Genomic DNA, 57,671 nt, shown 5'->3' on the forward strand with positions numbered 1-57,671 from the left:
ATGTTCCGCATGCCGATCTTCGTGTGGAACGTGCTGCTCACCGCGGTCCTCGTGCTGCTCGCCTTCCCCGTGCTCGCCGCCGCGCTGTTCGCGCTGGAGGCGGATCGGAAATTCGGCGCACACATCTTCGATGCCGCAAACGGTGGTGCCCTGTTGTGGCAGCACCTGTTCTGGTTCTTCGGGCATCCAGAGGTGTACATCATCGCGCTGCCGTTCTTCGGCATCATCAGCGAGGTCATCCCGGTCTTCTCCCGCAAGCCGATGTTCGGCTACATGGGCCTGATCGGCGCGACCATCGCCATCGCGGGCCTGTCGGTGACGGTGTGGGCGCACCACATGTACGTCACCGGCGGTGTGCTGCTGCCGTTCTTCTCCTTCATGACGTTCCTCATCGCCGTGCCAACGGGTGTGAAGTTCTTCAACTGGATCGGCACGATGTGGAAGGGATCGTTGTCCTTCGAGACACCGATGCTGTGGGCCACCGGCTTCCTGATCACCTTCACCTTCGGTGGTCTGACCGGTGTCATCCTGGCCTCGCCGCCGATGGACTTCCACGTCTCGGACTCGTACTTCGTGGTGGCGCACTTCCACTACGTGGTCTTCGGCACTGTGGTGTTCGCGATGTTCTCCGGCTTCCACTTCTGGTGGCCGAAGTTCACCGGCAAGATGCTCGACGAACGCCTCGGCAAGATCACCTTCTGGACGCTGTTCATCGGCTTCCACGGCACCTTCCTCGTCCAGCACTGGCTGGGCACGAACGGAATGCAGCGCCGGATTCCCGACTATCTGGCCGTGGAGGGGCTGACGGTCCTCAACACGGTGTCCAGCATCTTCTCCTTCGTCCTCGGGCTGTCCCTGCTGCCGTTCTTCTACAACGTCTGGAAGACGGCGAAGTACGGCGAGAAGGTCGAGGTCGACGACCCGTGGGGTTACGGCCGTTCGCTGGAGTGGGCCACGTCCTGCCCGCCGCCGCGGCACAACTTCCTCACGCTGCCGCGGATCCGTTCCGAATCCCCCGCCTTCGACCTGCACCATCCCGAAATCGGTGCCGTGGCCGGGCAGTTGCCTGCGCCGGAGAGGGTTCTGCGGTGACGACGATGGACGAACGGCCGGTCGATGCTGGGGCGTTGATCCACGAGTTGGAGGGTCATCTTCTGATCGAGGCCACCCGGGGTGAGGGGCGGGCGGAAGCGGGCCGCTTCACACGGCAGTTCGGGTGGCTCACCGACAGTCAGCGGGCCGAGGTCGAGGAGCGGTTCGCGGAGGAGTACGTGTCGCTGGCGCGGCTTTCCTGGCGGCGGACCGTTCAGCGGGGTGCTGAACTGCGGGGCGAGTACGAGGAGGCGTACCGGGTGTTGCGTCGGCGGCTGCTCTCGGTGTGGCTGTTCGGGGTGGCGCTCATCGGCGGGGCTGCCGTTGTGCTGGTGTCGCTGGCCCGGCAATGACGGACCGAGCATCACTCCAGGACCGGTTGTGATCCGGAGGTGCGGGGCTTCCCGCGGCCGAAGTCGCGGGAAGCCCCGAGCGGTGGGACAAGCTCAGACGCAGACCACGATCTTCCCCCGCGTGTGTCCGCGCTCGGCGTATGCGTGCGCCTCCGCGATCCGTTCGAGTGGGTAGGACCGCTCGATGCGCGGTGTGTAGCGGCCTTGGCGGCCTAGTTCGCCCGCCTCGGCGAGGAGAGTGGAGTCGTTCTCCGCGTTGGCCATGTGCACACCCAGGCGATGCGCGTTGGTGTGGTCGGCGACCGTCGAGACGTGGGCAGGGTCGCCGACGATCGCGACGATTTCGGCGAGGGACCCGGAGGCCGCGGTGTCGAGCGCGATGTCGACACCGTCCGGAGCCAGGGTGGCGAGGCGCTCCGCGAGGCCGGTGCCGTAGGTGGTGGGAACGGCTCCGAGAGAGGTGAGGAACTCGTGGTTGCGCTCGCCGGCCGTCCCGATCACGGTGGCGCCCTGAGCCACCGCGATCTCGACCGCCGCACTGCCCACGCCTCCGGCGGCGCCCTCGACGAGAAGGGTGCGCCCCCGCAGGGGACCGAGCGCCTTCAGCCCGCCCATCGCGGTCACGGATGCCAGACCGGCGCCGGCGGCCTCCTCGTCTGTCCACGTGGTGGGCGCGTGGGCCCAGGCCGAGAGCACGGCCAGCTCCGCTGTCGCGCCGGTGACGCCGCCCAGCCCGAAGACACGGTCGCCGATGCTCACCCCCCGCACGCCCTCACCGATCTCGTCGACCACGCCGACGGCATCACGCCCGGGAATCGCGGGCAGGTCCACGGGGAGCACCTCGTGCACCGCACCGGAGCGCACCTTCCAGTCGACGGGATTGACGCCGGCCGCCGCGACGCGGACGCGGATCTCGCCGGGCCCGGGATGCGGGTCCGGCGCCTGCTCGACCACCAGGGTCTCCACACCGCCGTACTCGTGATAGCGGACTGCGCGCATGACGTGCTGCCTTTCCACACGGCCTGAACCGGCCGTTCGTGAAGTCAGTGGGGCGAATGTTCGGCAAGCGCCGACGCCCACCACGCTAAAACCTGACGTTGGTGTCAGGTGCAAGTCGAACCTGCCGGACGAGAGAAGGACCTGTGCGCATCGGTCAGGTCGCCGAGCAGGGGGAGTGAGCATCCGCGCGCTGCGCTACTACGAAGTGGACTCGGGTGAGGCGGAGTCGGCGCCGTGGCCGGTCCACGGCGACGAGGACGAAGTGGGTCCCGTCCTCGCCGCCGTGAACCGGCCGGCCAGTGGAGGCTGAAGCACTGTGAGCCGCCGGCGCCCTGCCCCGCAGGTCGGGGCGTTGCGGCCCTGGCGACGGCCTCCTACGCCACGGTGACGTGCACCGTCATCTCGTCGGCCCCGGGTGTGCCCACCGTCTCGATGGTGACCCCTGTCCAGGTGCCCTGGGGCAGGTTCAGCGCCGGAGCCGTTTTCTCGCCGACGGTGGTGTTGTCCTTGAACGGGTACAGGTCGTCGCTGTCACCGCGGTTGCCCCGGCCGAACATCCGGGAGAGGTCGCCGCGGCCGTCCGCCTGGAGGAGTTCGATGGCCAGGTTCTGCTCGTCGTTGACGTTGTCGATCGATTCGTCGACGACGTAGACGGCGATCCCCTCATCGGGCAGGAAGGCGTCCTGGCCTCGACGGCGACGGTACTCGACGAGTATGTACTGGCTGTCGGACATGGTCGCGGGGTTCTGGATGAACACCGCTTCGCCGTCCTCCGCGGCGGGCCGCAGCCTGATGTCCCGGGTGGTCTTGTTCACCACCTGGGGCTCGATCCAGCCGTGGAACATGCGCAGCATGGCGGTCGGGAAGACCGGGGTCAGACCGCCGTTGCCCCATGAACCGCCCGCCATCAGGCAGTAGTTGCCGAGTCCGGCCGAGCGGGTCAGCTGCTGCTGGCCGGTGTCGTAATAGTCGGCCCAGCGTGCCGCGAGGTGGCCCCACTCGTGGGCGCAGACGCCGACGGCACTGTCCTCGGGGACGGTCAGGAAGGTGCGCGCGGACAGGCCCGGACCGACGTCGACTCCCCCGGGGATCGTCCACTTGAGGCTCCACAGGTCGCCGCGCTGGGTCGTCTGCTCGGCGCCGCGTCCGGCGTGGATGACGAACAGGGCGGTGACGACTCCTTCGTCGAGTGCGTCGAAGGAGGTGAAGTCGACTCCGGCGTCCCGGGCCGCCAGTACGGCGTCGCGCGCCAACCCCTGTGAGTTGCGCGGGAAGTTGGCGTTCATGCCGGAGTTGCCGTCGGCGTAGAACGACAGCGGCTGCGGCATCCGGAACCAGCCGTGCACCGCGCCCTGGACGTCGATGCCCGTGCTCGGTGACGTGTCGAAGGCGCTGACGTCGCGGTAGAACGAGCGCATGCTGCCGGTCGGGAACTCGTCGAGGCCGAACAGCATGCTGTCGTAGTGGCCGGGGCCGTGGTCGACCTCGTGCGGCTGGTCGGGAAAGTCGACGAGCAGCACCAACGTCCGGATGGTTCCCCGGAGTTGGGCCGACGGCCGGGTGATCAGCTGCTTGTCGGTGCTGGGGCCCGGGTCGATGGCTCCGTCGTCGAGGCCGACGAGGTTCTCGCCCCGCCGTCCCGCGCGCCAGACGGTGTAGTACTCCTCGAACGTCATGTTCCCTGGCAGGCGGCGCTGCTTGAGCAGTTCGAGATAGCGGGCGTACAGCTGCGCCAGGGCCTGGGGCGACAGCGGTACCGGACAGACTGCGGCGCAGTCGTGGACTGGTCGTACAGGGCTGAGCGTATGACGCATCAGGCACCCCCTTCAGGGGACGAACCCCTCTTGCCGGACACGGAGAATCCAGAAAAATCCGGCCATGCGAAGGCCGTACACCTTCTCATAGTTGGGGCCGAGATTGCTGTCAACGTGCAGTCGTACAGCGGAACTTGGGCGTGCCGAAACGGAACTCTCCGGTCCCCCGGCCGGGCCCGGCCCTCGGCCCGGGTCTACGAGCCCTCCGGACGCCATCCCGCCGGGCGCAGGATCCCCAGGAGCAACCCCACGAGTTCGTCCACCACCTCGTCCAGGGTCGCGTCGACCCAACCCGAACTCCAGTCGTGCAGCAGGCCGTTGACACTGCCGATGAACGCCGCGGCGGCGATCCGGTAATCGCGGGGGACCGCCTCGCCCCGGTCCGCGGCGGCCGTGGCCTCGGCGCAGACGAAGTCGATCCAGCGGGAACGGCGGGCCAGCCGTTGCCGTTCGAGCCGTGGGCTGACGCCGATGATCTCGACGAAGGTGATGCGCAGGCGGCGCGGATCGCCGGTGACGTTGGCGGCGTAGGCGCGGAAGGCGGCCGTGGCGCGTCCCTCGATCGGCAGTCCGTCCGCCTCGGCGAGGCCGGTCAGGGCGGCCTCCTCGGCCCAGTCGTTGACCTGGAGGTGGAGGGCGGCCAGTACGTCTTCGAGGGTGCGGAACTCCTCGTAGAACTGGCGGGTGGACAGGCCTGCGGCCTCGCTCAGGGCTGAGACGGTCGTGGCGCGGTAGCCGGGGGCGTCCCCGAACAGCTGGAGTCCGGCGTCCAGGAATCTCCGGCGACGCTCGGACTTCCGCTCCTCGGCGGTCTTGCCACCGTAACGGCCGGTCGGCGCTCTGAGCCTGCCCGCCACTGAACCTCCCTGATCGGCCCGATGGCCAATCTTGTCCTGTCCGGAGTCTTGTGGAGAGCGGGCCCCTCTCCTTACTTTCCAGTAAGTCCAATCTGAACGTACGCGTTTTCAGATTCTCGACCTTGTCATGCTCCCCACACATAGGAGAGATCGGTCATGTCTGCCTTCAGAGCCCGGCACGCCTGGTCCATCGCAGCCGCCCTCGTCCTGGCCGTCACCGCGCCGGCCACCGTGTCCGCCGCACCGAACGCCTCCGCGGATCTGCGAGAGGTGATGTTCGTCGGTAACAACTGGGAGGGCACCGCCGACGTCATCAAGTCCACGGGCGACTTCGCGAAGGTCGGCCGGATCAACGTCATCCCGGACAAGGACGCGCGGATGGCGGAGATCAACGCCGACCCGATCAAGTGGATCGCCTTCATGACCATCCGCAACAGCGTGGGCGAGGGTCACGACCAGTTCGTCGACGACATGTACTCCACCCCCGACGGCAGGTCGATGGTGGTATCCCGGCCGAGCTTCGCCGACGTGGTCTCGATCGACCTCGCCTCGGGCGACATCAACTGGCGCTTCCCCGTGTCGGGCTTCCGCGCCGACCACATGGCGGTCTCCCCCGACGGCACCCGGGTCGCCGTCTCGGCCTCCACCTCCAACACCGTGCATGTGCTGGACATCAACACGGGCAAACAGGCGGGCTCGTTCGCCACGGGTGACAAGCCGCACGAGAACATCTTCACCAGCGACGGCAAGCAGATCTGGAACATGGGGATCGGCGACGTCAACACCGCGACCGACGCCCCGTGGCTGGACTGGACGAAGGGCGACCGGAAGATCACGGTCGTCGACGCGACCACGTTCAAGCAGGTCAAGGTCATCGACATGCGGCAGCGGCTCGACGCGATCGGCCTCACCGACTACTCCGACGCGGTCCGCCCGGCCGCCTTCAGCCCGGACGAGTCGAAGCTGTACTTCCAGGTGTCGTTCTTCAACGGCTTCTTCGAGTACGACATCGCCACGGACCGGATCACCCGCACCAAGACTCTGCCGATGAACCCCGCGACCAGCACCGACCGCACCACCTGGGTCAACGACTCGCGCCACCACGGCATCTCGATGAAGCCCGACGGCACGAAGATCTGTGTCGCGGGCACGATGGACGACTACGCGACCGTCGTCGACCGCGCCACCCTCCAGGAGGGCCCGCTCGTCACCGCCTCCAAGCCCTACTGGGCGACCGTCAGCGGTGACGGCAAGTCCTGCGTGGTCTCCGAGAGCGGCGCCGACCAGGTCACGGCGATCGACTTCACCACCGGCAGGAAGACGGTGTCCGTGCCGGTCGGCGACCACCCGCAGCGCGTCCGCCTGGCCCACGTCCCGGCCAACTGGACGGGGACGACCGCCGACTGACCTGCTCCGCCCGGCAGCCCCGCGCCCCTTGGGGGCGCGGGGCTGTGACATTTTGCGGCTCCGCCGCGTGGGCGCGACCAGCCACGACGAGCCGGCAGACGGAATACCCTCCAGCAGAGCCTCTAGTTGAACTCGGACGCCATCCAGGAAGCCAGCTCCGAACGCGCCGCGCTCAGCACCGCAGCGGACGGCGCGGTCGCACCATTGGTGACCAGGGCATAGTGCAACGTGCCCGAGTCTGCCGCGGTGAGCAACAGCCGCCGACTGCCCGTGCCACCCGGCTCGGCCGCCGTGGCGATCGGAGTGGTGCGGGTGTACGCGGGCGGACCGAACACCGTCCCGAGGTCGGAGACCACCGTGGTCGACGCGCTCGGGAAGGACGCCGGAAGATGCAGTTCCGTCGGCTCGGCGCTGCCGTCGGAGCGCCAGACCTGCAGCGCGTACTGCCCCGAGCCCACCAGCTGGGCGACGTTCGGCAGGGAACTGGGCACCGGGTTCCACGTCAGTGTCGTGGAACCGTCCCTTGAGCGGTCCTCGTAGGTGAAGGCGAGCGAGCGGCCCGCCGTGGCGCTGGGGTAGACGCGGTCGAGCATCCGGGCGTCCTGGCGCAGTACGGCCTTGCCGGAGTCGTCGAGGCGTACCGCGGACAGGTCCTCGTCGTTCCAGGCGTCGCCCGCGGTCTGCACCTCGTTCGGGTTGTCGTTCATCAGCTCGTGGTGGCGGCCGTTGTAGATGTCCCACTGCCACTGGGAGCCGGACAGGACGGGACCCGAACTCGCTGGATCCGCCCACCAGTTGGCACCCTTCACCCGGGAGTCGAGGGCCTGGTACATCGCCTTGTAGACCGTCGGCGCCTTGTCGGAGACAGAGCCGCTGAGCGGGTGCCCGAACTCGCTGATGATCGCCGTCGTCCCGGTGGCCGTGGCCCGGTCGCGGACGGTGCCGAAGTCGCCGACGTACTGGCCGTCCTCCGCCTTGCCCCACATGAAGACACCGGAGATGGCCTTCTGGTCGTAGAAGTGGGTGTTGAAGACGTAGCGCGAGCCGAGCGTCGAGTCGAGCAGGCCGCCCTCCTGCTTCTGGAAGTCGATGTTGGCGTTCCAGAAGAGGTTCGGCTCGACGAAGGCCGGCTTGGCCTGCCAGCCCGCCGCGTCCATACGGGCACGGAACTTGACGTAGAACGGCCACAGGACGTCCTTCTCCCACGCCCGGCTGGTCTGGCCCGAGTCGTAGGTGCCCGCGTGCGGCTCGTTCCACGGGTCGAAGCCGACGACGCCCGCGAACTGGGTCGCGGTGAGGTTCTGCCTCACGTACGTCATCGTCTTCTGGGCGGTGTCGAGGAAGGCGTCCTGAAGGCCGTACTCGTTGTGCCAGAAGTCGTAAGTCGCCTGTGTCACGGCCGCGTTGGAGGTGATGTTCTGGCCCCAGAACGGGCAGATGCCGCAGTACTCGTCGGGGTAGTCACCGAGGTCGACGGCCCACTTGGGGGCGCCGTCGCCGGTGTACCAGCTGTCCGAGTCGAACAGCCAGCGGGAGTAGAGGTCCTGGTGGAAGTCGGGGTACACGCGGATGCCGGCGTCCACGAACGCACGGATCTGGTCGGTCGCGGCGGCCAGGTAGGCGGAGTCCACCTGGCCGCGCGTGGGCTCCGCGTAGGCCCAGGAGAGCAGGAAGCGGACGGAGTTGCCGCCGCCGAGCGCCCGCAGCGCGGTCGCGGACTTCTTGGCGTCCGCGACCGAGGCGAAGGGCAGGCCGTTGTTCTCCTTGAGTTTCGTCTCGCCGGAGACGTTGTAGCCGCGCAGCACGACCTCGCGGCCGAGGCCGTCGGTGAAGCGGCCGTTCTGGACCGTGAGGGTCGCGGCGGCGGCCGGGTCGAACCACAGATCGTCGGGGAGGGCTGAGGCGGGCTGAGCTCCGGTGGTCGTCAGGAGACCGGTCAGGAGTACGAGGACGCCGAGCAGATGCACACGCAACTTCGACATGTGCACAACAGTCGCGGTGCCTCTTCGGCCCGTCAAGACTCCTGACTTGAGAGTAAGTCACCTTTTCCGGAATGGAGTTGTGCCGGTCACCCGCCGATCATCCGCCGATTCGCCGCGTCACGTTCAGCAGGTACTCCTTGCGGTTGAGCGGGTTGTGATCGGTACGCGGCCGGTCCCGGACCGTGCCTCGCGCGAGCGGCGCGTAGTGGTCGAACGCGGCCTCCAGCTCGCCCTCTCCGCTGGTCAGACCCGGTAGCTGTTGCTCAAGCCCGTGCACCTGGGCCGCCGGGATCGCACCCTCCAGCACACATGACGTGCCCCGCGTCTCCGTCGTCCTGGGCACCGCCCGCAGCCCGGCGAGGACCGGGAGCAGGGCGCCCAGCGAGTCCACCGGGGCCTCCAGGCGGAATCGGTGCATCGGCTCGTACACCTGACTGCCGGCCTCTCGCAGCGCGTCCATCAGGACGAGCGGGGTGAGGCCGCGGAAGTCCGCTCCCGTGCTCGACATGCTCTTGTCGAAGCCCTGGTGGGCGTGGCTCTGCCGGGGCGAGTACCCGGAGTGCGTCATGGTGACCGTGCAGTCGGGGACCCGCCAGCCGTGGATTCCCTGGTCCAGGGTCTCCCTCACGGTGTCCTCGACCGCCTTGAAGAAGGCGTACGGCATGGCTCCGAGCTCGACCTCCAGCCGGAACTCCACGCCGGAGCCGACCGGCGCCGGATCGACGCGCAGTCCGACCGTGGCGAGGAACGGGTTGGGTTCCTTGCCGTTGAACTCGACCGCCGCGCCACTGCCCACGGGCCGCTCGACACAGATCGTCGTCGTCTCGCGGAAGCCGACGTCCAGGCCGAACTCGTCGGCCAGGGTCGCCTGGACGACCTCCTTCTGCACCTCGCCGTAGAGGGACACCGAGATCTCCCGCCGCGTCCCGTCCAGCCGCAGGTTGATCAGCGGGTCCTGCTCGGCGAGCTGGGTGAGTGCGGTGTGCAGGGCGCCCTTGTCGGCCGGACGGTTCGACACGACGACGGTTTCGAGGGTCGGCGGAGCGAAGAAGTGCTCGTACGACGGGCGCGGCACGCCGATGCTGTCGCCGATCCTGATGCCGTCGAGGCCCCACAGCTTGCCGATCCGGCCGGCGGCCAGCAGGCCGTCCCGGGTGTCCGAGCCGCGTTCGAAGACACGGACCGCGGTGACCTTGCCTTCCTTGCCGCCTCCGAAGGTCACCCGGTCGCGGGTGCGGAGGGCCCCGGAGAACATCCGCGCGTACGCGACCCGCTCCCCCGCCCGGCCCCGCTCGACCTTGAACACCGTGCCGGAGACCTGTCCTTCGGTGTCGCTGTCGCCGGCGGGGAGCAGGTCCCTGATGCCGGTGATCAGCTCGTCCACGCCCGCGCCCGTCATGGCGGAGCCGAAGAACACCGGGTGCACGAGGGCCCGCCCGGTCTGGTCCGCGAGTGCCGCGCGGAACAGGGCGTCCGGCACCCCGCCCTCGACGTACGCGGTGAGCAGCCGGTCGTCGTGGTCGGCAAGCACATCGAGCGCGTCCGGGGCGAGACCCGGGGCGAAACGCGCCTGGGGCGTGCCCTGTCCGACCGTCCGGCCCATCGGGACCACGGCCGGGGTGAGACGCTCGGTGACGGCCCTGAGTACGGCCTCGTCCCGTGCGCCCCGGCGGTCGATCTTGTTGACGAAGACGAGCGTGGGAACGCGCAGCCGTCGCAGTGTCCGCATCAGGACACGCGTCTGCGCCTGGACGCCCTCCACGGCCGAGATCACTAGCACCGCGCCGTCGAGCACGCTCAGCACCCGCTCCACCTCGGCGATGAAGTCCGGGTGGCCGGGTGTGTCGATCAGATTGACCGTCACGTCGTCGATCTCGAACGAGACGACGGCCGACTTGATGGTGATACCGCGCTGTCGTTCCAGCGCGAGCGAGTCGGTCTGGGTGCTGCCGTCGTCGACGCTGCCGATCTCGTCGATGATCCCGACGGTGTGCAGCAGCCGCTCGGTCAGGCTTGTCTTACCCGCGTCTACGTGCGCCAGAATTCCAAGGTTCAGCGTGTGCACCGCTTGTCATGTCCTTTGAAGTGAGAGGGATTCCTTCCTGGGTGGACATGAACGGTGCGCGCATTGCTGCTCCTTGATTCCGGTCGACTGTGCCTCGCGGCTGATCCCTTTCAGTCCATCAGTCCCTGGCATCCGCGAGCAACGGAATATCCGGGAGGACCTGGAGCGGGGCGGTACCCAAGCCGACTCGGCGAGCTTCCGCAGGGCTTTCTCGACCGGTGGGGGGGCAGCGCCGTATGGCGCGTGGCGCGGTGGTCGTCGTGGTGTCGGGCGGCTGGGAGCGTGGCGGACCCGGGCTGCTCGCGGCCCGGGTGCGACGCTTGCACCGGCCTGCGCACCGGGTGATCCGGGCCGATCCACGCGAGGACCGTCCCGGCTACTCGCCCCCGGCCGCGGGTATGGCGGCGGCGCTGCCGAGCGTTGACCATTCGTCGAGGGCACAGAGGACACAGACTGGCCGCACCGGAACGTCCGGCGGTGGTGGTGAGAGGAGCGGGCGATGCGTGAGATCCTCCCGGCGCTCGGCCGGTGGTATGCGGAGGGCTCCCCCTTCGGTCTCGCCACGGTCGTCGCCGTCAGCCGGAGCGCGCCACGGGATCCGGGCGCCTCCATGGCCGTCGGGCCCGGTGACGAGGTCGTGGGCAGCGTCTCCGGCGGCTGTGTCGAGGGGGCGGTGTTCGAGCTGGCCCAGGACGTGGTGGAGTCAGGCGAGGCCCGACTGGAGACCTTCGGGTACAGCGACGAGGACGCGTTCGCCGTCGGTCTGACCTGCGGCGGGGAGATCACCCTCCTCGTACGGCCCGTCACGGCCGCGCTCGATCCGTCCTTCGGGGCGGTCGCGGAGTCGGTGGCCGCGGCCCGTCCGGTGACCGTGGCGACGGTGATCGACGGCCCGGCTCAGCTTGGCGCGACCCTCGCGGTCTGGGAGGACGAGGTGTCGGGCACGCTCGGCACGACGGGCCTGGATGTGGCGGTGACCGCCGACGCGCGGGGCGAACTGGCCCTGGGCGCCACCGGGCAGCGGCACTACGGCCCGCGCGGCGAGCGACGCGAGGACGCGGTGACGGTCTTCCTGCACTCCTTCGCTCCCCCGCCGCGCATGCTGGTCTTCGGGGCGATCGACTACGCGGCTGCCGTGGCCCGGATCGGCTCCTTCCTCGGCTACCGCGTCACCGTGTGCGACGCCCGGCCCGTCTTCGCCACCCCGAAACGCTTCCCGGCGGGCGTGGAGGTCGTCGTCGAGTGGCCGCACCGCTATCTGCACGCCACCCCGACCGACGAACGCACGGTGATCTGCGTCCTCACCCACGACCCCAAGTTCGACGTGCCGCTCCTGGAGGAGGCGCTGCGCCGGCCGGCCGCGTACATCGGGGCCATGGGCAGCCGGCGTACGCACGACGACCGGATGAAGCGGCTGCGGGACGGCGGGCTCGGCGAGGCCGAACTGGCGCGGCTGCGCTCGCCGGTCGGCCTCGACCTCGGAGCGCGTACGCCGGAGGAGGTGGCCGTGTCCGTCGCCGCCGAGATCGTCGCGCTGCGCTGGGGCGGCAGTGGCGCCCCGCTGATGGCGACGGCCGGGGAGATCCACCCGCGGGAGCGATGACGAGCCGCGGCCTTCGCGGCGGCCCTCCTGGACGACGGCCGTCCTGCGCCTGAGACGTCGGCGTGTCAGGTCTCCTCGCGGTGGTCGGCGATGATCGCTTCGAGGTGCCGCAGGGCGGTGGTCACTCGGGCCGGGTCCTCCTGGAAGAAGGGGTCGTCGGGTACGGGCAGTGATCCGGCGAGCGCCCAGCCGCGTCCGCGTGCCCAGGTGGCGTCGTCGTCGCCGAGCGCCTCGCGGAAGGTGCCGCGTGCCGCGTCGGGCAGAAACTTCCACGCGGGCAGCACGTCGACAGCCGGGTCGCCGACGCCCAGCGTGCCGAAGTCGATGACCGCGCTGAGGTGGCCGTCGACGGACAGCAGGTTGCCGGTCGCGAGGTCGCCGTGGAACCAGACCGGCGGTCCGTCCCAGGCCGGTGCCGTAAGTGCCGCGTCCCACACGGCCGTTACGGCGTCCGTGTCGACCATGCCCTTCAGCTTGGCGATCTTCGGCCGGACCAGGGTGTCGGCGGCCAGCGAGTCGCGTTCGTCGCCCATGGGTACCCCGCGGAACGCGTTGCTCCACTGCGGTCCTGGACCGTCGGTGGCGTCGATCGTCCGCAACGCCCGGATGAACTCGGCCAGTTGTCCGGCCGCCGTCACCGGATCGGCGAGCCCCTCGGTGGTCGCCGTCTCGCCCTCCAGCCACCGGTAGACCGACCAGGGGAAGGGATAGCCCTCCCCCGGCGCTCCCGCCGCGAGCGGTTCGGACACCGTCAGCGGCAGCTGCGGGGCGAGCAGCGGCAGCCAGCGGTGCTCCCGCTCGACCTGTCCGACCCAGCGCGGGTAGCGGGGCAGCCGTACGGACAGGACGTTGCCGAGCCGGAACGTCGCGTTGTCCATCCCGGACCTGGGCACCGGCGAGATCGGGAGTTCGGCCCACTGGGGGAACTGGACGGCGAGCAGACGGCGGACCAGATCGGCGTCGATGGTCACGTCGTCGTGGGCATGCGGGTCACCGGATGACAAGGGTCAACTCCTGGATGCGGACCGGGAAGCGGCCGACCCATCCCATCCTCCGGAACATGCACCGTCCACTGATTTTCTGCCCGCCCGTCAACCGTCCGCTGATTCTCGGGGCGGCAGCCGGTGGAGTCGTACCTCGGTGAGCTCGCCGTCCTTCACCACCGCCGTCATGTACGTGCAGTGCGGCTGGCTTCGGCGGTCGGTGGGCGAGCCCGGGTTGAGGAGGCGCAGGCCGGTCGGGGCCGTGGTGTCCCAGGGGATGTGGCTGTGGCCGAAGACCAGGACGTCGAGGTCCGGGAAGCGGGTGGCGCAGCGCGTCTCGCGGCCTTGGGCGGCGCCGGTCTCGTGGACGACCCCGACGCACAGGCCGTCCAGGTCGGCCCGGGCGATCTCGGGGAGGCGGGCCCTCAGCTCGGGGCCGTCGTTGTTGCCGTACACGCCGATGAACCGGTTCGAGCGGCTCTCCAGGAGGTCGAGGGTGGCGGTGTCCACCCAGTCGCCGGCGTGGATCACGACGTCGGCGCGCGGGAGTTCGGCGAGGAGCGGCGCGGGGAGCCGCTTGGCGCGCTTGGGGAGGTGGGTGTCGGACATCAGGAGGAGGCGCACGTGATCAGCCTAGGACGGGCGGTTCCGTGAGGGGTGGTCCGGTCGCGGGCGGTTCCGTCACTGCGATCTCGGCCCACACCTGCTTGCCGCCGCTGACCGGGACCGTTCCCCAGATCGCGGAGAGTGCCTCGACGAGGAGGATGCCACGGCCGCCGGTGGCCTCCCAGCCGATGCTGGTGGGCTTGATGGGCGTACGCGGTGAGGCGTCGGCGACGGCGATGCGCAGACGGTCGTTGATGAGGGTGAGGTCGAAACGGACCTGGCCGTCGGTGTGCACGAGGGCGTTGGTGACCAGTTCGGAGACGATCAGGAGGATGGCGTCGTGCTCCTCCGTCACGCCCCAGGCGCGCAGGGTGCGCCGGGTGAAGCGGCGGGCGTGGCGGACGGCCTCGGGTACGCGCCACACGGTCCAGCTCTCGCGCAGCGGCCTCAGGTCGAGTCCGTCGTAGCGCATGAGGAGCAGGGCCACGTCGTCGCTGCGGTTGGCGCCCGCGAGCAGGGCGTCGGCGACGAGTCCGAGGTGGGCGGGGTCGGCGGCGGACAGCTCGTCGGCCAGCCGGTTCAGGCCGTCCTCCATGTCGAGCTCGGAGGACTCGACGAGGCCGTCGGTGGTGAGGGCCACGATGGTGCCGGGCCGCAGCGGCAGCGGGCTCATCGGGAAGTCGGCCTGGGTGATGACGCCGAGCGGTGGTCCGCCCTCGGTGACGACGATCTCGGTGGTGCCGTCCGGGTGGCGCAGGACGGGCGGCAGATGCCCGGCACGTACGCACCAGGCCGTGCCCTCCGCCATGTCGACGTCGACGTAGCAGCAGGTGGCGAAGAGGTCGGTCTCCATGTCCATGAGCAGCCGGTTGGCGTGCGAGACGACCACGTCCGGCGGGTGGCCCTCGACGGCGTACGCGCGTAGCGCGGTGCGCATCTGGCCCATGAGGGTGGCGGCCTGGGCGTTGTGCCCCTGGACGTCGCCGATGACGAGGGCGACGTGGCTGTCGGGCAGCGGGATCACGTCGTACCAGTCGCCGCCGACCTCCAGGCCCGCCGTGGTGGGCAGATAGCGGGCGACGGCCTCCGCGCCCGGCAGGGGAGGCAGTCTGCGCGGGAGGAGGGTGCGCTGGAGCATGCCGACGAGTTCGTGTTCGGCGTCGAAGGCGTGGGCGCGCATCAGGGCCTGGCCCGCGAGGCCTGCGGAGGCGGTGAGCAGGGCACGCTCGTCGGGGCCGAAGTCGTGCGGGGTGTCCCAGCCGATGAGGCAGGCGCCGGCCATCGCGCCGCTGCCGGCCGGCAGCGGCAGGATGGCGAGGCCGCCGGGGCCGACCTCGGCGAGGGTGGCCTCCAGTGGGGTTCCGGCGGGCCAGATGGCCGCGCGTCCGTCGCGCAGGGCGGCAGCCAGGGTCGGCATGGTGCGTACGGGTGCGTCGGGCCACTCCGAGCGCCACTCCGAGCGCCAGACCTCGGGCCAGGCCTCCGGTTCGGGCGGGTCCAGGACGGTGACGACGAGGCGGTCGCCCTCCAGTTCGGCCAGGGCGATCCGGTCGGCCTTCAGGGGCCGGCGCAGGGCGGTGACAACGGCCTGGCTGACGTCGTGGACGGTGCCCGCGGTGGCGAGGGCCGCGGCGAGGCGCTGGACACGGGCGACCTCGTTGCCGCCGGAGCGCAGCTTGGAGGCGTCGGCGACGGTCCCCACCAGCCGGGACGGGCGCCCGTCGGCGGCCGGCAGCAGGCGCGCGCGCAGCCTGAGCCACCGCTGGTCGCCCGAGGGCTGGAGGATGCGGAACTCCAGCTCGCGCTCGCCGATCGACGTGTGGTCGGACTCCACCACGGACATCAGCGAGGGCAGGTCCTCCGGCACGGTCATGCCCAGCAGGGTCTCGACCTTGCCGTCGAACTCGTCGGGGGCGAGCCCGAACAGCTCCAGCATCTCGTCGTCGACCTCGACGCGCCCGGTGTCCATGGCCAGGCTGAACGAGCTGCTGGGCAGGTCCTCGGAGTCCGCGGACCGGGTGGAGGGCGGGAAGGAGACGGCCTCGGCGAGCAGTTCGAGGCAGCTGCGGTCCTCGGTGTCGAAGCCGCCCGGGTTCTCGTTCACGGCGACCAGACAGCCGCCGCCGCGCCCGTCCGGGGGCAGCGGCAGGGCGGCCAGCCAGAAGTCCCCCGCGGGCATCGGGCGGGCACCGGGGCGCACGGCGAGTTCCTCGGGGCTGAGCCACAGGGGCCGGCCGATCCGGTAGGCGTCCGCCGCGGGCGAGCCGCCGGAGAGGGGGTAGCTGTCGCGCAGCCCGTACAGGGACCGGGGTACGCCCGCCGCCTCGATCAGACACAGTTGGTCACCGCTGTCGCCCGGCGCGTAGACGGTGGCGAGTGTCGCGCCACCGAACACGAGTACCTGCTCGAGCACGCTCCGTAGTCGTTCGGGGGCCCCGAGGTCCGCGTGAAGCGTCTTGAGGGCAAGTTCGGTACGCAGCGTTCTCGTTCTGCGTTCCGCAGCGCCCTCACTGACCACGTCCGCAATTACAGCGCTTCCTGGACGGCGGCGCAGCCCCTGTGACCGTTCGGAGGCAGGTCATGGGTCGGGCGGGACCCGGAAGCGGGGCCTCCGGGCGGGGCCGCCGGTCCCTATGTCTCCGTATGTCTGGGAGCACGGCGTGTCGAATGGAACGTCCGGCATCAGTTTGCGCCAGCGGTCCCGGTCGACGGCGGGCCCCACCACATCGCAGATGTGGCGCGTCGCCCGGCCTGCGTCGAGGTCCCAGAGGCGGATCGTGTCGTTGCCGCTCGACACGAGGGTGCTTCCGCCGGGGGAGAAGGCGACCGTGATGGCGCCCAGCGTGTGGCCGGTGAGCGTGGCGGTACGCCGTTCGGAGGCGATGTCCCAGAGCTGGACCGTCCCGTCGGAGTTCGCGACGGCCAGGGAGGTGCCGCCGGCGTCCACGGCGATCCCGTAGACAGTTCCGGCCGAGATGTCGAGCGTCGCGCGCCGGGTGCGCGTACGGACGTCCCACAGGTGGACCGTCCCGTCGTTGTTGCCCATGATCAGGGTGCGGCCGTCCGGGGCATACGCGAGGTCGAACGTCATGCCGGCGTGGTTGTCGAGGACCGCCGGGGAGCGGCCCGACCGTGCGTCCCACAGGCGCAGGGTGCTGTCCTCGCCCACCGAGGCGATCGTCCGGCCGTCGGGGCTGAACTCCACACCGAACGCCGCGCCCTCGTGACCCTTCATCGTCATCCGGGTCCGGAACCTGTCGGTGCCCCACACCGTCACGTTGCCCCTCCGCGTCCGCCGCCCGGACCCGGCTGGTGGACACCTCGACGGTGATGCCGGTCGACGTGGTGACCGAGCACGTCATGTCGACAGCGCGCTGGCGTATCCAGCCGACGAGAGCGGCGACGAAGGCGCCTATGCCTCCTTGGGCGACGGCTATCAGGACTTCTGGTCCACCGGGCCCAACGTCCCTTCCTCCGGCGGCGGTTCGACCGTTCGCACCCTGCCGCGCAGCTCCCGTTCCGCGGTGAGCCACAGGGCCAGCGAACGCAGTTGGCCGGACTGGTTGGCGCCGTCGAGACGCACGCTCACATCCATGGGGTCCCCCTTCGCACCGTGACCGGCGCACCGCCATTGGCAGAGATCTGTGATGGTGCCAGCGGTCCGCGCCATATGCACCGGTCAAGCTCCAATTGAATATCCATGAGGCAAATGCGGCGATCTGCGGCACTGCTCCGACCGCGACCGCCCGAAAGAGACCGAACACGACTCGACCCGTGCATTCCTCACGGTCACCTCGTGACAGCCGTGACTGTCCCGGCCCTCGGCTGGGTGGAAGGCTCGGCAGCCGTCGAGGGGAATGCGATGGACGAGCGGTACGAGGTCTACGCGCTGGCCGACAGGTTCTTCTACGAGACACCGGACCGGCTGACCGGAGAGGGGCGCGGCGAAGCGCCCGGCTACGAGACCGCCCGGCGGGCGGTGCCCGAGGGATGGCGGGCGGCCCGGATCGGGGACTGGCTGACGATGACCCCCGTCGACGGGGAGGGCCGGCCACGGTCCGGCCCGGTCCAGGGGTGGAAGATCCACGCCTCGGCCACCCGGGAGAACGCGGAACGCATCGCGGCGGCCGTCTGGGACTACTGCGTGCCCCGGCTGATCCCCTTCAAGTTCGTGCCGGGTCCGCATCTGCTGCATCTGCGGAACGTCAAGTACGCCGCCCGCGACGCGAGCGGCAAGTTCGTCACCGTCTATCCGGCGGACGAGAAGCAACTCCAGGTCGTGCTGGAGGAGTTGGGCGCCCTCCTGAAGGGCCTCGAAGGGCCGTACATCCTCACCGACCTGCGCTGGAACGACGGTCCGCTGTATGTGCGCTACGGGGCGTTCGCGCGGTCCTTCGTCGTCGACGAGCGCGGCAGGCTGGTGCCCGCGGTGACGGACGGCGAGGGCCGGCTGGTATCGGACCGGCGGGCGCCCTCCTTCCAGGTGCCGGAGTGGGTGACCCTGCCCGCGTTCCTCGAACCGCAGCTCGCCGCGCGCAACACGACGACGGTCGGTGAACTGCCGTACCGCATCGAGAAGGCGCTGCACTTCTCCAACGGCGGTGGCGTGTACTCAGGCGTCGACACCCGCGACGGAAGCAGGGTCGTCCTCAAGGAGGGCCGGCCGCACGCGGGGCTCGCCGCCGACGGGGCGGACGCCGTGGCCCGGCTCGCCCGGGAGAAGTACGCCCTGGAGCGGGTGTCCGGGCTCGGTGTCGTGCCCGAGGTGCGCGACTGGTTCCCGCTCGGCGACCACCGCTTCCTCGTCATGGACTTCCTGGAGGGCCGGCCACTCAACTCCTTCTTCGCCGAACGCCATCCGCTGCTCACCGCCGCCCCGGATCCCGCCGCCGTCGCCGACTACACGGCCTGGGCGCTGCGGGTTCACGGGCTGGTCGAGGCGGCGGTCGAGGCGGTGCACGCGCGTGGCATCGCCTTCAACGACCTGCACATGTTCAACATCATGGTCGCCCCCGACGAACAGTCGGTCGCGCTCCTCGACTTCGAGGCGGCGGCGCCGATCGAGGAGGACGGTCGCCAAGTCGTCGCCCACCCCGGGTTCTTCGCACCGCCGGACCGGACGGGCGCGGACGTGGACCGGTACGCGCTGGCGTGCCTGCGGCTCGCGATGTTCATGCCGGTCACCACACTGTTCGTGATGGACCGCGCGAAGGCGGCGCACCTCGCCGAGATCATCACGGACCAATTCCCCGGCGTACCAAGGGAGTTCCTGGCCGAGGCGGTCGCCGAGATCACCCGGGACCCGGCGTCCCGCCCGGCCGCTTCGCCGACTGCTGCCGCCGCGACCTCACCCTCCCCCGCCACTGCTTCGCCGTCCTCCGCGGCCGTCCTGCCACCCCCCGCGGCCGTCCTGCCGTCCCGCGCGAACGCCTCGCCGTACGCCGCACTCGCCGAGCCCGGTGACTGGCCCTACAGCCGCGACTCGATGGTCAAGGCGATCCTCGCCTCGGCCACGCCGGAACGCGACGACCGGCTCTTCCCCGGCGACATCGCCCAGTTCTCCGACGGCGGCGGACTCGGGCTCGCGTACGGGGCGGCGGGCGTGCTGTACGCCCTGGCGGAGACCGGCGCGGACCGGTACGAGGAGGGCGAGCGCTGGCTGCTCGACCACACCGACCCGGTGCCGACGGGAACGCCGCTCGGCCTGTACGACGGTCTCGCGGGCGTCGCGTACGTCCTCGACCTGCTCGGGCACCGGCAGCGGGCACTGGACCTCGTCGACACCGTGCTCAAGGAGAAGTGGCGGAAGCTGTCCTCGGACCTGAAGGGCGGGCTCGCCGGGCTCGGCCTGGTGCTCGACCGGCTGGCGCGCACGACCGGGGAGCCGGAACTGGACCTCCGGGCGGCGGAGGTGGCGCGGATCCTCCGGGAGCGCCTGGCCGAGCCCGGGCCCGAGCCGAAGAAGCGCCGTGCCGGACTCCTCCGCGGCGCGAGCGGGCCCGCGCTGTTCCTGCTGCGCCGGTACGAGTCGACCGGTGATCCCGAGCTGCTGGCATCGGCCGCCGAGGCGCTGCGACGGGACCTGGAGTGCTGCGTCGTCCAGCACGGCGGCGGCCTGGAGGTCGACGAGGGCCGACGCACCATGCCCTACCTCGGCGACGGCAGCGCCGGAATCGGCCTGGTCGTCGACGACTACCTCGCGCACGCCGGCGGTGGCCGGAGCGAGGGCGGCCGAGCCGGGCACGGCCGGGGCGAGGACGACAGGCGCGCGAACGGCCAAGTCGCTCACGGCCCGGACGAGTTCGAGCGGGCCCGCTCGCAGATCCTGACCGCCGCCACCTCCCGCTTCTACGCGCAGCCCGGACTGTTCCAGGGCCGGGCGGGCATGATCCTGCATCTGAGCCGCACCGGCGCCGACCCCGGGCAGGTCGCCGCGCAGATCGCCGGGCTCGGCTGGTTCGCGATGCCCTACCAGGGCCAACTGGCCTTCCCCGGGCACCAGATGATGCGCCTCTCCATGGACCTGGGCACCGGAACGGCAGGGTGTCTGCTGGCGCTCGGCGCCGCCCTCGACGGTGCGGCCCTCGCCCATCTGCCGTTCCTGCCGCCGCTTCCACGGCGGCCCTGAGACGCGGTTCCGCCGTCCGGCGGAGTCGTGACACCAAACCCCGTCCCCACAGGGCGACTTCACAGAGAAAAGGACATCACCATGGCACTTCTCGACCTGCAGACGATGGAATCCGACGAGCAGACGGACGGCGGCGCGAACAGCACCCTCAGCCTGCTCTCGTGCATCAGCGCGGCCAGCGTCACCCTGTGTCTCTGACAGCACCGCGTTCTCACGGCTCCGGGCGGTTCCCGATCCCCAGTGGGGAGGGGCCGCCCGGGGCCTCGCACGGCGGTGCGCTGTTGCGCGCGGCAACCCGGCACAGCGGCTTCCGCTGCGCGGCCCTCGCCTTCCTGTCCCTGGCCGGGACAGCAGCGGGCCTGCTGCTGCCTGCCGCGCTGGGCCGGGCGCTCGACGCCATGCTGGCGGCCCCCTCCCGGGCCACCAACTGGGTGCTCTACTGCACGGCCTTGATGCTGGTGCTCGCCGTGCTCGACGCGTGCGAGACCGTACTGGGCGCGACCACGAACGCCCGCGCCACGGCGTGGCTGCGCGAGCGGCTCACCGGACATGTACTGGACGTGGGACCGCGGGCCGGGCACCGCTTCGGGCCGGGTGAACTCGTCGCGCGCCTCGTCGGCAACGCCGCGCAGGCCGGAACGGCCCCCGCCACACTGGCAGGGCTCTTCGCCGCGCTGGCCGCTCCGCTCGGGGCGGTCGTGGCGCTCTGGCTGATCGATCCCCGGCTGGCACTCGTGTTCCTGGGCGGGGTGCCCGTCGTCGTGGCGGTGCTCCGGGCCTTCGCGCGCAACTCCTCGCGGTGCGTGGCGCGTTACCAGGAAGCGCAGGGGCGGATCGCGGGCGCGCTGGCGGAGGCGATCGGCGGCACGCGCACCATCGCGGCGGGCGGTACCGCCGACAAGGAGGTGGCGCGGATCCTGCGGCCACTGCCCGAACTGTCCCGCGAGGGCCACCGGATGTGGCGAGTCCAGGGGCGTGCCGCCGCACAGGCCGTCGGGGTGGCGCCGCTGCTGCAGATCGTGGTGCTGGCCACGGCCGGGCTGCTCCTCACCCAACACCGGCTCTCCGTCGGTGAGTTGCTCGCCGCCTCCCGGTACGCCGTACTGGCGACCGGCGTCGGCGTGCTCGTCGGCCGGCTCGGCGGGCTGATCGAGGCCCGGGCTTCGGCACGCCGACTCGGCGAGGTGCTGGACGAGCCGGAGACCGCGTACGGGACACGCCATCTCCCGCCGGGGCAGGGAAAGTTGGAGCTGCGCGCGGTGGCCGCCCGGAACCGCGACGGCCGTACCGTGCTGGACGGTGTCGACCTCGTCGTGCCCGGCGGAACCACCATGGCCGTCGTCGGGCGCTCGGGTGCGGGCAAATCCCTGCTGGCCGCGCTCGCCGGGCGGCTGGCCGACCCGGACTCCGGCGAGGTGCTCCTCGACGGGGTACCGCTTCGCGAACTGGACCGACCCACACTGCGACACGCGATCGGCTACGCCTTCGAACGCCCCGCCCTGCTCGGCGAGACCGTCGAGGACACGATCGGCTTCGGCCACCCGACACCGCACCCGGACCGGGTCCGGGAGGCCGCCCGAACCGCCCGCGCCGACGACTTCGTACGCCGTCTCCCCCACGGCTACGCGACACCCTGCGCCGCGGCCCCCCTGTCCGGCGGTGAGGCCCAACGCCTCGGTCTGGCAAGGGCGTTCGCACGCGGCGGGCGGCTGCTGATCCTGGACGACGCGCTGTCGAGCCTCGACACGGTGACGGAACACCACGTCACGGAGGCACTCTTCCGGCGCACACCGGGGTACGGCCGCCTGGTCGTCGCCCACCGGGCATCGACAGCCGCCCGGGCGGACTCGGTGGCCTGGCTGGACGGTGGGCGGGTGCGGGCCGTCGGCCGGCATGCGGAGTTGTGGGCACAGCCCGGATACCGGGCCGTGTTCGGGAGCGATACGGGCGACAAGGCCAACCACACAGGCGACGAGCGGAACGGAGGGAGTTCGTGAGCGGGGACCCGCCGGTCGACCTGCGGCCCGGAGGCGAGCCGCCGCCTGGCGCCCGCCGCCCCGGCGCCACCACCTCGGACAGGCACAACAGCGTCCACCGGCGCGGGCTCCGCTTCCTCCGGGCCAGGCAGCGCGTGGTCGGGCGGCTCGCCGCGTGGTCCGTGCTGGAGACGGCGCAGACCTTCCTCACCGGGTACGCGCTGGCGCGGGCCCTCGACGCCGGGTTCCTGGCCGGTCGGGTGGACGTCGGGCTCGGCTGGCTCGCGACGGCCGCTCTCGCCGTGGTCGTCGGGGCGTACGGGACCGGGCGGGTCTACGGGGCCGTGGCCGCGCTGGTCGAGCCGTTGCGGGACCGGCTCGTGCGGCACGTGGTCGAGCGCGGGGTGTGGGACGCCGACCGGGGCGCGCTGTCCCGGCTCACCCAGCAGGTGGAGATCGCCCGGGACACCTTCGCCGGACTGGTGATGGTGTCGCGCTCGTTCGTGTTCACCGCCGCCGGCGCCCTGATCGGCCTCTTCTCGCTCGCGCCGCCGCTGCTGCTCGTGGTGGCGCCACCACTCGCGGCCGGGGTCGCCCTGTTCGCCCTGACACTGCGTCCGCTGACCCGCCGCCAGGAGGCCTTCCTCGTCGCCGACGAGGAACTCGCCGACCGACTCGGCACGGTCTGCCCGGGATTGCGGGACATCACGGCCGCCGGTGCCGAGGACCAGGTCGCAGCCGACGCGGGGGCGCTCATCGCGGCCGAGCAGTACGCCGCGCGGTCCCTGGCCCGCTGGGGCGTCCTGCGGGTGGTGGCCCTGGCGATCGGCGGACAGCTCCCGATCGTCCTCCTGCTCGCGACCGCGCCCTGGCTCCTCGCACACGGGGTCACCCCCGGCGCGCTGGTGGGCGCCCTCGCCTATGTCACGCAGTCCCTGCTCCCGGCCCTCCAGAACCTGATCCACGGCCTGGGCACGAGCGGCTCCCGGCTGGCGGTCGTCCTCCGCCGACTCGCACCGGACACTCCGGCACCCACGAACGCTCCCGCCCCTGCCCCTGCCGCCGCTCCGGACACGACATCCGCACAGGGCGCCGCGCCGCCCGGCCAACCCGCCGCCGTCACCCTCTCCTCCCTCACCCTCTCCTCCCTCACCTTCGCCTACGGTCCCGCCAGCGAGCCGGTGATCGACGGCCTCGACCTGTCCGTCCCCCACGGCACCCACCTGGCGATCGTGGGCCCCAGCGGCATCGGCAAGTCCACGCTCACCGCCCTCATGGCCGGGCTCCTCACGCCGACCCGGGGATCCGTCGACGTACACCCGGCGCCCGACGGCCCCGACCCCGGCCACCCCGGGCACCCCATCCGCGTACTGATCCCGCAGGAGGCGTACGTCTTCACGGGGACGCTCGCCGAGAACCTCGGCCAGTTGCGGCCGGACCCCGTGCCCGAGCGGGAGCTGCTGGCCGCGGCCGAGGCCCTCGGGCTGGGCGCGCTGCTCGACAGGCTGGGCGGGCCGACGGCCGAGGTCGACCCCGGGACCCTGTCCTCGGGCGAGCGCCAGCTCGTCGCGCTGACCCGCGCCTACCTCGCGCGGGCCCCCCTCGCCCTGCTGGACGAGGCGACCTGTCACCTGGACCCGGCGGCCGAGGAGCGCGTGGAGCGCGCCTTCGCCCGGCGGGGCGGCACCCTCGTGGTCGTGGCGCACCGCATCAGCTCTGCCCTCCGCGCCGACCGGGTACTGGTCATGGACGGCCGGCGGACCACGTACGGCAGCCACGGCGACCTGCTGGGGCGGTCCCCCCTCTACCGCGACCTGGTCGGTGCCTGGTCGCCGGCCGGCGGAGCGCCGGCCGCTCCGGCCGCCCATCGGCCGGGGACGTCACACCCAGCCCTCCCCCTGCGAGATCCGGATGGCGTCGACACGGTTGCGGGCGCCGGTCTTCCGCGTGATCGCCGCCATGTAGTTGCGTACGGTCCCGTTGGACAGATGAAGACTTCCGGCGATCTCCGCGACGGAGGCACCCTCGGCGGCCAGTGACAGCACGCTCAGCTCCCTGCTGGTCAGCGGCATCCGGGCAGCTCTGAGGAAGCCGAAGCCGAGCGAGTCGTCGACGAAGCGTTCGCCCGCGGCCACCCGCCGTATCGCGGAGACCAGCCGCTCCGGCGAGCCCTCCTTGTCGACGTAGCCGAGCGCCCCGGCGTCGAACGCTCGCCGCAGGAGACCGGGTCTTCGCGCCGTGGCCAGCACCAGCAGGCGAGGGTCCGCCGTGCCCCGCCCGCACAGGTCGCCGAGCGGCGGCATCTCGTGCGAGTCGACGCGTTCGAGATCCGCCGCGCAGACGTCGGGCCGCAGCGATCGGGCGCTCCCGGACGCACCGCGCCACTCGGCGTCGAACACCGTCAAGTCGGATACACGGCGCAGCCACTCCGCCAGGACCGACCGCACCAGACACACGTCGTGCACCAGAAGCACCCGGATCACGTCCGTCCCTTCCCCCTCCCCCTGCCGATTCCGTCGTGCTCTGCGCGTGTGCCCAATGACAGGCGCGTCCCACTTCTCTCCTGTCCCGGGCGTGAAGAACCGGCCATGGTCGGTGACCGAGGCGCCGAGGACGGTGCCGGTGGCGTCGAAGCCGGTGGCCGTGGCGCCCCGGGCCCCTCGCCGTGCGGGAACCGCCCTCCCGGGGGAGCCTTGTGCCCTGGGCTCCTTCGCGTGTCCGTGGGAGGAGGTGGTCGGCGTGTCCGACTGGCACGTGTCCGGGCAGGGACGGGACGCCGCCCCGCCGCCGGTCGGCCGGCCGTTGCTGTCGCTGACGCTCGCCGCGCTCATGGACGACGTGCACGCGCACTCGGGCGCGGTGTATCTGCTCACTCCCGGCGAGCCGGTCCTTGAGATGGCGGTGATGGCCGGGCTGCCCAGGGCCTTCGCGGCGCCCTGGGAGCGGGTGGGCCTGAGCGCGCCGATCCCGGTGGCGGAGGCGGCGCGCGACCGGCGGCTCGTGTGGGTGAGCGGTGAGGAGGACATGGCCCGCCACTATCCGCGGATCGCCGTCGTCCTGCCGTACCCGTTCGCGCTGGCCGCGCTGCCGGTGGCGACCGACCGGGCCACCTACGGGGCGGTCTTCGTGACCTGGCCCGGCTCGCACCCCCCGGAGCTGTCCGACCGGGAGCGGGACCATCTCATCGCCGCCTGTGACCGGCTCGCGCTGCGCCTGGAGCGGGCCGTCGAGGAGGGCCGGCCGATTCATCCCGAGCCTGATCTGATCGCTCCGGCGTCGGTGGCGACCGTGGCCGGAACACTCGGCGCGGTGGAGGCGGTGCGGATGGTGGCGCGGCTGCCGTACGGGCTCTGCGCGCTCGATCTGCACGGCCGGATCAGCTTCGCCAACGCGGCGGCGGCCGACCTGCTCGGCCTGCCGGTCAGCGGGCTGCTCGGCACCCAGCTGTGGGCGACCGTGCCGTGGCTCAACGATCCGGTCTACGAGGACCGCTACCGGGCCGCGCTGCTCAGCCAGCAGGCGACGTCGTTCGTGGCGCTCCGGCCGCCCTCGGACTGGCTGTCGTTCCGGCTCTATCCCAGTACGAACGGGCTGAGCCTGCGCATCACCCGGGCGCGGGCCGTGGCGCGGGAGGGCCCTGCGGGCTTCCGGCACGCCGACACCGGCACGCGCCTCGTGACCATCTCGCAGGTGCTGAGCCTGGCCGGGGCGCTCACCGAGGCGGTCGGTGTGCAGGACGTGGTGCAGCTGGTCGCGGACGAGATCGCGCCCGCCGTCGGCAGCCAGGCGCTGGTGCTCCTCGGCTCCCAAGCGGGCCGACTGCACGTCCTCGGGCACCGCGGCTATCCGGATCCGCATGTCGTGGAGCGCTTCGACGGGATGCCGCTGACCGACCAGACACCCGGGGCGCACGCGCTGAGAAGCGGTGTGCCGACCTTCTTCGACTCGCGTCAGCAGTTGGAGCGCCTGTACCCGGCCCGGAACGCCACGCCCGACGGCATGGCGGCCTGGGCGTTCCTGCCGCTCATCGCGTCCGGGCGGCCGGTGGGCACCTGTGTCCTCGCGTACGCCGACCCGCATCCCTTCCCGGCCGACGAGCGCGCCGTGCTGACCAGCCTCAGCGGGCTGATCGCGCAGGCGCTGGAACGGGCCCGTCTCTACGACGCCAAGCACCAGCTGGCGCACGGTCTGCAGGCCGCGCTCCTGCCGCACTCGCTGCCGTCCCTGCCCGGCATCGAGGCGGCTGCCCGCTATCTGCCCGCGACCCAGGGCATGGAGATCGGCGGGGACTTCTACGACCTGGTGCCGACGGGCGGCGAGGGCGCGACCGGCGGCCAGGCCGCGGCGGTGATCGGGGACGTGCAGGGCCACAACGTCACCGCGGCCGGCCTGATGGGTCAGATCCGTACCGCCGTACGTGCCTACACGACCGTCGGCCAGCCGCCCGGGGAGGTCATGAGCAGCACCAACCGGCTGCTGATCGACCTGGGTACGGAACTCTTCGCGAGCTGTGTCTATCTGCGTCTGGACCCGGCGCACGGGCAGCTCGTGATGGCCCGGGCGGGGCATCCGCCACCCCTGCTGAGAAAGCCGGACGGGAAGGTACGGGTCCTCGACCTGGCCGGCGGGCCGCTGCTCGGCATCGACCCGGCCGCCACCTATCCGACCACCGACGTCGCGCTGCCGCCCGGGTCACTGCTCGCCCTCTACACCGACGGGCTCATCGAGTCCCCCGGCGTCGACATCGAGGACGCCCTGGCCGGGCTGGCCCAACGCCTCAGCGAGATCGGCGACCGCCCCCTCGACGAGGTGGCCGACTCCCTCGTGGAACACAGCGGAACAGCGGAACAACGGGTGGACGACGTGGCCCTGCTGCTGCTCCGCGCCCGCCCCACGTCGTAAGGGGCCGCGGCCCTTCAGGGGCACGGGGAACTGCGCGCCCGGCCCCCACGCCCCGCACGCAACACGCCACCCCGAGGCGGCCCCACGCACAGAGCGGCCCGGCCCCCAAAGGGACCGAGCCGCTCCAAACCAACTGACAAGCGTTACCGACGTACGTTCAGGTCACGGGGTCACTGACGGTTCGTGAGACCCGACTCGTCGTCCACGCCGTTGCCGTTCTGGTCCTCGACCTGACCGTTCTGGTCCTCGACGCCGCCGACCTGCTCCTCGCCGCCGACCTCTTCGCCGCCGACAGCGTCGCCACCGGCACCGGCCTCTTCGCCAGCTCCGGCTTCCTCACCGGCACCGGCCTCTTCACCGGCGCCGGCCTCCTCGCCGGCACCGGCACCCGCGTCGCCCGCACCGAGCGTCGCGCCGACCGCGGCCAGCGCGGTGGTCACCGGCTGGAAGAAGGTCTCGCCGCCGACGGTGCAGTCGCCGCTGCCGCCGGAGGTCAGGCCGATCGCGCTGCCGTCCGCGGTGAACAGGGAGCCGCCGCTGTCGCCGGGCTCGGCGCAGACGTTGGTCTGGATGAGACCGGTGACCGTGCCCTCCGGATAGTTCACGGTGGCATTGAGACCGGTGACCTCACCGTCGTTCAGGCCGGTGGTGCTGCCCATCCGGATGACGGCCTGGCCGACCGCGGCCTCCGCGGCCTGGGTGATCTCCACCGACTGCTGGCCGGTGTTCACGGTGCTGGGTGCCTCGGTCGCCGGGTCGTCGTACTTGACGAGGGCGAAGTCGCCGTCACCGGGGAACGTGGCGGCCTCGACCGTACCGATCGGTGCGCCGGCCTCGGAGTCCGACCACTCGGCAGCGGCGACACCGCAGTGACCCGCCGTCAGGAAGGCCGGGGAGCCGTCGTCGGCGACGACGTTGAAGCCGAGCGAGCAGCGTGCGCCGCCGCCGAAGATGGCGTCGCCGCCCTCGACGAACGTCTTGAACGTGCCGGCCGACTTCTTGATGGTCGCCATGCCCGAACCGAGGGTGCTGACGGTCGACTCGAGCTGGTCCCACTTTGCGCCCGTGACGGTGCTGTCGGCGGTGACCTGGATCTTGTTCGTCCTGGGATCGACGGCCCACGAGGTGCCGGGGATGGTCGCGTCGGCCTTCAGCGTCTGCGAGGCCGCCGTGAGCTCCTTGGTGCTGTTGTCGACCTGCTGGACGACGGCACCGGCCTCCTCGGCCTGAACGATGATGTTGTTGTCGTCGCCCACGACGTTGATGATGAGCTGCTGCTTGCCCGAGTCGTAGTACGCACCGGCATAGGCTTCACCGAGCAGTTCGGCCAGCTGCGAGGCGAGGTCGGACGCCTCCGCGGCCTTCACCGTTCTGGGGGCGGCACCTTCCGTCGCATCGGTCTGGGACGCCATCGCGTTGGGCAGGATGAGTGCCGCCGCGCCGAGCGCCACCACGCTTCCTGCGGCTATGACGGCCTTGCGCTTGGGTATCCGCTTGTGACTCAACTTCTTGACCTCCTGGGGACTGGGGGGTCCGAGCCGCCGTCTGGCAGCTGACTGCGGGCGCCTGGATGGCTGTAGGTACGCAAGCGGTGCGTGTGGCGTTCAACGTCTTTCCTCAACTTCCTTTGCGAAAGCATGATTCAGCCGTGCCGGGTGACCCGTCGCCGATGCCGGGGAACAATGCCCGCATGACGCTGACCACCGCTGATGCGGACAAGATCCTCTCGGCGAACTTCGCCCCCTGGGTTCTCGAACTCGGTCTGTCGGTCGAGGAGTTGGGCGACCGTCGGGCGGTGCTGCGGCTGCCCTGGTCCGATCGGCTCGCCCGGGAGGGCGGCTCGCTGTCGGGGCAGGCCCTGATGGCCGCGGCGGACACGGCGACGGTGATCGCGGTGTCGGCGGCGCGTGGCGCCTACGGGCCGATGACCACGGTCCAGCAGTCCACGTCCTTCCAGCGTGCGGTCATGGAGGCGGACGTCCTGATCGAGGCGGTCGTGACGAAACTGGGCCGCCGGACGGCCTTCGCCGACATCACGATGACCGCGGAGGGCACGGAGGAGATCGCGGCCCGCGCGAGCGCGGTGTACGCACTGCTCGGCTGATTCGCGGTCCGCTGCCGGACGCGGAGCCGCCCATGTGAGTTGCCGGCGGCGAAAGGCCGACATTCGGGCGCACCGACGGCCATTCGGGTCTATTCCCGTGATGCCATTGGAAATCCGATGCCCTCCAATGGATCCCCTATTGGATATCGGTGTCCCGTCGGCCTACTTTCGAGGCATGGCAAAGATTCTTTTCGTAGTGACCGGTACCGACTTCTGGACTCTCGCCGACGGCACCAAGCACCCCACCGGCTTCTGGGCCGAGGAGGCCGTCGCCCCGCACAAGGCGTTCAAGGCTGCGGGGTACGAGGTCGTCGTGGCCACCCCGGGCGGCGTCGTGCCGACCGTGGACCGGGGCAGCCTGGCTCCCGAGTTCAACGGCGGCGAGGAGGGCGCCGCCGAGGTCACCGCCGCTCTCGGGGCGTTCGCCGAGCTCCAGCACCCCATCCGTGTGGAGGACGTGGACCTGGCCGAGTACGCGGCCGTCTTCTACCCCGGCGGCCACGGCCCCATGGAGGACCTCGCCGTCAACGCGGACTCGGGGCGGCTCCTCACCCTCGCCCTGGAGTCCGGCAAGCCGCTCGGTGTCGTCTGCCACGCCCCGGCCGCACTGCTGGCCGCCACGAAGGAGGACGGCTCCAACGCCTTCGCGGGCTACCGGCTGACCGGCTTCACCAACACCGAGGAGACCCAGGCCGGTTTCGCCGACAAGGCCAAGTGGCTGCTGCAGGACCGGTTGGTGGAGGCCGGCGCCGACTTCCAGGAGAGCGAGCCGTGGGCGCCGTACGTGGTCGTCGACCGCAACCTCGTCACGGGCCAGAACCCCGCCTCCTCCGCGCCGCTCGCCGCCGAGCTCCTGAAGAAGCTCGGCTGACGCCACTCCCGTAACAGAGGCCATCGGCTTGCACTCCGCCACCACGCGGTAACAGCCCGTTCGAGTCAGGGAGCGGAATCCCGGCTTCAGCAAATCTGCACATCGAATACGCACCCGGGTCACGGCACGCGACGAATCCACACAGTGGATCGTCGCGTGCCGCGTCTTTGGAGAGGTGTGCCCGATTCGGGCCGGCACTCTTTGTTGCCGAAATGTGAATCACCCCGGGGGCATGTGAAGAAGTCGCCACCGAGACGTGCGCACGCCTGCACCGTTGGGTCGATCCGGCTGTCAAATGCCCTGATCACATGGGTCGTTGATTGGATGAGTGGCGCGGCAGCGTGCTTTGATCCATTGCACCGCGGGGGTCGTTCGACGGTTCCCGGTTCCGGGTTCCGGACGCCCGCGGTCGCGGCCGTCCATCTGTCCCCAGAGGGGGCCGCTCCCCCCTTGTGAATATCAATAGGAAGGGAAGTTCCATCATGAACTCCACCCCCCAGGTTGCCACCGTCGAGATCTCCGACGCTGAGCTCGACAACGTCTCCGGTGGCCTCTCGGTCAACGCGCTCGGCACCGTCACGGGCGTCGTCGACGGCATCGCCCCGGTTTCCGGCCTGGTCGACACCGTCGTGGGCACCGTTGAGGGCGCGACCGGCCTGAACACCGCCCCGGTCACCGGCCTGGTCGCCGGCATCTGATCACTCTGTGATCGCATAGCGTGCCGTGAGTCCCGGAACCGCTTCCCGGTTCCGGGACTTACGGATGTCGTAGTTCGGATCTCATTTCTCGCAGGTGAGGGAAGACCGTGCAGTTCCGCCAACAGGCCCTCGCCAAGCTGCAGTCGCCGGAGGAGCTCGACCTCCCGGTGCGCTTCGCCCGCCCCCAGGGCTGGCTCGTGCTGTTCGTGACGGTGGTCGTCATGGCCGCCGCGTCGGTCTGGGCCGTGACGGGCTCCGTGGCGTCCACGGTCAGCGCGCCCGCCATCCTCACGCACGGGCAGGGCAGTTACCTCCTGCAGAGCCCCGTCTCCGGCCAGGTCACCGCGGTCGTCGCCGAGCAGGGCCAACGGATCGCCGCGAACGCCCCCGTGCTCAAGGTCCGTACCGCGAAGGGCGAGACGGTCGTACGCAGTGTCGCCGCGGGCCGGGTCACCGGGCTCGCCGCCACGATCGGCGCGATCATCAGCACCGGTACGAACGTGGCCGCCGTGGAGAAGGTCGCCGACACCGACGACCCGCTGTACGCGACGGTGTACGTGCCCGCCGAGAACGCCGCCATGATTCCCTCGGACGCGGCCGTCGACCTCACCGTCCAGTCCGCGCCGACCCAGCAGTACGGGGTGCTGCGCGGCCATGTGAAGTCGGTCGACCGGGCCGCCCAGTCGGAGCAGCAGATCGCCGCCTTCCTCGGTGACAGCCAGCTGGGTGAGCAGTTCACGAAGAAGGGCAGGCCGGTGGCCGTCCTCGTCCGGCTCGACCGTTCGTCGGGCACGAAGTCCGGCTACAAGTGGTCGTCGGCGGACGGTCCGCCGTTCCGGCTGAGCTCCATGACCGTGGCCTCCGGCTCGATCCGCCTGGAGGACCAGCGCCCGATCGATTGGCTGCTGCCGTGAGCGCGACCGACGAGTCCACCACCGCGGCCGGCCGGGAGTCACAACTGCCGCCGCCCGTACGGGGCCGCCGCAAGGCCACCCCGCCCAAGCGCACCGTCCCCAAGGGCCGGGTCAGGACCGTCCGTACGCCCACCGTCCTCCAGATGGAGGCCGTGGAGTGCGGCGCCGCCTCGCTCGCGATGGTGCTCGGTCACTACGGACGGCACATCCCGCTGGAGGAGCTGCGCATCGCCTGCGGTGTCTCGCGCGACGGCTCCCGGGCCAGCAACCTCCTGAAAGCGGCGCGGAGTTACGGCCTGACCGCCAAGGGCATGCAGATGGACACGGTCGCGCTCGCCGAGGTGCGGGCTCCGGCGATCCTGTTCTGGGAGTTCAACCACTACGTCGTCTACGACGGCATGGGGCGCCGCTTCGGCCGGCGCGGCGTGCACATCAACGACCCCGGCAAGGGCCGTCGTTTCGTGCCCATGGAGGACTTCGACACCAGCTTCACCGGTGTCGTGCTGGTCCTGGAGCCGGGTCCGGACTTCAGGAAGGGCGGACGCAAGCCCGGCGTCATGGGCGCCATGCCGGCCCGGCTGCGCGGCACCTCGGGCACGATGCCCGCCGCCGTCCTGGCGAGCCTGCTGCTGGTCGCGGTCGGAGCGGCGGTGCCCGCGCTCAGCCGAACGTACATCGACATGTTCCTGATCGGCGGGCAGACCTCGCTGCTCGGGGTGCTGTTCTCGTCGATGGGCGCGACGGTGCTGCTGACGGTCGTGCTGACCTGGCTGCAGCAGACGAACCTGCTGCGCGGCCGCATCATCTCGTCCACGCTCAGCAGCGCGAAGTTCCTCCGGCATCTGATGCGGCTGCCGGTCACCTTCTTCTCCCAGCGCAGCCCGGCCGACCTGGTGCAGCGCCTCCAGTCCAACGACGCGGTGGCCGAGACCCTGGCCCGGGACCTCGCGGCGGCGGGCGTGGACGCGGTGGTCGTCGTCCTCTACGCCGTGCTGCTCTACACATACGATCCGCAGCTCACGGCCGTGGGCATCGGGGTCGCGCTCCTCAACATCGTGGCGATGCGGGTGGTGATCCGGCTGCGCGCAACGCGTACGGCCAAGCTGCGCGCCGACAGCGCGCGGCTCACCAACACGGCGTACACGGGCCTCCAGTTGATCGAGACGATGAAGGCGACCGGCGGCGAGGAGGGCTACTTCCGCAAGTGGGCCGGGCAGCACGCCACCACACTGGAGGAGCAGCAGCGACTCGGGGTGCCGAGTGCCTGGCTGGGGGTGGTCGCGCCGACGCTCGCGACGCTCAACAGCGCGCTGATCCTGTGGATCGGCGGGATGCGGGCCGTGGAGGGACACATATCCGTCGGTCTGCTCGTCGCGTTCCAGGCGCTGGTGACCCGCTTCACCGCGCCGATCACCCGGCTCAACGGCGTCGCGGGCCGCATCCAGGACTTCGCGGCCGACGTGGCCCGTCTGAAGGACGTCGAGAACTTCGCGGCCGACCCGCTCTACTCGCGCCGCGGCGGGGGCGACAGCACGCGCAGGCTGCACGGCCATGTGGAGCTGGAGAACATCACGTTCGGCTACAGCCCGCTCGACAAGCCCCTGCTGTCCGGCTTCTCGCTGACGGTCGGCCCGGGCCAGCAGGTCGCCCTGGTCGGCGGCTCGGGCAGCGGCAAGTCGACGGTGTCCAGGCTGATTTCGGGACTCTACGCGCCCTGGGAGGGCGTGATCCGTATCGACGACCAGCGTCTGGACGACATTCCACGCGGTGCGCTGGCGGCCTCCGTCTCCTTCGTCGACCAGGACGTGTTCCTCTTCGAGGGCACGGTCCGCGACAACATCGCGCTGTGGGACCCGTCGGTCCCGGACGAGGCCGTGGTCGCGGCGCTTGAGGACGCCGCCCTGTACGACGTGGTGATGCGCCGCCCGGGCGGAATCCAGAGCCGGGTCGAGCAGGACGGGCGGAACTTCTCCGGCGGTCAGCGGCAACGCCTGGAGATCGCAAGGGCGTTGGTGCGCAGGCCCAGCATCCTCGTGCTCGACGAGGTGACGAGCGCCCTCGACGCGGAGACCGAGCAGCTCGTCATGGACAACCTGCGCAAGCGCGGCTGTGCCTGCGTGGTGATCGCGCACCGGCTCAGCACCGTGCGCGACAGCGACGAGATCGTGGTGCTCCAGCACGGCACGATCGTGGAACGCGGGCGTCACGACGCCCTGGTGGCGGCCGGCGGCGCGTACGCCGAGCTGGTCAGGGAGCGATGAGATGACATCCGCGTACCCGCAGAACCATCAGAACCCACAAATCCCACAAGACCATCAGCACCCGCAGCACGAGCAGCCCCAACAGCCCGCCACCGAGGGCGACTACGTGCTCGGCGCGCTCGGCGGCATGGGCACCCCGGTCGACGGCTCCGGCCTCACCCGTCTGGACCTCGAAGGGCCGCACGTGCTGTGGCTGGTCGTGTCCGGCGCCATGGACCTGTTCGCGGTCGATGCCGCCCAGCAGGGCCACTGGCACCACCTCGGCCGCCTCGAAGCGGGCTCACTGCTGCTCGGCCCGGTCGCGGGACCCCAGCACACCCTGGTCGGCAGGCCGCTGCGCGAGTGCGTACTGCGCCGGATCGCGCTGCGCGAGCTGTACCAGCCGCCGCAGACCGAGACCTGGACGTACGACGCGTACGGCAACCCGCAGTACGTCCCCCCGGCCACCAGCCCGCTGGAGTACGCCCTCTCGCTCGGCGTCGGCCGGGGTCTCGCCATCCTCTTCGAGGCGCCTCTCGCGACCGAGCGGGACGCGGCGCTCACGGACGACGACGTGCTGTGGATGCAGGTGCCGCCTGGCAGTGTGCAGTACGGCTCCATGTACGGCGCCGAGGCCGCGGCGGACCTGCTGGTGGACCCCGCGATGTGGCAGGCGATGGTCGACCAGCAGTACCGGCTGCTGGCCACCCTGGACCGCTGGATCGAGCAGCTGGAGCGCACGCACGAGACCCGTACGGCCGCGGGGATCAAGGCGGGCGAGGCGGTCCGCGCGCAGGCCGACCGGACGCTCATCGCCTCCATGTCCAAGCGTTCGGGGTCGGGTCCTGGCGCGGCGGACGCCGATGCCACGTACGCCGCGTGCAGGCTCGTCGCGCAGGCTGCCGGGATCACACTCGCCGACCCGGCGCAGGGCGGCGCGGAGAGCGACCGGCTCGACCCCGTCGAACGGATCGCGCTCGCCTCCCGGGTCCGGGTGCGTGCCGTACGCCTCGACGGGCGCTGGTGGCGCGACAACATCGGGCCGCTCGTCGGGCACCGGGTCGCGTCCGGCGCCCCGGCCGCGCTGCTGTGGCGGCGCGGCGGTTATGTGGCGGTGCATCCGTCGAGCGGTCGTGAGACGCCGGTCGAGAAGGCCAACGCGGCGGAGTTCGAGCAGCGGGCCGTCATGTTCTACCGGCCGCTGCCCGAGCGCCGGCTGAGCCCGTTGCGGCTGCTGCGGTTCAGTCTCCGGGGCACCGGCGGGGACATGCGCAACCTCGCGATCAGTGGTCTGGTGACGGTGGCCCTCGGTGCGCTGGTGCCGATCGCGACCGGCAAGGTGCTCGGCGAGTTCGTGCCGAAGGCCCAGGAGAGCCTCATCGTCCAGTTCTGTCTGGCCATCATGATCGCCAGCGTGGTGTCGGCGGCCTTCATGCTGATGCAGAACCTCACCATGCTGCGGCTGGAGGGCCGGATCGAGGCCACGCTCCAACCGGCCGTGTGGGACAGGCTGTTGCGGCTGCCGACGAAGTTCTTCACGTCCCGCTCCACCGGTGAACTGGCCAGTGCGGCCATGGGAATCAGCGCGATCCGCCGGCTGATGGCGGGCGTCGGCCCGGTGGTGGTCCAGTCGGTGACGGTCGGCGCGATGAACCTCGCGCTGCTCTTCTGGTTCAGCGTGCCGATGGCGCTCGCCGCGATCGGGATGCTCGTCGTCATCGCGGCCGTGTTCCTCGGACTCGGGCTGTGGCAGGTGCGCTGGCAGCGCCGGCTGGTCGTACTGAGCAACAAGCTCAACAACCAGGCGTTCCAGACCCTGCGCGGCCTGCCCAAGCTGCGGGTCGCGGCGGCGGAGAACTACGCGTACGCGGCCTGGGCCGGCGAGTTCGCGCGCAGCCGTGAGCTCCAGCAGCGCGTGGGCCGGATCAAGAACCTCACGACCGTGCTGGGCGCGGTGTACCTGCCGCTCTGCTCGCTCATCATGTTCATGTTGCTGGCGGGCCCCGCGCGCGGTTCGCTGTCGGCCGCCGCCTTCCTGACGTTCAACACCTCGATGACCATGCTGCTGACCTCGGTCACCCAGGTGACGGGTGCCTTCGTGTCGATGGTCTCCGCGCTGCCGATGTTCGAGGAGATCAGGCCGGTCCTCGACGCGACGCCCGAGGTGCGGGTGGCGAGTACGCGCCCCGCCGAGCTGTCCGGAGCCATGGAGGCGAAGAAGCTCTCCTTCCGGTACACCGAGGACGGTCCGCTCGTCCTGGACGACGTGTCCTTCGCGATCCGGCCGGGCGAGTTCGTGGCGGTCGTCGGCCCCAGCGGCTGCGGCAAGTCGACCCTGCTGCGGCTGCTCATCGGCTTCGACAAGCCGGTCTCGGGCAGCGTCCTGTACGACGGCCAGGACCTGGCGGCCCTCGACCAGTCCGCCGTACGCCGTCAGTGCGGTGTGGTGCTCCAGCACGCGCAGCCCTTCACCGGGTCGATCCTGGACGTCATCTGCGGCACCGAGCCCTACACGCCCGAGGAGGCGATGGCAGCCGCCGAGATGGCCGGCCTCGCCGAGGACATCAAGCGCATGCCGATGGGCCTGCACACCATCGTCTCCGGCAGCGGCGCCGTGTCCGGCGGCCAGCGGCAGCGCCTGATGATCGCCCAGGCGCTGATCCGGCGTCCGCGCATCCTGTTCTTCGACGAGGCGACGAGTGCCCTCGACAACGAGACCCAGCGCACGGTCATCGAGAGCACCCGCGCCCTCAACGCCACGCGTGTGGTGATCGCGCACCGCCTGTCCACCGTCATGGACGCCGACCGCGTCATCGTGATGGAGGACGGCCGGGTCGCCCAACAGGGCCCGCCCGCCCAGCTGTTGGCGGAAACGGGCGGGCGGCTGCACGAGCTGGTGCGGCGGCAGATGCAGTAGCCGGACGCGGCAGGGGGCGGCTCAGGCATCCTGCCCCGGGATCGGGCGGCGTCAGGCGTCCTGTCCCGGGATCTCGGCTCCGGAGGGGACGCCGGCCTCGACGTACGCCCGGTACACGTCCTGCCAGGGCGCACCGGCACCCTCGTGCGGGCCGCCGGTGGAGGCTCCGCGGGTGTGCTCGTCGAGGGAGGAGAGGCACACCTCCCAGCCTGCGCCGTTGCGGGCGGCCGTGTTCTCGGCCTCCAGGACGTTGGTGAGGGTGAAGCGGGTGCGCTTCTCGTCGAGCTCCTCCAGATCGAAGTGCAGTTCGTCGCCGCCCCAGCTGAAGGAGAGGTGCCGGGGTGCGTCGACCGCGAGGACGCGTCCGGTGGAGTCGTCCATGTTCGGGTCGTCGCCGAACCTGATCGTGCCGCCTTCACGCAGCTCGATCTCGACGCTGGAGGGGAACCAGTGGGCCAGTTCCTCCGGCTCGGTGACGAACTCCCAGACGCGGTCGACGGGATGGTCGTAGGTGCGGGTGAAGCGGACGGCGGGGCGGCCGTCGGCAAGGGTGAGGTAGGTACCGGTGGGTTCCGTGGACATGGTGGCTCAGTCCTTCGGGGAGGTGGTTGAAGTGTCTGCGTCCTCTTCGTCCGACGACTCCCCCGGTGCCGCCGCTGTCTCCGCCGCCGTATCCGTCACCGTCTCGTCCAGGCGTCGGCCCAGCGCGTCCAGGCTCGTGCTCCAGAGCTTGCGGTACGGGGCCAGCCACGCGTCGAGCTCCGCGATCGGCGCCGGGTCGAGCGCGTAGACGCGGCGCTGCGCGTCCTGTCGTACGCGTACCAGGCCGGCGTCCCGCAGCACCCTCAGATGCTTGGAGGTGCTCGGCTGGCTCAGACCGCACGCCTCGACGATCTCACCGACGGGCCTCGGCCGCTCCAGAAGGAGCGCGACGATGGCCCGCCGGTGCGGGTCGGCGAGTGCGGCCCAGAGGGAGTCGTCGGACATGGCTCCAATATGCCTCTGCGGTTATATGCCAGTCAAGGAATGAGCGGCGGGGACATCTGGCATGCGGCCACGACCTCACTCGAGCCAGCGCTGGGGCACCTCACCGCCCCGTGTGCACATCTGGGTCGCCAGGACCCGTACGGCCGCCGCGAAGCCCGCGGGACGCGGCAGGAACTCCATGTGGATGCCGGGGAACTCCACCCAGGGCACGCCGATCCTGCGGGCGATCTCGATCGAGGGCCGCGCGTAGTACGTACCGCGGTCCGCCGAGCCGGCCCCGAGGACGATCGGGAAGGGGGCCGCGGAGAGGGCGGCCCCGTCCGGCAGGAAGGCGGCGAAGCCCGGCCACTCCCGGCCGAAGAGATGGTCTCCGTTGCCGAGGAACCTCTTCCAGAGGTCCTCCGGCCACAGATACGTACCCTCGCCGCGCACGGTCTGCGCGAAGAGGCGGCCCGCGGCCGGGGCGCCGCCCCGCGCGTACGCCTCGGCCACCTCGTCGAAGAAGTCGCGTGCGGCGTCGCCGTCGGACAGGACGTTCACGGCGGGCGGCTCGTGGGCGATCAGCCCGGCGACCACTTCCGGGTGGCGGGCGGCCAGCGTCAGGCCGATGATCGCGCCGCCGCTGTTGCCGAACACCAGGGCCCGGCCGCCCGCCAGGCCGTCGATGAGCGCGCGGGCGTCGGCGGCCTGGCGGGGCAGCTCCATGGGCGCGTCGCTCCCGCCCGTACTGCGGGAGTTGCCCCGCCGGTCGTACGTGATCACGGTGAAGGCGTCCGCCAGCTCGTCGGCGATGCCCGTGAAGTACCCGGCGTCACCCCCTGCGCCGCTGATCAGCAGCAGTGCGGGACCGTCGCCGCGCACCTCGTAGTACAGCTCGGCCCCGTCGGTCTCGAACATGCCCCTGCGCATGTGACCCCTCTCTCAGTAGCGAAACTTTGCCGTTTCGATAAAAGTGGTCTAGCCTCAAGGCGTACGAAACGGTTTCGTTTACGTAGCCGTGAGGCCGAGCGACCTTCCCTGGAGTGATGCTCCGATGTCCCAGACTGAGACTCTTTCCGAAGGTGCCCGTAAGGGCACTCCCGACAAGGCCGACGCGCCGTCGTCGTCGAAGCGGTGGTGGATCCTCTCGATCATCGCGATCGCCCAGCTGATGGTGGTGCTGGACGCGACCATCGTGAACATCGCCCTGCCGTCGGCGCAGGCGGACCTCGGCTTCACCGACGGCAACCGTCAGTGGATCGTCACCGCGTACGCGCTGGCGTTCGCCTCACTGCTTCTGCTGGGCGGCCGACTGGCCGACCTCTTCGGGCGAAAGCCCGTCTTCCTCATCGGTGTCGCGGGATTCGCCGGGGCCTCGGTGCTCGGCGGTGCGGCGAACAGCTTCGGAATGCTGGTCACCGCGCGCGCACTCCAGGGTGTCTTCGCCGCACTCCTCGCACCCGCCGCGCTCTCGCTCCTGAACACGACCTTCACCGACGCCAAGGAGCGTGCCAAGGCGTTCAGCGTGTACGGCGCCATCGCCGGCGCGGGCGGTGCGCTCGGACTGCTGCTCGGTGGTGTGCTGACGGACGCGCTGGACTGGCGCTGGACCCTGTACGTCAACATCATCTTCGCCGTGATCGCCCTGGTCGGCGGCTGGATGCTGCTGAGCAACCACCGTGACGCCGCGAGCTCCAAGCTGGACCTGCCGGGCGCACTGCTGGTCTCCTCCGGTCTCTTCGCCCTCGTCTACGGCTTCTCCAACGCCGAGACGCACGACTGGAGTTCACCCCAGACCTGGGGCTTCCTGATCGCCGGCGGGCTGCTCCTGACGGTGTTCGCCTGGTGGCAGACCCGTGCCGCGCACCCGCTGCTGCCGATGCGCGTCCTGCTCGACCGAAGCCGCGGAGCCTCGTTCCTCGCCGTGCTCGTGACCGGTGCGGGCATGTTCGGAGTCTTCCTCTTCCTCACCTACTACCTGCAGCTGAACCTCGGCTTCAGCCCGACCAAGACCGGTGTGGCCTTCCTGCCGATGATGGCGGCCCTGATGGTCATGGCCCAGGTCTCCACCACGAAGCTCGTGCCGCGCATCGGGCCGAAGGTCGTCATCCCGGCAGGCTTCGCGATCGCCGCGGTCGGCATGGCCTGGCTGACCGGCATCGGAGTCGACTCCAGCTACTCGACCGACGTGCTGCCGCAGCTGCTCCTGATCGGCGCGGGACTCGGCATCGTGATGCCGCCCGCGATGGCCCTGGCCACGAGCGGGATCGCGCCGGAGGACGCCGGTGTCGCCTCGGCGACGGTCAACGCGATGCAGCAGGTGGGCGGTTCCATCGGTACGGCTCTGCTGAACACGCTCGCCGCGAGCGCCGCCACCAGCTACCTGTCCGGCAAGGACGCCACGAACAAGCTGGTCCAGGCCCAGTCGACGATCGAGAGCTACACCACCGCCTTCTGGTGGTCCGCGGGCTTCTTCGCCGTGGGCGCGGTGATCGCCTTCCTCCTCTACCGCCGTGGGGTTCCCGAGCAGGACGCGGAAGCCGCGCCGGTCGTCCACATGTGACCCTCCCGAAGCTGAGGGGCCGCCGTCTGCAGGGAGACGGCGGCCCCTCTTTCATGTCTGCCTACGGTCACCCGCTCAGGCCGTTCACGTCGGCGGCTCGGCACCTCGACGCCTGGGCAGCAGGGCGATCGCCGCCACGGGGAACACGGCGAGGACGAACCACGGCACGGCCGGGGGCAGGCCGGTGTCCAGGAGGGAGCCGGTGGCCGCGCTGCCGACCAGCACGATCAGGCCGGAGACCGAGGACAGCGCGCCCGTGTAGAGGCCGAGCCTGCCGTCGTCGGCGAGATCGGGCACCCAGGCCCGGGCGGCGGGCGCGACGAGCATCTGGCCGAGGGTGAGCAGGACGACGTAACCGGCCGCGGGCAGGAGCCCCACGGTTCCCGTCCACGCGGCGGGCCTCGCCACGCCGACCACCGCGAAACCGGCCGCGATGAGCAGCAGCCCCGCCGCCATGGACCGGCGCAGGTCGAGCCGGTCCCCCGCCCAGCGGGTGAGGGGCAGCTGGGCCGTCACCACCAGCAGCGAGGAGAGCGCGAACAGCCAGGCCAGCGGCGCCTGCGAGCCCGCCGCACGCTCCACCTCGACGGGCAGGAGCTGGTACAGCTGGTTGTACGCCAGCAGATAGGCGCCGTACGCGCAGCACAGCGCGAGGAAGCCGCGGTTGCGCACCAGCCGCCGGACACCACCACGGCTCCGCACGCGGGCCCGGCCGGGGATGTGCTGCGGCAGCAGCCACGCGTGCCCGGCCAGGACGAGTGCGAAGACTCCGGCGCCGGCGAGACAGACGGCGCGGAAGTCCACGGCCAGAAGCAGAGCGCCGATGAACGGGCCGAGGAACGCGCCGGCCTGGCCCGCCACGGTGAACAGGGCGAGTACGTGGGTGCGCGGGCCCTCCCCCGCCTCCTCCCGGCTCACCGCCTGCCGGGCCACCTCCGACTCGACGGCCGGCGAGAACAGCGCGGCGGCGAAGCCGATCAGGAGAACGGCTCCGACGACCGCCCAGCTCGCCTCCGCGAATCCGAGCCAGCCGAATCCGGCGATCCGCAGCACACAGCCGGCGAGCACCACCGGCCGTACGCCGTACCGGTCCGCCAGCGCCCCGCCCACCACGAACAGCCCCTGCTGGCTGAAGGTCCGCAGCCCCAGCACCAGCCCGACCATCCAGCCCGCCATGCCGATCGCCGTACCGAGGTGCTCCGCGAGGAACGGCAGCACCGCGTAGAAACCGATGTTGAACGCAAGCTGGGTGAGGATCAGGAGCCGGAGCAGCGGCGGGAGCGCGGCGAAGGTCCGCAGCGAGGAAAGGATCCTGCGGCGGGGGCGGTCGGTCTCCGTGCGGCCGTCGGGGGAGGCTCGCGGAGGCGATTGCTCAGGCATCGGACGTCACGCCTTCGGGCCGGATCGGGTGGGCGGGGTCCGGTGGTTCGGCCCACGTCGCCTCGGCCTCGGTATTGGCATAGGCCTCGGCGTCGCCGGTCTCGCCGGTGTCACCGGAGTCGCGTCGGCGTGCGCAACTCACCCTCCTGGGCCACCGCACCCCGCCTCCACCCGTGACAGCCACCGCCCCCAGCAGGGCGAGTGCGGCGGCGGGGGCCAGTACCGCCCATGGGGCCCGTTCCGCGTACGGCTGGTTCTCGGACAGGAGCAGGCCCCACTCCGGGGACGGCGGTTGCGCGCCGAGGCCCAGGAAGCCGAGGGCTGCGAGGGCCAGGGCGACGCCGGGCAGGCGGAGCAGTGCGTGACGTACGACCGGAGGCAGGACGGCCGGGAGGAGTTCGTGGCGGAGCAGTTGGAGCGGGCCCGCGCCCAGAGCCCGGGTGGCCGTCAAGTGTGTGGTGGCGCGCTCCTGTTGGAGCAGTGCCGAGGTGTGGGCCGCGAGCGGTGCCCAGGCGACGGCGGTCACCGCGAGGGCCGGGGTCGAGGGGCCGCTGCCCGCGACGCCCGTGACGAGGAGGGCCGCGAGGACCGGCGGTACGGCGTTGACCGTGTCGACCAGCGGCCCGGAAACCCGTGGCAGCAGGCCCAGGAGAACGCCCAGCACGAGCGCGGTCGCACTCACGGCGAGGGCCAGGGCCAGGGTGCTCAGCGCTCCGTGGCCGACCCGGGCCAGCACATCGCGTCCGAGCCCGTCCGTGCCGAACGGGTGCGCCCAGGAAGGGGATTGGAGCCGGGCGGTGGTGTCGAGTCGCAGCGGATCGCGGGCAAGCCCCAGCGCGACGACCGCGAGCAGCAAGCCGCCGTACAGCAGGGGCAGGGTCGTGGGCCGGGGCGGTGTCGGGCGGTGCAGCGACAACAGCGCACCGTCGCGCAGGGCCGGGCCGATCAGCAGCCGCGCCGTGAGCCGGGCCGCCCCTCCCGCGATCGCCGCCAGCAGGACGAGTGCGAGGGTGCCCGCCTGGAGGACGGGCAGGTCCTGCGCCACCGCGGCCTGGAGGGTCAGCCGTCCGAGCCCGGGGATGTCGAAGACCTGCTCCACAGCGACCGCGCCGCCGGTCAGGCCGACGACGAACAGGCCGAAGTTCGGGAGCAGTCCGGGCACACAGCGGCGCAGTGCCTGCCGGGCGATGCTCCGGCCCGGGACTCCTCGCGCGGCGGCTGCAAGCGCCCACTGCTCGGCGAACGCGCCCGGCAGCAGGTCGTCGAGCATCCGCCCGAGCAGCGCACCCGCGGGCAGGCCGAGCGAGAGCGCGGGCAGCACCATCCACTGGGGCCCGTACCAGCCGAGCGCGGGCAGCCAGCCGAGCTGCACACCGACGACGGCGGCCAGCACCGAGGCGGTCAGGAAGTCGGGCAGCGCGGACAGGAGCGCCGATCCGGTGCCCGCCGAGCGCCGGCCGTCGGGCCGCCGCCCCGCACCGAGCCGCAGCGTCCGGGCGCACACCGCCCCCGCCGTGAGCACCGCGACAGCCAGTGACCCGCCCATCAGCAGGAGCGAGACCCCGAGCGCCTGGAGCACCGACGGTGTGACCTCCGCACCGGAGATCCACGACCGGCCCGCGTCACCGTGCAGCAGCCCGCCGAACCAGTCGCCGAGCAGCTTCAACGGTCCGGCATCCAGGCCGAGTTGCGTGCGGATCGCGTCCAGTACCTCGGGCGTCGGGGCGCGTTCGGCGGACCGCGCCCTGAGCACGGTGAGCGCCGGGTCCGTGCGCGACAGCCAGGGCAGCAGCCCGACACCGCACAGCAGGGCGGCGACGAGGGCGGCGCGCCAGAGCAGCACCGGCGCCCCGCCGCGGAGGACGGCCTTGAGCACGTGCGCCGCCGCCCGTCAGCGCCGCGTGCCGACGCCGACGAGGCCGCGCTCGTACGGGTCGAGCTGCACACCGCTGACCGCGGCACCGACGCCGGTGATGATCCGCTGGTGGACCAGCGGCACGACGGCGTCCGTGCCGAGGATCGCCGCTTCGGCGGTCATCGCCGCGTCCTGCCGCTCGGCGGTGTCGGTGACCTTCTCGGCCTCGGCGACGGCCTTGTCGACGCTCCTGTCGCACAGCAGCGCGAGGTTGTAACTGCCCTTGCAGGTGTAGTCGCTGGCAAGGATCGAGACGGGGTCTCCGGTGTCGAGCATGGTGTTGCGGGCGGACACGAACGCGTCGAACTTCCCGGCCAGCGCGTCGCTTTCGAGCCGCGAGTACTCGCGCACCTCCAGCTTCACCGTGAACCCGGCGTTCTCCAGCTGCTGCTTGAGCACCTGGGCGACCTCGGGCAGCTCGGGCCGGTTGTCGTACGTGGCCACGGTGACCGATGTGCCGTCGACGGCCGCCGCTCCGGCCCTCCCGGTCGGCTTGACCCGCTTGTCGGCCGCCCAGGTCAGGGCGGGTCCGTAGATGCCGACGCCGGGGTCGGCGTGCCCTTCGTAGACGCCCTTGGCGAGGGCCGAGGTGTTGATCGCCTCGCGGGCGGCGGCCCGTGCCTTCGGATCCTTGAAGGCGCCCTTCTCGGTGTTGAGCAGCAGGCTCGTGGTGCGGGTGGTGGCCGTCTCGCGGCGGGTCACCTCGTCGAGGGAGGTCACCTGCGAGACCGGCACGGCCTCCGCGACGTCGACGCCGCCGGTACGCAGCGCGTTCGTACGGGCCGTGCCGTCGGCTATGAACCTCGCGTCGACGCCGGAGAACTGGGCGCGGCCACCCCAGTAGTCGTCGAAGCGGTCCAGGGTGGCCGCGGTGGTGCCGGTGACCTTGGTGAGCTCGAAGGGCCCGGTGGCGGTGCCGACCGGGCTGACGGCGCCCTTCTCAGCGTACGCCTCGGCGGAGAGGACCACCAGGCCGGGGCTCGACAGCCGCAGCGGCAGTGCCGGGTCGGGGTCGGCGGTGGTCACCCGGACGCGTCGCTCGCCCGCGGCCTCGGCGGTGAGTTCGACGCCGGACAGGGCGGCGGTCACGGGCTCGGCGCCCGCGGCGCGGGTGAGGGCCGCGGCGACGGCCTTCGGGGTGACCTCGGTGCCGTCCTGGAAGGCCGCGTCCCGCAGGGTGAACAGCCAACCGCGGTCGTTCTCACGGCTCCACGACTCGGCGAGCGCGGGAGTGGCGGCGCCGTTGGCGTCGAGGCGGGTCAGTCCCTCGGTCACGCCGAGCCGGCTGAGAAGCGTGGCGTCGGCCCCGTACGGGTTGAAGTTCTCGGCGGGCGGGAAGGCCATCGCGACCCTCAGGCGGGAGCCTCCCCCGCCGCCGGAGGACTCCTCCCCGCCCTCGGAGGCGAAGCAGCCGGTGAGCAGAGGGGCGAGCAGCAGGCCGGCGACGAGCCGGCGACGGCGCGGCAGAAAGCGCATGGTCTCTTTCTTCGTGGGGGGGGGAGATTCGGTGGGGGGGCGACGCACGCACAGTGGATGCGTCAGGACAGCGGGTCCGTCAGGGCAGGGATGTCCCTCAGAGCAGGGAAGTCCGCCAGGCCAGGGAAGTTCGTCAGGCCAGGGGGACTTCGAAGTGCACGATCCGCTGCCCGCCGCCCGGTTCCTCGCGCTCGTCGTGGACCACCTTGCCGTGGGACCGCCAGAACGCCTCGGCGCCGGGTACCGCCGGGTCGGTGTGCAGATAGACGGCGCGGTAGCCGCCGTCCGCCGCCGCGAAGTCGAGGAGCTCGCCGACCAGCCGCCGGGCCAGGCCCTGTCGCCGGTGATCGGCGCGCGTGTACACGCGGCGCAGTTGGGCGGTTTCCCCGGAGGGGTAGCGCTCGGCGAGGTGGCGCGGGTTGGGCGGGTGAGCCGGGCCCCGGGAGTCGAGCGCGGCGGTCGCGGCCACCGTGCCGTCCCGCTCGTCGACCGCGACCAGCAGGGTGTGCCGCTCGGGTGCGAGGTAGAAGGAGTCCAGGTCGATGATGTCGCGGTGCCAGCGCGGTACGTACCCGGTGCCGAAGTCCCGGTAGACGGTGTCGAGCATCACGGACCGCGCGCCGTCGAGGTCGTCGGGGGTCGCCGTTCTTATGCAGTAGTCGCGCACTTGCGCATCATATGCATTAAGGCTGTGCGGAGCCGTCCGGGGTGTCGTCGCCGTGCCCGTCGGAGGTGGCGTCCACCCGACGCCAGGAGCCCTTCCACACCACCCAGACATGGCCGTCCGGCCCGTGGTGCACCTTCAGTCCGTCGACGACGGCGAGCAGCGGCAGGTTCTTGGCGCCGACCTGGTCGCAGGAGTCCAGTGAGACCTTGACGTCGTCGGTGGCGGCCACGGTGATGCCGGTGAGGTCCGCGGTGAGCACGATCCGGCAGGTGTCGGCGGCGCTGCGCGCCAGCAGGCACTTGCTCGCGGAGCGGCCGGCGTCGAGGACCGGGGTGACGAAGGACAGCGGGGCGTCGATCACCCGCGTCACCGCCGCGGCGGCCTCCTCGGCGGCGAGCTCCCCGTCCGCGCGGGAGAAATGGGCGGTGAACTCCATCTCCTGCACCGGTTCCATGAGCCCGCACTCGGTCAGCAGTGGCGGACCGCCCGACGGAGTGCGTACCGGCGTTCCCACCGCCAACCCTCCTTGGTCAGACAGTTCATGGTCAGTCATACGAACACAGCTCGTGAACATTCGTGCGGACAACGGGCAGAAACGCGGCCCGTGACTGCGGCCCGTGACCGGGGCAGCACGGCGACCCTACGTCCGCAACACCCCCTTGCACAGGGCATGTTGAGTAAACACAAAGACCAAAAGTCAACCGTTGCAGCTGAAATTCACTGGGTCGAGTGAACTAGATCTTGTGGACGAGGCGGCATGGATGGTTCGGCCGCGGGCGGGGTAGCTACCGAGATCGAATACGCCCTCCCCTGCAGAGGTGGAGCCGACATGTCGCCGGATTCCCAAGACCAGGCCCCCGGGCTGCCCGAGTGCGGCACCGCGGAGTCGGAAGCGCCCACGGCGAGTCCGTACGCCCACAGCTACGCGAGCGGCGGGTTCACCGTCGTCGAGGTGCTGGGCGAGATCGACATGGCGACGGCCGGTGCCCTGGCCGAGCATCTGGACGCCGTGACCGCGGGCCGGGCGCCCCAGGTCCTGGTCGACCTCCGCCGGGTCGCCTTCTTCGACTGCTCAGGGCTGCGCGTGCTGTGCAGGGCCGACCGCCGGGCGAAGGAGCGGGGCGGCTCCCTCCGCCTCGTCTCCGACCAGCCCCGCATCCACCGGCTGTTACGCGCCTCGGGGCTCCTCAGCCGCTTCCCGCCCCTGCCGGCACTTCCTCCTCCGTCCCGTCCGGGAAGCGCACCACCACCGCTCCCGCCGCGGTGACACGTGTACCGGCCCGCGCCCGCAGCGCCTCAGGGTCACAGGGCCGCACCGGATCGGCGCTCAGCACGACGAGCGTGACCAGGAGATGCGGGCGCCCCGGGTGGCCTGCCAGGCGCAGGCAGGGTGTGGCGGAGTACTCGCCGTAGGCGTTGGCGCCACGGACCTGTACGACGGCACCGTGCGACGGGCCGTCGGCCCCGGGTTCCTCCCACCCGTGCAGCGCCACGACCGCGCTCGTGAGGCCGTCCGCCTCGCGACGCGCCAGCGCCCAGCCGGGCCCCGCCGCCTCGGTCAACGGCCCGCTGTCGTCGGCCAGGGCCCAACCCCCTTCGCGTACGACGGCTCCCGGCGGCCCTTCGAAGCGGTGGACCCGGATCTCCCAGGGGCCGTGGACCACGCTGGTCGTCTCGATGCGGTGGCCCTGGTCGGAGCCCGGCAGGACCGCCCGGTGCCAGGACGCCGCCCGGCGGCCCTCCGTGCCGAGGGGATGGATCCGGCCTCGTCCGGAGACCGCCGTCCCGTCCGCCGTGAGCAGAGCGAGGTGGCTGTCGGGCCCGGTCGCGGGACCGTCCACGGGGGTGTCGGGTGCCGTGGCGCTGGAATACGCGAACTTCGCGTAGTGCGGGCTGTCCTCGGCCTCGGCGGGCGGCGGTGGCAGGCGGTCGCTGCCGTGGTTGACGAGTCGTACGATCCCGTCGGCGGCGGTCGAGTGGAGCAGCCAGCCGGGAGCGGGCAGCGCCAGATACGCGTCCGCGGTTTCCACCGGGCCCGGTTCCTCGGGAGCCGTCCAGACGGGATGGCCGGCGGGGAGCAGCAGCCCGAGGAACGCTTTGCTCGCCCAGTACGGGGAAGCGGGACCCGAGTACCGCTGGGTGACGGGAAGGAAGGGCCGGTACCAGCCCAGGCTCAGCAGTCCCCGTTCATCCGGCACCCCGCGTTCGGTGAAGTGCTTGAGGGCGCCCGAGGCCAGACGGCGGGTGCGGCCGGGCGGCAGCGGGGTCGCGTCGGCGAGCGCTCCGGCCCACAGCGGGGCGGCCGTCGCGTAGCGGTAGGTGAGGGAGCGGCCCTGGTGGACGGGTGCGCCGTCCGAGCCGAAGAAGTACTGGTGGGTGCCGAGGAACGCGCGCAGGCGGGCCCGGTGGACCTCCGTCAGCGAGGCGTCCGCGCGGGGTCCGGCGATGCGGGCCCACAGGATCGGGTACAGGTGCAGGGCCCAGCCGTTGTAGTAGTCGAACTTGCGGCCGTCGCCGTCGGTGTACCAGCCGTCGCCCCGGTACCAGTCCTCCAGCCGCGCCAGGCCGCCGTCGATCTCGGCGCGGCTGTGCGGGGCGCCCACGGAGGCGAGGAACTCCTCGGTGACGACCTGGAAGAGCCGCCAGTTGGAGTCGTTGGCCCGGGCGCCGACGAATCCGCCGAGCCAGGCGGCCACCCGCTGGCGTACCGCGTCGTCGAGCCGGTCCCAGATCCACGGCCTGGTCTCGTGCAGGGCGATCGCGATCGAGGCGGCCTCGACCATCGGCTGGGCCCGGTCGGCGATGGGCGGCCAGCGCTCGGCGCCCTCCGGGTCGGTGCCGGCGGCGAGTCCGGCCGCGTACCGCTCGATCAGCTCCGGCGGGACGCGCCCGCCGGAGCCCGCGATACGGCAGGCGGCAAGCAGGAACGAGCGGGCGTAGCCCTCCAGGCCGTCGGACCAGGATCCGGCGTGGCCGGGCCGGCCTGGCAGCCGGTACTGGGCCAATTTCCTTGACGCGTAGGGGAGTAGACCGTCCAGGAGCCGGTCGGCCAGCGCCTCCCAGTGGGCGCGGGTCCAGCCGGTGACGGGTGACCGTACGGGGTCGGGGGGCGGCAGGAAGGACGAGTGCGTCGGGTCGGTGAGCGACACGTGCGGCGCGGTCATACGGGGGTGGGTCCTCCGTCAGTGGGGGTGGTCGGGCGCCTCGTCGCGCGGCGCCTGCGGGGGCGGCTGGACGCTGTCGCGTACGACGATGTGGGTGCCGAGCAGATGGTGGGCGCCCGCGGCGTGCTCGGGGTCGCGCAGGGCGATGCGTACGGCGGCCCGGCCGAGTTCCTCGGCGGGGGTGCGCACGGTGGTGAGCGGCGGGTTGAAGTCCTCGGCGAGCGGTATGTCGTTGTAGCCGACGACGGAGATGTCGTGGGGCACGCGCAGCCCGGCTTCGGTGATGGCCCGCAGGGCTCCGGCGGCGACCATGTCGTCCCCGGCGAAGACGGCCGTGAAGTCCGGTGTCTCCTTGAGGAGTTGGGTCATCGCGCGGTGGCCCGCCGCCCGGCCGAGGCCGCAGTCGACGACGTGGGCTGCCTCGGGCGGCAGGCCGTGCTCGGCGAGCGCCGCTCGGTAGCCGGCGACGCGCGCGTCGAGGGCCGTGTTGCCGGGCAGTCCGCCGAGGAACACGATCCCGCGGTGGCCCGCCGAGAGGAGATGGCCGGTGATGGCGTGCGCGCCGGCCTCGTTGTCGAACTCGACGACGAGCGCGGGGATGTCGGGGTCGGGCGAGGGCCGTCCGCACAGCACGAGGCGCGCGCCGGCCGAGTCGAGGGCCTGGGCGTAGTGCGCGACGCGCTCGCGGTAGGCGTCGTCCTCGACGACCCCGCCGACGAGGACGACCAGCCGGGCCCCCTCCTCACGCATCAACTGCACGAATTCCAGCTCGCGTTGCGGGTCCCCGCCGGTGGTGCCGACCAGGCACAGCCAGCCGCGGGAGGCCGCCTCGGCCTCGACTCCCTCGGCGACCTGCGCGTAGAAGGGGCTGGTGACCTGACGCAGGACGACGGCGACCATCTTGCGCCCGCCGCCGACCAGGGCGCGGGCGTGCGCGTTGGCCACGTAGTCGAGATCGCGGGAGGCGCGCAGCACCCGGGCCCGGGTCGACGCGGGCACGGGGTGGTTGCCGCTGAGCACGCGCGAGACGGTGGCCATGGACACGCCTGCCCGCTCGGCGACCTCGCGAATGGTGACGCGTCGCTTCGCCGTCGGCTCCGCCTCTGCCATGTCGTTGCCCATCTCCCCGTGTCTCCCCTCACAACCGCCCGACCTGCCGCGTCAGTTGTTGGCGGCGTGGTCCTTGGCGAACTCCTCGGCCATTCTGTCGCCACCCCGCTGCCGCCAGGTCCTGACGGTGGCGTCCCATTCCGACAGCGGAGTGCGTCCCGCGATGATCCCCGTGGCGGTGTCCTTGAGGAGCGTTTCGAGGGTGGTGCCCTGGGCGGTGTACGTCCTGGACTGGAGCCCGTACGAGGCATTGCGGACGGCGTGCGGAACGGTCTTGACCTGCCAGGCGTGCAGGGCCTTCACCGCGTCGGGCATTCCGGGCACGAACAGTGCCTGGGGTCCTTCGGCGAGGTACTTCAGCGGCAGGTTGGTGTTGTTCTCGACCTGGCCGAGCGCGTTGGGCTCGGGCGATCCGTCCTTGGCCCTGGTGAAGTGGGTGCCTTCCACGCCGTAGTGGACGAGTTCCCACTCCTTGCTGCCGAACGGAGCCGCGAGGTAGTCGAGGATGCGCAGCAGCAACTGCACGCGCTCCTTCTTCGCCTTCTTGACGACGGTGTAGCCGAACGAGCGGCGTGCTCCGACGATCCCGCCGGGCGTACCGCCCACGCTGTACGGCAGAGCCGGCGCGGGGGTGTACTTGCGGCCCTTCTCAAGGAACTTGGGGAGGTAGCCGCCGAATCCGTCCTGCAGCGAGCCGACCGTTCCGTTGTAGTAGAGGGCGATCATGTCGATCTGGGAGATGGAGGTCGCGTCGGGGTGGTAGGAGCCCGCCTTGCGCAGCCCGAGCTGGAAGTCGAGCATCTGCTTGTACCGCTCGTCGGCCACGACCGGCAGGAACGTGCCGTCGTCCTTCACCGACCAGCCCCGGGCGTGCACCCCGTGCGCCGCCGAGTGGAACCCGTCCCCGAACACGGATCCGACCGCGGCCCCCAGGGCGTACTTCTTCCCGCCCGTCCCCTTCTTGGCGACCGCCGCGAAGTCCTGGTCGGTCCACCCCTCCGTCATCCCGGCGTCCTCGAAGTACTCGTCGTTGAGCCAGAGCGTGGATCCGGGCAACGGCCGCTCCAGCGGAATGCCGTAGATACGGCCACCGATCCGGCCCATGTCGCGCCAGGCGTGCGTCGGGATGTTCGCGAGGTTCGGATAGTCCTCGACCGCGTCCCCGGAGAGGAACGGCGTGAGGTCCTCGGCTCGCCGCTGCACGAACTGGGCCTCGCGGGGCAGCGCGAACCCGGAGAACATGTTGATGATGTCCGGGAGTTCACCCGGATCGCCCGCCATCACGGTGGCCATCTTCTTCTGGTAGTCCGTCTGCGAGATGACCGTGTACTCGATCTTCACACCGAGCGCCTTCTCCACGGCCTGCCAGAACTTGTTGGCCGAGGCCGGCTTCGGCGGCGTACCGAAGGACACCGACATCACCTTTACGGTGGAGCCGTCCCCCGGTGTCCGGGACACCGACCGCGTTAGGTCGGCGGGGTAGGAGGTGTAACCGGGCTGAACCCCCTCCGCGGTGGGCGCGAGGTCCGGCTTCGGCCCCGCGAAGGCCTTGTAGGCGGGCCAAGGGGCAAGCTTCTTACCGGCGTTGGACACCCCGTCACCCCCCGACTCCGTGGAACAGCCGGTCAGGCCGACCGGAGCGGCAATCGCGACAGCACCCACGGCAGCGGTGCGCATCAGGGCACGACGGGACAGCGGTGTACTGGACATAGGTGTTCTCTCCCAGCTCTGGAGGAAAGGCGCTCAGCTCTTGACGGCTCCTGTGAGCACACCCTTCGTGAAGTACTTCTGCAGGAACGGATAGACCAAAAGAATCGGCACCGTGGCGATCACCAGCACAGCCATCTGCACGGTCTGCGGAGCATTCACGGTGCCCTCGCTGGTCGCGGTGTCCGTGAGCCCCGACCCGGCCACCACATACGTGCGCAGCACCTGTTGAAGCGGCCAGTGATCGCTCTCCAGATACAGCGAGGCATAGAACCAGGAGTTCCAGTACGCCACCGCGTAGAAGAGACCGACGACGGCGAGCGCGGCCTTGGACAGCGGCAGCACGACGGACCACAGCACCCGCCAGTCCCCTGCCCCGTCCAGCCGCGCGGCCTCGTACAGCTCGTCGGGTATCGACTGGAAGAAGCCGCGCAGCACCACGAGGTTGAACACGTTGATGAGCACGGGGAAGATCAGCGACCCGTACGAGTCCAGCAGGCCCAGCTCCTTGACCAGCAGGAAGCTGGGGATCATGCCGGGCGGGAAGAGGAACGTGAAGAGGACGAGGATCAGCACGGGCCGGCCGCCGAAGACACCGGGGCGCGACAGGGCGTAGGCGAGCGTGACCGTGCAGAAGAGGCTGAACAGGGTGCCTACGACGGTCACGCCCGCGCTGACGCCCAGGGCGTGGGTGACGATGCCGCCGTCGAGGATGTCGCGGTACGCCTGGACGGTCGGCTCGGTGGGCCACAGCACCCAGCCGCCGTTGTCGACGACCTCCTCGGGCGAGGCGAGCGAGGTCGAGAGGATCACCAGGAACGGCACACAGACCAGGAGGACGACGGCCACGAGCGCGACGGCCTTCGCCGCCTGGGTCAGGGGCCTGGGCTTCTCCATCCAGGCGGGCCGGGCATGCGCGCTCACTTGTAGACCCCCTGTTCGCCGAGGCGGTGGGCGACCTTGTTGGCCGCGTAGACGAGCAGGGCGCCGATCACGCCCTTGAACAGGCCCGCGGCGGCGGCGAATCCGTAGTCGCCGCCGACCATGCCCTGGTAGTAGACGAAGGTGTCGATGATCTCGGCGGCCTCGGGGCCGACCGCGTCGCGCTGGAGGAGCATCTGCTCGAACCCGACGGAGAGGATGTCGCCGAGCCGCATGATGAGCAGCAGCACGATCACCGGCCGGATCGCGGGCAGGGTGACGTGCCAGAAGCGCCGCCAGGGTCCGGCACCGTCGATGGCGGCGGCCTCGTACTGCTGCTCGTCGACCTGGGAGAGCGCGGCGAGGAAGATGATCGTTCCCCAGCCGGCGTCCTTCCAGATCACCTGGGCGACGGTGAGCGGTCTGAAGGCGTCGGGGTTGCCGATGATGTCGACGGTGCTCAGGCCCGCGTCGCCGAGGTAGCCGTTGACCAGCCCCGTGTCGCCGAGGACCTGCTGGAACAGGGCGACCACGATCACCCATGAGATGAAGTGCGGCAGATACGCCACCGACTGCACGAAGCGGCGGACGGTGGTCCAGGTCAGGGTGTGCAGGAGCAGGGCGAGGGCGAGCGGTACGGGGAAGTAGAAGGCGATCTGGAGGACCGCGATCCAGAGGGTGTTGAGGACCGCGTCCCAGAACTCGGCGTCCTGGAACATCCGTTGGAAGTTGCCGAGTCCCACCCATGGACTGCCCCAGATGCCGTCGAAGGGCACGTAGTCCTTGAACGCGATGACGTTGCCGGCCAGGGCGCCGTAGTGGAACAGCAGGAAGTACCCGAGCCCGGGGAGCATCAGCAGGAACAGCGCCCGGCTTCTCCGGCTCCCGCTCCTGCGGTTCTGAAAACGTTTCCTACTCCTGAACGCACCGGTCGGACGGCGGCTGGATGGGGTCACCGCCTCCGTACCTGCACGCTCCCGCACCACCGCGGCCACGGAGCCTCCTCACCTCTGGCTGTTGGGTGAGGGGAAATTAAAACGTTTCCAATCCAGGGTCAACACTTCTGACACAGACCGGTAGTTGGCCTTGGTGCGGTAGGCCTGTCGACCTGCGGAGACGGCTTAAAACGTTTTCGTAAGCGCCAGGAGGTACGCGTGGAGAGCCGCCGAGCCCTCCAGCCGGCTCCGGCTCCGCAGGTGCAACTCGCGCTCCCGGCCCGCCAGTTCGGCCCGTACGCGCTCGGGGCTGCCGGTGGTGCGCAGTTCGGCCAGGACCGACTCGATGGTGGAGAACGGGTGGTGACCGCGCCTCAGCAGTGCCACGATCTGGGCCAGCCGCGCTTCCGACGCGGAGTAGCGGCGGTATCCGGTGACCTTCTCCCGCGTCGGCCGCAGCAGGCCACGCGTCTCCCACAGGCGCAGTACGGGCGTCTGCACTCCGATGGCGTCGGCCACCTCACCGATGCGCATCCCGCCGCGGTCCCGGTCCGGCGGCTCGGTCTCGTGGGTGATCAGCGTGTCCAGCGCCCGGATGGCCTCGGCGAGTTCGGTCCGCTCCCGGTGGAGTTCGGCGTGACTCTCGTCGAGTACGGCGAGCGCGGTCTCCAGGTCGCCGCCGTGCACGGCACGCATGATCGCGCCCGTCGTCGGCCAGCCGTGTCCGACGGCCAGCGCGCGGCCGGCCCTGAGCGCTTCGGCGTGTGCGGTCGTGAACACCCGGTAGCCGCTGTCCGTGCGCTGGACGGGCGGCAGGATGCCGGTCTCCACGTAGTTGCGGACCTGCTGTGTCGAGATGCCCGCCTCACGCGCGAGGTCGACGGCCCGCAGTCGGTCGCCCACCCTGCCTCCTCAGCCCGCAGTTTCACCATGATTTGAGGGTTCCAGAGTAGGCCGTGAGCCTGAACTGGCACGAACTCGGGCCAAGCCTCAAGAAGCAATTCAATGAAACGATTGAAGGAGAGCAGACCGGAACAGGACCGGGGCACAGGACCAGGAAGAGGAGAGCCGCGCCATGAAGTTCGTTCTCGAAGTCGACATGGGTGACACCGCCTGGGAGGGGAACGCCGCGCGGGAGCTGGGGCGGATCCTCCGCTACTGGGGAGGAAACCTCCAGCACTACGAGCTGAAGCCGGGCGACGGGGCGGCCGTCTCCGACTCCGACTACCGCGAAGTGGGTTCCTGGAGCATCACCGCTTCGGCCTGACGTCGGGTTCGGCTCCGGATTGACGCCGTGGCCGTCCCGGGAATGACGCCGGGGCCGGCGGAGACGGCCCCACTCCGTCTCCGCCGGCCCCTGTTGCGAGATCGCGCGGCACTCCGCGAGGGGACCCGCACTCCCCATCCGCATCCGCGGGCCACCGTCGACGCACATCGGCGAACCGCGCGACCCCGGTCCCTTTAGAACGTGAAGACGGTCGACCCGTGGGCCCGCTTCACGCACTCGTTGGAGAAGGTGCGTTCATAGGACACCCGCTTGCCCTGCCAGACGCCGTCGACCGTGACGACGACGGGATCGTATTCGCGGGTGCACATGGCTTCGGTTCTTCCTGGCAGGGTATTGAAGTCCCCTCCGGACGCCCGGAGTTCGGCGCAGGCCGACGCCGCGGCCGGGTGGGTTCCCGAGGCGGTCGGCGCACAGGTCAGGGTGACCGCGCGTTCGGGGGCGGCGTCGGCCTTGAGCTCGCCGTGGCCCATGGTGAGCACCAGGGAGGAGGGGGCGTAGAGGGAGTTCGGCGAGGGGGTGGCGGCGAGCGCGGACCCGGTGAGGGGTCCGCATACGGCGGTGGCCGTCAGCGTGATCGTCGCTGCCCAGCGCGCGGTGTTCGGCATTGTGTGCATCCTTCCGCTCGGTTGGTTGCCGCCGGCTCGGTCGAGTGCCGGTGCGGCGAGCGCGAGTCTGCCGAGTCCGCGCCGGAAACACACGTCGACCCCACGCGTTTCAGTAACCTTGCGTATTGAATCAGTGGCGCGAAGTTACGGAATTCGAACGCGCAGACCCCGGAGTTGAGCGGACCCTGCGTCACCGAGTGGACACGCTGGCCGGATATGTACTGCTCAGCAATAGGCCTGAAACATTCCGCTTCCAGCTGAGCGCAGACCCCTTGCGTCCGTGGCGCAAGAGAGTAATCGTCATTACATGATTACAGCCGAACAGCACGAGAAATTGCGCGGCTGGTTCGCCGGCCGTCTGCCCGACGACCTCTTCGAGAGCCTCGGCGAGGTCACGGTCGACCGTGAGGAGATCACCGTCGTCGGCCGCATTCCCGAACCGCGGCTCGCGGAGAACGCCTCGGACGCCGAGCGGAAGGCGGCCGTCGACTCCCGTATCCAGGAGTTCCGCGAGCGCACCCGCGACGCCCGGGTCACCGTGGCCCGCGAGGCCGAGCACCGTTTCGGCAAGAAGGTCTCGTGGGGTGTGGAGTGCGGCGGCGAGCGAGCCCTGTTCACGCATGTCGCGGCGCCCGTGATGACCCGGCTGCGGCAGCCGCAGCGGCAGGTCCTCGACACCCTGATCGCCGCCGGCGTCGCCCGCAGCCGCAGCGACGCCCTCGCCTGGTGCGTCCGCCTCGTCGAACGCCACGCGGACGACTGGCTCACGGAGTTGCGGGACTCCCTGGAGCACGTACAGCGGGTTCGCGCGCAGGGGCCCGACGGTCCGGAGGCCCGGGACACCCCGCCGAACGAGGCCCCTACCGGTACGTCCGCCGACGCGTCGGACGAGGCGCCCGCCGATACGGCAAAGGACAAGCCCACCGACAACTGACGACCGACCACCGCCCACCACAGGAACCGATGGCACATTCCTCCACCGGCAACACAAAAGATGGATGGTTCGTCCACTGGTGCGGCGTTCTGCCCAGCCCGTAACTTCGGCAGATCACCGCACCAAGGGACGGCTTCCCCGCGCTCCGCGCACCCAAGCGACAGCGACACGCCGTCCGGCCAGCCGCGTCACCACGCGCTCCCCCGCCCTGACGCCCCCTTGGGGTGCCGGTCCTTCGCTGGAGCCCCTCCTTGTCCCAGAACTCCCCCGCCACGCAGCCGCCGTCCCTCACCGAGGTCGAGCCCTACGGCGTCGAGCGGATCCCCGACGCGGACCGCTCCGCGAGCCCGCTCGACCTCTTCCGGCTCGCCTTCGGCGGGGCCAACACCTTCTCCACCTGCGTACTCGGGGCCTTCCCCATCCTCTTCGGCCTGTCCTTCTGGCAAGGGCTCGCGGCGACGCTCCTCGGAGTGATCGCGGGTGCGCTGATCCTGTGTCCGATGGCGGTCTTCGGGCCGGTCAACGGCACGAACAACGCCGTGTCCTCCTCCGCCCACCTGGGCGTGCACGGCAGGGTCGTCGGTTCGTTCCTGTCGCTGCTCACCGCGGTCGCGTTCTTCTCCATCTCGGTGTGGAGTTCGGGCGACGCCCTGGTCGGCGGCGCGCACCGGCTCTTCGGACTGAGCCGCAGCGACCTGTCGTACGTCGTCGCGTACGCGCTGTTCGCCGTGCTGGTGCTCGCGGTGTGCGTGTACGGGTTCCGTTTCATGCTGTTCGTCAACAAGGTCGCGGTGACCTCGGCGACCCTGCTGTTCCTGCTCGGCGCGGTGGCCTTCGCCGGGGACTTCGACCCCTCGTACGCGGGGATCTTCACGGCGTCGGCCGACGCGGCGACGCAGGATCTGTTCTGGCCGTCGTTCATCGGCTCCGCGCTGATCGTGCTGTCGAACCCGGTGTCCTTCGGAGCGTTCCTCGGCGACTGGTCGCGCTACATCCCGGCGAGCACTCCGCGCCGCAGGGTGATCGGCG

46 protein-coding genes and 3 pseudogenes (1 of these 49 running past the window's edge) are annotated in these 57,671 nt (G+C 71.0%); 22 read left to right on the forward strand and 27 right to left on the reverse strand.

The features are described from left to right. A partial coding sequence (locus AOK17_RS40370) for a cytochrome c oxidase subunit I (protein ID WP_079053560.1) occupies nucleotides 1–1,092 on the forward strand: 1,092 nt, incomplete at its 5' end. 5 nt (nucleotides 1,093–1,097) lie between these two features. Beyond that, nucleotides 1,098–1,445 (forward strand): hypothetical protein, encoded by a 348-nt coding sequence (locus tag AOK17_RS40375; RefSeq protein WP_055617653.1) that lies wholly within the window; start codon nucleotides 1,098–1,100, stop codon nucleotides 1,443–1,445. A gap of 93 nt (nucleotides 1,446–1,538) precedes the next feature. Here the strand turns inward: AOK17_RS40375 and AOK17_RS40380 are convergent, their stop codons facing one another. Further along, entirely contained in the window at nucleotides 1,539–2,444 is a 906-nt protein-coding gene (locus tag AOK17_RS40380; protein ID WP_055617613.1) for an NADP-dependent oxidoreductase, read from the reverse strand. A gap of 175 nt (nucleotides 2,445–2,619) precedes the next feature. Here AOK17_RS40380 and AOK17_RS53700 point away from each other — a divergent pair, with 175 nt between their 5' ends. After that, nucleotides 2,620–2,754 (forward strand): hypothetical protein, encoded by a 135-nt coding sequence (locus AOK17_RS53700; RefSeq protein ID WP_281198672.1) that lies wholly within the window; start codon nucleotides 2,620–2,622, stop codon nucleotides 2,752–2,754. 64 nt (nucleotides 2,755–2,818) lie between these two features. On the opposite strand, the gene AOK17_RS40385 is transcribed toward AOK17_RS53700, so the two are convergent. After that, nucleotides 2,819–4,258 (reverse strand): M6 family metalloprotease domain-containing protein, encoded by a 1,440-nt coding sequence (locus tag AOK17_RS40385; protein ID WP_079053561.1) that lies wholly within the window; start codon nucleotides 4,256–4,258, stop codon nucleotides 2,819–2,821. A gap of 194 nt (nucleotides 4,259–4,452) precedes the next feature. Continuing rightward, nucleotides 4,453–5,115, reverse strand: coding sequence for a TetR/AcrR family transcriptional regulator (locus AOK17_RS40390; RefSeq protein ID WP_055617614.1), 663 nt, complete (start codon nucleotides 5,113–5,115; stop codon nucleotides 4,453–4,455). 156 nt (nucleotides 5,116–5,271) lie between these two features. Here AOK17_RS40390 and AOK17_RS40395 point away from each other — a divergent pair, with 156 nt between their 5' ends. After that, nucleotides 5,272–6,522, forward strand: coding sequence for a YncE family protein (locus tag AOK17_RS40395; protein WP_055617615.1), 1,251 nt, complete (start codon nucleotides 5,272–5,274; stop codon nucleotides 6,520–6,522). A gap of 122 nt (nucleotides 6,523–6,644) precedes the next feature. Here AOK17_RS40395 and AOK17_RS40400 read toward each other — a convergent pair whose 3' ends face one another. Next, nucleotides 6,645–8,504 (reverse strand): cellulase family glycosylhydrolase, encoded by a 1,860-nt coding sequence (locus AOK17_RS40400; protein WP_055617655.1) that lies wholly within the window; start codon nucleotides 8,502–8,504, stop codon nucleotides 6,645–6,647. 97 nt (nucleotides 8,505–8,601) lie between these two features. Continuing rightward, complete coding sequence (locus tag AOK17_RS40405; protein WP_055617616.1) at nucleotides 8,602–10,569, reverse strand: elongation factor G; 1,968 nt, start codon at nucleotides 10,567–10,569, stop codon at nucleotides 8,602–8,604. A 236-nt stretch (nucleotides 10,570–10,805) separates the two neighbouring features. Between AOK17_RS40405 and AOK17_RS54155 the strand changes: the two are divergent. After that, nucleotides 10,806–10,946: pseudogene (locus tag AOK17_RS54155) on the forward strand (VWA domain-containing protein); the annotation flags it as partial. Between the two features lie 122 nt (nucleotides 10,947–11,068). Beyond that, entirely contained in the window at nucleotides 11,069–12,172 is a 1,104-nt protein-coding gene (locus AOK17_RS40410; RefSeq protein ID WP_055617617.1) for an XdhC family protein, read from the forward strand. Between the two features lie 65 nt (nucleotides 12,173–12,237). On the opposite strand, the gene AOK17_RS40415 is transcribed toward AOK17_RS40410, so the two are convergent. From AOK17_RS40415 to AOK17_RS54160, 5 genes and pseudogenes are all read right to left on the reverse strand, one after another. Beyond that, complete coding sequence (locus tag AOK17_RS40415; protein WP_245697678.1) at nucleotides 12,238–13,176, reverse strand: aminoglycoside phosphotransferase family protein; 939 nt, start codon at nucleotides 13,174–13,176, stop codon at nucleotides 12,238–12,240. 87 nt (nucleotides 13,177–13,263) lie between these two features. Next, entirely contained in the window at nucleotides 13,264–13,779 is a 516-nt protein-coding gene (locus tag AOK17_RS40420; protein ID WP_055617618.1) for a metallophosphoesterase family protein, read from the reverse strand. Nucleotides 13,780–13,783: 4 nt separating this feature from the next. After that, nucleotides 13,784–16,279 (reverse strand): SpoIIE family protein phosphatase, encoded by a 2,496-nt coding sequence (locus AOK17_RS40425; protein WP_079053562.1) that lies wholly within the window; start codon nucleotides 16,277–16,279, stop codon nucleotides 13,784–13,786. 60 nt (nucleotides 16,280–16,339) lie between these two features. Continuing rightward, a complete protein-coding gene (locus AOK17_RS40430; protein WP_157881496.1) occupies nucleotides 16,340–17,002 on the reverse strand; it encodes a WD40 repeat domain-containing protein in 663 nt (220 codons plus the stop codon). 103 nt (nucleotides 17,003–17,105) lie between these two features. After that, a pseudogene (locus AOK17_RS54160) lies at nucleotides 17,106–17,431 on the reverse strand (effector-associated constant component EACC1); the annotation flags it as partial. A gap of 192 nt (nucleotides 17,432–17,623) precedes the next feature. On the opposite strand from AOK17_RS54160, the gene lanKC reads away from it, so the two are divergent. The 4 genes from lanKC (at nucleotide 17,624) to AOK17_RS54165 (ending at nucleotide 24,404) form a co-directional block, all read left to right on the forward strand. Beyond that, nucleotides 17,624–20,389: a class III lanthionine synthetase LanKC gene (lanKC, locus tag AOK17_RS40435; protein ID WP_055617621.1), complete on the forward strand. Its 2,766-nt coding sequence runs from the start codon at nucleotides 17,624–17,626 to the stop codon at nucleotides 20,387–20,389. Nucleotides 20,390–20,470: 81 nt separating this feature from the next. Further along, entirely contained in the window at nucleotides 20,471–20,587 is a 117-nt protein-coding gene (locus AOK17_RS40440) for a SapB/AmfS family lanthipeptide (protein ID WP_055617622.1), read from the forward strand. An 83-nt stretch (nucleotides 20,588–20,670) separates the two neighbouring features. Further along, the gene (locus AOK17_RS40445) at nucleotides 20,671–22,386 is read left to right on the forward strand and encodes an ABC transporter ATP-binding protein (protein WP_425424676.1); all 1,716 of its coding nucleotides are present in this window, start codon (nucleotides 20,671–20,673) and stop codon (nucleotides 22,384–22,386) included. After that, nucleotides 22,383–24,404, forward strand: coding sequence for an ATP-binding cassette domain-containing protein (locus AOK17_RS54165; RefSeq protein ID WP_425424677.1), 2,022 nt, complete (start codon nucleotides 22,383–22,385; stop codon nucleotides 24,402–24,404). The genes AOK17_RS40445 and AOK17_RS54165 overlap by 4 nt, the downstream gene beginning before the upstream one ends. On the opposite strand, the pseudogene AOK17_RS54170 reads toward AOK17_RS54165, so the two are convergent. Next, nucleotides 24,330–25,196, reverse strand: a pseudogene (locus tag AOK17_RS54170) (response regulator transcription factor); the annotation flags it as partial. The gene AOK17_RS54165 and the pseudogene AOK17_RS54170 overlap by 75 nt on opposite strands. Between AOK17_RS54170 and AOK17_RS40455 the strand changes: the two are divergent. After that, complete coding sequence (locus tag AOK17_RS40455; RefSeq protein ID WP_055617623.1) at nucleotides 25,096–27,267, forward strand: SpoIIE family protein phosphatase; 2,172 nt, start codon at nucleotides 25,096–25,098, stop codon at nucleotides 27,265–27,267. The pseudogene AOK17_RS54170 and the gene AOK17_RS40455 overlap by 101 nt on opposite strands. A gap of 170 nt (nucleotides 27,268–27,437) precedes the next feature. On the opposite strand, the gene AOK17_RS40460 is transcribed toward AOK17_RS40455, so the two are convergent. Then, on the reverse strand, nucleotides 27,438–28,772 hold the full coding sequence (locus AOK17_RS40460; RefSeq protein ID WP_055617624.1) for a S1 family peptidase: 1,335 nt from the start codon (nucleotides 28,770–28,772) through the stop codon (nucleotides 27,438–27,440). A 185-nt stretch (nucleotides 28,773–28,957) separates the two neighbouring features. Between AOK17_RS40460 and AOK17_RS40465 the strand changes: the two genes are divergently transcribed. The 6 genes from AOK17_RS40465 (at nucleotide 28,958) to AOK17_RS40490 (ending at nucleotide 37,011) form a co-directional block, all read left to right on the forward strand. Then, nucleotides 28,958–29,371 carry a PaaI family thioesterase gene (locus tag AOK17_RS40465; RefSeq protein WP_055617625.1) on the forward strand — a complete coding sequence of 138 codons (414 nt, stop codon included), beginning with the start codon at nucleotides 28,958–28,960 and terminating at the stop codon, nucleotides 29,369–29,371. A 175-nt stretch (nucleotides 29,372–29,546) separates the two neighbouring features. Further along, nucleotides 29,547–30,242 carry a type 1 glutamine amidotransferase domain-containing protein gene (locus AOK17_RS40470; protein WP_055617626.1) on the forward strand — a complete coding sequence of 232 codons (696 nt, stop codon included), beginning with the start codon at nucleotides 29,547–29,549 and terminating at the stop codon, nucleotides 30,240–30,242. A 482-nt stretch (nucleotides 30,243–30,724) separates the two neighbouring features. Next, nucleotides 30,725–30,940, forward strand: a complete 216-nt coding sequence (locus AOK17_RS40475) for a hypothetical protein (protein ID WP_055617627.1) — start codon at nucleotides 30,725–30,727, stop codon at nucleotides 30,938–30,940. A gap of 107 nt (nucleotides 30,941–31,047) precedes the next feature. Beyond that, entirely contained in the window at nucleotides 31,048–31,854 is an 807-nt protein-coding gene (locus AOK17_RS40480; RefSeq protein WP_055617628.1) for a biotin/lipoyl-containing protein, read from the forward strand. Between the two features lie 143 nt (nucleotides 31,855–31,997). Continuing rightward, entirely contained in the window at nucleotides 31,998–34,115 is a 2,118-nt protein-coding gene (locus AOK17_RS40485; RefSeq protein ID WP_245697684.1) for an NHLP family bacteriocin export ABC transporter peptidase/permease/ATPase subunit, read from the forward strand. Between the two features lie 127 nt (nucleotides 34,116–34,242). Beyond that, a complete protein-coding gene (locus tag AOK17_RS40490) occupies nucleotides 34,243–37,011 on the forward strand; it encodes an NHLP bacteriocin export ABC transporter permease/ATPase subunit (RefSeq protein WP_055617660.1) in 2,769 nt (922 codons plus the stop codon). 51 nt (nucleotides 37,012–37,062) lie between these two features. Here the strand turns inward: AOK17_RS40490 and AOK17_RS40495 are convergent, their stop codons facing one another. From AOK17_RS40495 to AOK17_RS40505, 3 genes are all read right to left on the reverse strand, one after another. After that, complete coding sequence (locus AOK17_RS40495; RefSeq protein WP_055617629.1) at nucleotides 37,063–37,593, reverse strand: SRPBCC family protein; 531 nt, start codon at nucleotides 37,591–37,593, stop codon at nucleotides 37,063–37,065. 6 nt (nucleotides 37,594–37,599) lie between these two features. Continuing rightward, on the reverse strand, nucleotides 37,600–37,998 hold the full coding sequence (locus AOK17_RS40500; protein ID WP_245697680.1) for an ArsR/SmtB family transcription factor: 399 nt from the start codon (nucleotides 37,996–37,998) through the stop codon (nucleotides 37,600–37,602). Between the two features lie 75 nt (nucleotides 37,999–38,073). Beyond that, complete coding sequence (locus AOK17_RS40505; RefSeq protein ID WP_055617630.1) at nucleotides 38,074–38,907, reverse strand: alpha/beta fold hydrolase; 834 nt, start codon at nucleotides 38,905–38,907, stop codon at nucleotides 38,074–38,076. A gap of 124 nt (nucleotides 38,908–39,031) precedes the next feature. Here AOK17_RS40505 and AOK17_RS40510 point away from each other — a divergent pair, with 124 nt between their 5' ends. Continuing rightward, nucleotides 39,032–40,540, forward strand: coding sequence for an MFS transporter (locus AOK17_RS40510; protein ID WP_055617631.1), 1,509 nt, complete (start codon nucleotides 39,032–39,034; stop codon nucleotides 40,538–40,540). An 84-nt stretch (nucleotides 40,541–40,624) separates the two neighbouring features. Here the strand turns inward: AOK17_RS40510 and AOK17_RS40515 are convergent, their stop codons facing one another. The 5 genes from AOK17_RS40515 to AOK17_RS40535 form a co-directional block, all read right to left on the reverse strand. Further along, a complete protein-coding gene (locus tag AOK17_RS40515; RefSeq protein WP_079053564.1) occupies nucleotides 40,625–41,920 on the reverse strand; it encodes an MDR family MFS transporter in 1,296 nt (431 codons plus the stop codon). Continuing rightward, on the reverse strand, nucleotides 41,913–43,796 hold the full coding sequence (locus AOK17_RS40520) for an ABC transporter permease subunit (protein WP_425424678.1): 1,884 nt from the start codon (nucleotides 43,794–43,796) through the stop codon (nucleotides 41,913–41,915). Before AOK17_RS40520 ends, AOK17_RS40515 begins: the two co-directional genes overlap by 8 nt. Nucleotides 43,797–43,811: 15 nt before the next feature. Next, the gene (locus tag AOK17_RS40525) at nucleotides 43,812–45,311 is read right to left on the reverse strand and encodes an ABC transporter substrate-binding protein (RefSeq protein WP_055617632.1); all 1,500 of its coding nucleotides are present in this window, start codon (nucleotides 45,309–45,311) and stop codon (nucleotides 43,812–43,814) included. 133 nt (nucleotides 45,312–45,444) lie between these two features. Further along, nucleotides 45,445–45,978 carry a GNAT family N-acetyltransferase gene (locus AOK17_RS40530; protein ID WP_055617633.1) on the reverse strand — a complete coding sequence of 178 codons (534 nt, stop codon included), beginning with the start codon at nucleotides 45,976–45,978 and terminating at the stop codon, nucleotides 45,445–45,447. A 16-nt stretch (nucleotides 45,979–45,994) separates the two neighbouring features. Continuing rightward, nucleotides 45,995–46,492, reverse strand: a complete 498-nt coding sequence (locus tag AOK17_RS40535; protein ID WP_055617634.1) for a hypothetical protein — start codon at nucleotides 46,490–46,492, stop codon at nucleotides 45,995–45,997. Between the two features lie 315 nt (nucleotides 46,493–46,807). Between AOK17_RS40535 and AOK17_RS40540 the strand changes: the two genes are divergently transcribed. Further along, complete coding sequence (locus tag AOK17_RS40540; protein ID WP_055617635.1) at nucleotides 46,808–47,245, forward strand: STAS domain-containing protein; 438 nt, start codon at nucleotides 46,808–46,810, stop codon at nucleotides 47,243–47,245. Here the strand turns inward: AOK17_RS40540 and AOK17_RS40545 are convergent. The 6 genes from AOK17_RS40545 to AOK17_RS40570 form a co-directional block, all read right to left on the reverse strand. Further along, a complete protein-coding gene (locus tag AOK17_RS40545; RefSeq protein WP_079053566.1) occupies nucleotides 47,166–49,142 on the reverse strand; it encodes a DUF2264 domain-containing protein in 1,977 nt (658 codons plus the stop codon). The genes AOK17_RS40540 and AOK17_RS40545 overlap by 80 nt on opposite strands. Nucleotides 49,143–49,160: 18 nt before the next feature. After that, nucleotides 49,161–50,264: a LacI family DNA-binding transcriptional regulator gene (locus tag AOK17_RS40550; RefSeq protein WP_055617636.1), complete on the reverse strand. Its 1,104-nt coding sequence runs from the start codon at nucleotides 50,262–50,264 to the stop codon at nucleotides 49,161–49,163. Between the two features lie 39 nt (nucleotides 50,265–50,303). After that, on the reverse strand, nucleotides 50,304–51,962 hold the full coding sequence (locus tag AOK17_RS40555) for a type 2 periplasmic-binding domain-containing protein (protein ID WP_055617637.1): 1,659 nt from the start codon (nucleotides 51,960–51,962) through the stop codon (nucleotides 50,304–50,306). A gap of 33 nt (nucleotides 51,963–51,995) precedes the next feature. Continuing rightward, complete coding sequence (locus AOK17_RS40560) at nucleotides 51,996–52,883, reverse strand: carbohydrate ABC transporter permease (RefSeq protein ID WP_055617638.1); 888 nt, start codon at nucleotides 52,881–52,883, stop codon at nucleotides 51,996–51,998. Continuing rightward, nucleotides 52,880–53,734, reverse strand: a complete 855-nt coding sequence (locus AOK17_RS40565; RefSeq protein WP_055617639.1) for an ABC transporter permease — start codon at nucleotides 53,732–53,734, stop codon at nucleotides 52,880–52,882. The genes AOK17_RS40560 and AOK17_RS40565 overlap by 4 nt, the downstream gene beginning before the upstream one ends. A 267-nt stretch (nucleotides 53,735–54,001) precedes the next feature. Next, nucleotides 54,002–54,718 carry a MerR family transcriptional regulator gene (locus AOK17_RS40570; protein WP_055617640.1) on the reverse strand — a complete coding sequence of 239 codons (717 nt, stop codon included), beginning with the start codon at nucleotides 54,716–54,718 and terminating at the stop codon, nucleotides 54,002–54,004. Between the two features lie 172 nt (nucleotides 54,719–54,890). Here AOK17_RS40570 and AOK17_RS40575 point away from each other — a divergent pair, with 172 nt between their 5' ends. Continuing rightward, nucleotides 54,891–55,082 carry a hypothetical protein gene (locus tag AOK17_RS40575; RefSeq protein WP_055617641.1) on the forward strand — a complete coding sequence of 64 codons (192 nt, stop codon included), beginning with the start codon at nucleotides 54,891–54,893 and terminating at the stop codon, nucleotides 55,080–55,082. 194 nt (nucleotides 55,083–55,276) lie between these two features. Here AOK17_RS40575 and AOK17_RS40580 read toward each other — a convergent pair whose 3' ends face one another. Next, nucleotides 55,277–55,708 carry a protease inhibitor gene (locus tag AOK17_RS40580; RefSeq protein WP_055617642.1) on the reverse strand — a complete coding sequence of 144 codons (432 nt, stop codon included), beginning with the start codon at nucleotides 55,706–55,708 and terminating at the stop codon, nucleotides 55,277–55,279. Nucleotides 55,709–56,015: 307 nt separating this feature from the next. On the opposite strand from AOK17_RS40580, the gene AOK17_RS40585 reads away from it, so the two are divergent. Both AOK17_RS40585 and AOK17_RS40590 read left to right on the forward strand, forming a co-directional pair. Continuing rightward, the gene (locus tag AOK17_RS40585; RefSeq protein ID WP_055617643.1) at nucleotides 56,016–56,642 is read left to right on the forward strand and encodes a hypothetical protein; all 627 of its coding nucleotides are present in this window, start codon (nucleotides 56,016–56,018) and stop codon (nucleotides 56,640–56,642) included. 251 nt (nucleotides 56,643–56,893) lie between these two features. Then, nucleotides 56,894–57,671: the beginning of a purine-cytosine permease family protein gene (locus AOK17_RS40590; RefSeq protein ID WP_055617644.1), read on the forward strand. Its footprint extends 806 nt past the window's final position; 778 of the gene's 1,584 nt are visible here — the first part of the coding sequence; its start codon is at nucleotides 56,894–56,896; its stop codon lies beyond the right edge, outside the window.

It is taken from the genome of Streptomyces phaeochromogenes, from assembly GCF_001418655.1.
Taxonomy (GTDB): domain Bacteria; phylum Actinomycetota; class Actinomycetes; order Streptomycetales; family Streptomycetaceae; genus Streptomyces; species Streptomyces phaeochromogenes.

Bases quoted from the DNA above. Each gene is read 5' to 3' on its own strand.
- AOK17_RS40375 (WP_055617653.1), top strand. From the start codon at position 1,098: ATGGACGAACGGCCGGTCGATGCTGGGGCGTTGATCCACGAGTTGGAG.
- AOK17_RS40380 (WP_055617613.1), bottom strand. From the start codon at position 2,444: ATGCGCGCAGTCCGCTATCACGAGTACGGCGGTGTGGAGACCCTGGTG.
- AOK17_RS40385 (WP_079053561.1), bottom strand. From the start codon at position 4,258: ATGCGTCATACGCTCAGCCCTGTACGACCAGTCCACGACTGCGCCGCA.
- AOK17_RS40395 (WP_055617615.1), top strand. From the start codon at position 5,272: ATGTCTGCCTTCAGAGCCCGGCACGCCTGGTCCATCGCAGCCGCCCTC.
- AOK17_RS40400 (WP_055617655.1), bottom strand. From the start codon at position 8,504: ATGTCGAAGTTGCGTGTGCATCTGCTCGGCGTCCTCGTACTCCTGACC.
- AOK17_RS40410 (WP_055617617.1), top strand. From the start codon at position 11,069: ATGCGTGAGATCCTCCCGGCGCTCGGCCGGTGGTATGCGGAGGGCTCC.
- AOK17_RS40430 (WP_157881496.1), bottom strand. From the start codon at position 17,002: ATGACGATGAAGGGTCACGAGGGCGCGGCGTTCGGTGTGGAGTTCAGC.
- lanKC (WP_055617621.1), top strand. From the start codon at position 17,624: ATGGACGAGCGGTACGAGGTCTACGCGCTGGCCGACAGGTTCTTCTAC.
- AOK17_RS40440 (WP_055617622.1), top strand. From the start codon at position 20,471: ATGGCACTTCTCGACCTGCAGACGATGGAATCCGACGAGCAGACGGAC.
- AOK17_RS40465 (WP_055617625.1), top strand. From the start codon at position 28,958: ATGACGCTGACCACCGCTGATGCGGACAAGATCCTCTCGGCGAACTTC.
- AOK17_RS40470 (WP_055617626.1), top strand. From the start codon at position 29,547: ATGGCAAAGATTCTTTTCGTAGTGACCGGTACCGACTTCTGGACTCTC.
- AOK17_RS40475 (WP_055617627.1), top strand. From the start codon at position 30,725: ATGAACTCCACCCCCCAGGTTGCCACCGTCGAGATCTCCGACGCTGAG.
- AOK17_RS40485 (WP_245697684.1), top strand. From the start codon at position 31,998: ATGGAGGCCGTGGAGTGCGGCGCCGCCTCGCTCGCGATGGTGCTCGGT.
- AOK17_RS40490 (WP_055617660.1), top strand. From the start codon at position 34,243: ATGGGCACCCCGGTCGACGGCTCCGGCCTCACCCGTCTGGACCTCGAA.
- AOK17_RS40495 (WP_055617629.1), bottom strand. From the start codon at position 37,593: ATGTCCACGGAACCCACCGGTACCTACCTCACCCTTGCCGACGGCCGC.
- AOK17_RS40500 (WP_245697680.1), bottom strand. From the start codon at position 37,998: ATGTCCGACGACTCCCTCTGGGCCGCACTCGCCGACCCGCACCGGCGG.
- AOK17_RS40505 (WP_055617630.1), bottom strand. From the start codon at position 38,907: ATGCGCAGGGGCATGTTCGAGACCGACGGGGCCGAGCTGTACTACGAG.
- AOK17_RS40510 (WP_055617631.1), top strand. From the start codon at position 39,032: ATGTCCCAGACTGAGACTCTTTCCGAAGGTGCCCGTAAGGGCACTCCC.
- AOK17_RS40515 (WP_079053564.1), bottom strand. From the start codon at position 41,920: ATGCCTGAGCAATCGCCTCCGCGAGCCTCCCCCGACGGCCGCACGGAG.
- AOK17_RS40525 (WP_055617632.1), bottom strand. From the start codon at position 45,311: ATGCGCTTTCTGCCGCGCCGTCGCCGGCTCGTCGCCGGCCTGCTGCTC.
- AOK17_RS40540 (WP_055617635.1), top strand. From the start codon at position 46,808: ATGTCGCCGGATTCCCAAGACCAGGCCCCCGGGCTGCCCGAGTGCGGC.
- AOK17_RS40545 (WP_079053566.1), bottom strand. From the start codon at position 49,142: ATGACCGCGCCGCACGTGTCGCTCACCGACCCGACGCACTCGTCCTTC.
- AOK17_RS40550 (WP_055617636.1), bottom strand. From the start codon at position 50,264: ATGGGCAACGACATGGCAGAGGCGGAGCCGACGGCGAAGCGACGCGTC.
- AOK17_RS40555 (WP_055617637.1), bottom strand. From the start codon at position 51,962: ATGTCCAGTACACCGCTGTCCCGTCGTGCCCTGATGCGCACCGCTGCC.
- AOK17_RS40565 (WP_055617639.1), bottom strand. From the start codon at position 53,734: ATGCTCCCCGGGCTCGGGTACTTCCTGCTGTTCCACTACGGCGCCCTG.
- AOK17_RS40575 (WP_055617641.1), top strand. From the start codon at position 54,891: ATGAAGTTCGTTCTCGAAGTCGACATGGGTGACACCGCCTGGGAGGGG.
- AOK17_RS40580 (WP_055617642.1), bottom strand. From the start codon at position 55,708: ATGCCGAACACCGCGCGCTGGGCAGCGACGATCACGCTGACGGCCACC.
- AOK17_RS40585 (WP_055617643.1), top strand. From the start codon at position 56,016: ATGATTACAGCCGAACAGCACGAGAAATTGCGCGGCTGGTTCGCCGGC.